Here is a 43468-nt window from a genome sequence, read left to right on the forward strand (position 1 = left end):
CGGGGAAGACGAGTACCTGACCGACCGGATCACACGTCGGCAGCGCGGACGTCCGCAACGTCTCCACGGCTACTGGTCCTGCCGAAGGACATGCGGTCAGCGTGGCCTCTCCGGCAGTCAGGGTCAGATAGCCGTCGTGGGCGCCCTGCATCGAACACGCACTGAGCAGCAGCACACTCGCCGTCATCGAGGCCCACGCTCGTGCCGCCGGGATCCCCATGAGGACCACTCTGCCCGCTGACGACCGCTTCCGACGGTCCTGCGGCGACCGGGCGCAGCAACGCGGAACGAGACGCATCACAGTTGACCCGTGGTCCGATCAGCATCAGGAGCCCTGTACGGTCATGAAAAACCACCGTCGGCGGGACCGCGTTGCGATGAGATACGAATTCGAATCCGACACCACCGGTGTCACGAACCTGGTCGTCCGTGACCGTTGGAGTTCAGAGGCACGCGACGCGTGGGACCAAAGGCGCGCCGACGGCCTCGTGCTCAACCATGCCCGGGGCTTCACGGGGGACCTCACGTTCCTCCACGGCCTCCGCGTTCGGCGACTGCAGGTGACAGCGCGGGACGTCGAGGACCTGCTTCCCGTCTACGCCAGTGCGGAAACACTCGAGGTGCTGTCGATCGCGACTGCACGCACATCCGTCCTGGACCTGTCTCGCTTGCCGCGCCTCCGGTCGCTCAGCGTCGAGAACTGGGCCAGGTGAAGGAGTCTGCCGTCGCGACGACCCAGTTGCGCAGTCTCTACGTCGGCAACTACAGGGAGGCGGACCTTCGTCCACTCACGGGGCACACGGAACTCCGGAGTCTCCGGCTGAAAGATCGTCCCGCACTGCGCTCGTTGGCAGGGGCAGAAGCGTTCGAGCGGCTCCAGCACCTCGAGGTGGTGGGCGCGAGCAGACTCGAGGATTTTCGTTCGTTGTCGGAGCTCGCTGTCGGCCTCGAATCGCTCTGGATCGAGTCCTGCAGGCGGCTCGACCAGATCGACTTCGTGCGCAGACTCACGGCACTGGTTCGGCTCGCGATCGCCGATTGCGGCCGCATCGAATCCCTGCATCCTCTCGCGGGGCTCGCCCATCTGCGGGAGGTGATCTTGTGGGAGAGCACGCATGTCGCCGACGGCGATCTGTCACCACTCCTCGACCTCCCGCAGCTCGAGGAATTCAGGTTGCGGAGCCGACCGCTCTACACGCCGTCAGTCCGAGAGGTCGCCGCTCATCTCGGCTTGGTCCACCCCTGAAGGCTCGCGTCGTGCGGCGACCCCGCCGATCCCGACCAACCGCAGTCCGATCTCGGCCGAGATCCCCCGCGGCGTCTCCTACTCACCCCTTCGTGAGCGTCACGGTACGCAAAGACCTCCACCGCGTCGCGGCCGAACGGAGGGGGCCCCGCCGGCCGAAGCCAGCGCGCCAGACAGGTCTCGGAGATTCCGAAGTCCTTCGCGACCTGCCGCATCGATGTCTCGCCTCTCCGGGCGACCGCGATCACGTCACGGCGGAACTCTCCCGGATACGCCTTCACCATGGCGCACATCCTTCCAGCAGGACCCCATGCCCCTACTCGCCAGGAGTCAACAGAACCTGCAGCAGTCCCTTCCGACAGCCGAACTCCTGAATGGCAACGGTCGGTATGGCCCGCCAGCGCCCGAAGCATCGTGAGGCGCAACCGGTGACCGGTCTGCTACCGCAATGCTTCCGCGGTGGCTCACTATTGCAGTGAGGCCGAGTGGGCGCCGAGAGGCCGGACGAGATCACCCGTACCGTCCGCGTGACGGCATCGCTACCTACTGACAGTTGATGTCGGTTTCGAAGTCGCAGCGTACGTTGCAGGTGGTAAGCACCATCCCGCAACACGGCCACTGCTCAGCTTCGATCGCGCGCCACTCGAACGAAGTTCTCTCGGTACTTGCGGAGCGCTTCCAGGGCACGTCGGTGATCGCCTCCGAACAACCCGCTGCGCAACGGCGCCCAATATTCCTGAGCCGACTTAGCTTCAGCGAGGAGGTCGTCGACAACGTTCGTGTCGCTGTAGCGGTCTCGCCACGTGTCGCGACCATACCAGGCCGAGCCCCCGAACCGGTGCTCGCTAGTCGCGGCCGCATCTTCGGAGAGGACGCCGAGGAAGGTTTCGGCGGCGGCGAACGCGTTCTCGTATTCCGCGTTCGACGCGAACTGCTCATCGAAGCACGGCTGCAGCCATGCCATAAGCCAGTCACTGATCGGCGTGAGCAGTTTCGGTGTCCGCCCCGCACGCAGCGAAGCGAAGTGCACGCTGGCGTCGCTGCCGTCTCGATTCGAGCGCGCCAGGACGTTCGGCAGCAATTCGTTGGAGTCGAACGCGTTCCACGGCGTGACCAGGTTCACAAGCAGTTCGGCCTGCCGCCGTTGGTCCGGAATCGTTAACGACGTTAGTGCGTGCACGTTGTCCCACCGGCCCGACGCGTGGGCGGCGAGCACGCCGGTGGTCAGCAGCGTCAGCGCTGGAAGCGACCGCAGTGCCACGAGGACGGTATACCCGCTCTGCACCTGCGTTCCCGCGGCTGCGACCGACTTCAGCGCGTCGCACCATAAGCGCATGGTTGACGGTTCCGCCCAGCGGCCCGCTACCTGCATCGACCAGCAGAGCGGTTCCACGAGCCGGACCATCTCGAGCGCCTGTTCCACCGCGAAGGCGAGCATCTGCTCCTGCGGGACGCCGTTCGGCGACGTGGGAAAATCTGGCCCCGTCAACGCATCAACGACACGGCGAGTTTCCTGCCGAATCAGATCGTCCAGGACGATGTGTCGGCTCGAGTCAGGGAGCATCGCTTTCGTATGCCATCGCAGTAGCGCGCTCCGCTCGTCCGTATCGGCTTCGGCGACAACGGCGCTCACCTGCACAGAGGGGTCCACTTCCGTGCCGATCACCGCTGTCACGCTGGCGACAAGGCCCGCTGCTTCCTCCGCGTAGCTCTCACCGAAGAGGTCTGCGTAGTTCAGGTCCGTCAACGAACGACCGGCGCCAAGGTCCCACTCGGGAACCTCACCCTCGTCGAATCGGACTGGGATGAGCCAGGTTGCGCCCGGCGGACGCTGACGGAACTCGTCAACCGCGAGCGTCAACTCTTCGTTCATGTAGGACTTGCTACGTGCCCGTGACTGATCGGAGAAGCAGGCAAGAAACACCAACGATCCGTCGCGGATTGCGGAACGAATCTTCGCCCGCCACGCATCCCCAGGTGCGAGGTCCTTCCGGTCACGCCAATATGGAACCCCGGCGCGGTCCAGGACGCGACACAACCGGTCAACGGCGTCCTTATCTTCCTTCACGTAGGAGATGAACGCGTGTTTTGCTATGCCGGCAGCCATGTGATGAGCGTACCTCGCCGGTGGTTTCGACTCGTCGGCAAACGGTGTTGCCAAAGCCGTTAAAAAGCAAGCACGCACGTCCAGTGCCGAACTACGACCAGTGCTGGCAACCGGGCCCGCGCGGCGCACGCCAATCGCTCACCAGTCGTGGCGCGCGGACGAAACCGGGCACTCTCGGCGCACCCGTCCTGAGGATGCTCGGACGTCGTCGTCGACGCACCCGAAGACGTCATCGATCGTGTCGTCGGAGGTTCTCCAGCGCCGAATGCGCGGCGTGACGGCGGGGATGACCGGGAGGGATACTGGCACCGATGGCGCCTGCTTCTCCTGAGGCGGCATGGGCCATGCATGATCTCCCCAGCACCCGCTTCGCTTTCGCTGACTCCTGACGCTGCCTTCGAGCTGACTCCTGACGCTGCCTTCGATGCGTATGCTGCTGCGGTGCGGAACGAAGTGACGGTCGAACAGAACATCGCGCATGTCGCCGCGGTGCTGTCGTCTGCGACGTTCCGCAGCCTGTCGACACAGCAACCGCTGGAAGCCATGACTCGACTGGCGCGGATAGCGCCGTCGGCGGGCGCGGCAGGTGCCCGGACGATGGCGGATGTGTTCGACGCCGCGTATGCCACGTTGCGCCGCGACTACCGCAACGAGTACGTGTTCAAGAACACAATCGTCTCCAACATCGTTTTCGGCCGGCACCGTCCAACGACAGCGTCCGCGATCCTCGAGCTCCCGGTTGGCTTCTCCTTCGCCGATGTCGCCGTGTTCAACGGCACGTCGACCGTGTACGAGATCAAGACCGACCTCGATTCGTTCGCCCGCCTCGACTCGCAGATCAGGGACTACAGCAGCCGCATCGAGTTCGTTCACGTCGTGGTCTCCGACGCGCGAGCGATTGCAGCGGAACGGTACGTGCCGGACCACGTTGGGGTGCTTGCGCTCCGCCGGAACGGGGCCCTGACCGAGGTACGCCCAGCCCAATCGAACCGTCCGCGATTGCGCTCGGAGCACATATTCGGGCTCCTACGGCGCGCAGAAGCGGAACGTGTGGTCGGTGCCGCGGCGGCGAACGCGGACGGAGGTCCCGCGGAACGGTGGGAAGCGCTCCGTTCCGCTTTCGCAGCACTGGACTCGGCGGACGCGCATCGCGGCGCTGTCAACGCGCTGCGACTCCGGGGAATGCAGGCGACGAGGGTGGCAGCGCACGCGGAGCTGCCGCAATCAGCTCGAGCCTTGGCGTATTCCGCGACACTGTCGAAAGCGGCCGGAGAACGGTTGCTACGGCGACTGCAGCAACCAATACCCCCCGTTTGGGGTGTTTGAGTACCCGTCACATCCGGCCAGCATGGAGTTCAACCATGGGGGCCCAATTGTACTTTCCGTACTTCTACACCAAACAGTCCGAACGTGATGCGCTCATCGACGTCGCACCGCACCTCGGCGGTCTCCAAAGGGTGTTTCCGATCCTCGAGCCGTATACACCGCCGAACGACTTGACGAAGCTTCTCGATACGTTCCTCGCCGCCGGCGTTCGAACACACTTGGTGGTCAACCCGACCCGCGGGGCGTTCCAGACGCTCAGCGCGCAGGCAGCATTCCCCACGGCAACGGCGCCGTATGTTGCGCAGCTTAGTCTTGTCATCCCGACGATGCATGTGTTTACGGGCACGACGGCATCGGATGTGTCGGGATTCCTCGCCGCCTACCCAAACCGGGAGGTGGCGTTCGTTGTGCTCGGCGCAGGCCTTCCCCCGAAGGATTTCGCGACGGCGCTCGGCTCTCGAGTACCGCGGGTCTTCATCAGCCCGGGCGTCAACGTCACCGACTACCGCACAGGTTTGGCTGGCGTTCCTGTCGTCGCGCTTGAGTCGCGTTTCACGACGGTCACAAATGCTCTTTACCCATCGGAGTCGCCGTTCTGCCTTGACCCGAAGTCGTACAGCCCAGATGGATTTGGCGATTTTACGATCCTCAACCCGAAGCCGCCGCGATACCCGTCAGGGGGTGGCAACGGCGCAGGTGCCGTCGCTGTGCATATGACCTTCCAGGACCCAACTTCGAACGAGCTGCGTGTGCAGCACTTCCTCTCCGACGATCGTATCGCCGGTGCCCCGCCCGTCGGTGTGAAGCTGCTCCAGGCGATAGCACACCTGGACGCCGAGCAGGCCAAGACAACGCCCGGCCGATTCCTTGCCTCGCCGGGGTTCAACACCCTGCACCAGTTCGGCGTCGACGGCCACGAAACCAATCTCGGGAAGTCGAAACAGCAGCAACTGAGCCACCACGTCTTCACCGTCGCGAAGACCCTCTAATTCACCGGCACCCGAACAGCATGGCTCGGTGACGACGGCACCAGTGCCGACTTTGCAGGACCCGCCACTCTGGACATCTCCGCTGCCGGCGAGTGCGGCTGCGACGTGACGATGAGTGCCCGGGACGGTTCTGTGGGCTCGGTCCACGAAGGGTGGCGCGCGTGCACCTTGAAAGGCGCCGTCGTGGTCGGGAGAACGCCGCTGCCAGAAGCCCCTCAAGCGGCGACTGTCTAGGAGCGCAGACAAGTCCCGACCTGCGCTCTGTACACCGCGTCCGACTGTCAGAGGGCAGCGCCGAACATCGTTCCGCGGACGAGCCCGACAACATAGACGGGCACACTGCGCTGCCCGCCATTCTCACCGCCCGACACCCGTTCTCGTGGTTCGATGATGTCGAACCGAGCGGGCCGGGCTACCTCATGTCCTTGCGCACCGGTCCGTGACGGAAGCGCTTCCCGAGACCGCGACAGGCTCGCGGCACACCCCACGCGAGTACGGATTGCCCCGTGCGTCGCCGCGCGCATGATGCTGAGTGTTCCTAAACTGATGTCGATGTGCAGGGCAGTCGGTGAGGCTTCGTGAGCGGCGTCCAGCCGACGGCGAACACCACTGACGTGAACCCGTTGCGGACCATCGGACGGTGGATGCGCGACAGTCCGTGGCTGCACCCCACACTCACGTACAGCGGCACCGTCATTCTGGGCGTTGGTGGCTTGGTGAAGTCGGCGGAGCCTGCGTGGGAGAACTGGACCGGTTCGTACATCGCAGCCTTCATCGTCGGTACCGCCACGACGTTGACAGGGTTCGTCCTCGGCCGGCTCGCGGCGCGACAGCAAGCAAAGCTTGGTGAGGACCTCATCGCCGTGCGGAAGAAGAACCAGCAACTCCTTAGCGACAACGACGTGCTCACCCAAGTCGTCGAAGATGCGAAAAATATTACTGACGAGGTGATGCGCTCGGCCGCCACCGCGCACGGCCTCGCAGCAGAAGACCGCGTCACGGTGTATCGCCTCGACGCCGGCGAACTCGCCGTGGTGTGCCGCTGGAGCGGGAACCAGGTGTACCGCACCATCTCGGAGGAGACACGCGAGCGCCGGTACGACTTTGATTTCGGTCTCATCGGTCTCGTGGCGCAGACGAACCGCCGCATATCCGTCGATGGGGCGCCGCCACAGAAGAACCGGCAACAGTACAACGGGTGGCATCGAGTCCACGGCGGTGGTCTGATCGGCAGAGAAGTGGAAGGACTGGGCATGAAATCGCGTTGTTACGATGTGGTACCGCTGACCGATGATCGCAACGAGCCTGTCGGTGTTGTCGCCGTCGAATCCACCGAAGCAAAATCCCCCGCCATCAGTCACCTCGGCGATGAGATCGAGTTGAAGGGCGGCACAGCGGCAGCGCTGCGCGGACTGATCGCGTTGAACAACCCCATCGAAGCGCGGCCCGACGACGACGAGGAGGAGGTGACAACATGACCCAGCAACAGCATCTCGCAGACATCGTCGCGTACCTCTGCGCCCGCTACCCGCACAAATCCGAACTTTCCAACGCACGACTGACGAAGCTGGTGTACCTCGCGGACTGGCGGTCCGTGCAAGACTCCGGCCGGCAGATCACTGACATCGACTGGGTGTTCAACCACTACGGCCCCTGGGTGCCTGACGTGGTCAACGTCGCGGACCACGACTCGCGGTTCGGTGTCGAGACGGGTGTCAACGCGTACGGGTCACCGCGAAAGACCATCGTGCTCAAGCCGGAAGCGGCCCGCGACGCCGCCAACCGCGTCGACGTTCGTACCGCGACGATCCTGGACCTGGTCATCGCTGAGACCCGTGGCATGTACTTCAACCCGTTCATCCGCTACGTCTACGCGACGCTGCCAGTGCGGATCACTGCGAAGGGCAGTTTCCTCCCACTTGCCGACATCCGGAACGAGCACCCCGAATCGCAGGTCCCGCTCCCTCGAGCGGTCCTAACAGGGGTGCTCAGCGCCGAGGACTACACGGCGGTGCGAACTGAACTGTCTCAGATCACCGCCGAACGTCTCCTTGACCCTGCGTGGGGCGACCGCACCGACCCGCCGCTCACAAACCTTCCACCCCTTGCTGGGCTTCGAGTTCGGCGGGTGAGCCTGTGGCCTGACCTCGTCGTCGAACCCCACCGGCAGGACCTTGTCATCTCAGCAGTGGCGCTGTGCGCAGCTGACGCAGAAGTTGCTCCCAGATCACCCACACCGGTCGGATTTCAGGCAAACGCTGACGACTCCACCCCGACAGTCACCGCCTTGACTACCAACCTTCTCACCACGATCCACGCTTCAGTGACGCTGCCGCTCCGCGCCGGGACGATGAAGCTGACCAGCATCCGGTTCGCAGCACCCACAGCCTCCACGGAGCCGGCAACCGAGCACGTATAGTCGACAAAACGGAGGTGATGCATCATGCAGACACACGCACACACCGGTGTGTACATGCAACCCGCGGGGACCTCAGGCCGCTTATGGGACGTATGGACCTCGCCTGAGGCGACCGAAGCGCTGGACGGCTGGCTCGGCTTCGTCGAACTCAACACTGCAGGGTATGTCAGTCAAGATCCCGGCCGTCGGCCTCACGGCCCGTTCCCCTCGCCCGAAGAAGCAGCGGAAGCGCTGAACGACCAATCTGGCTGACCTCTGCGCACAGTACGGAGCTGCAGCGTGAGGCAGAATGCTCGGCGCTAGCACAATCAGCGGTAGCGGATGAGGGAAGCTGGTACTTCATCCGGAAGGAGCCGTTCATGGCGCAGAAAGTCACCACCAACCTCGTCGACGATCTGACCGGCGACGTCACCGAAGCGGGAGCAGACCGCACCGTTCAGTTCTCGTTCGACGTCGCAACCTACGACATCGACCTCTCAGACACGAACATCGACGCATTGCGGGGAAGCCTTTCCGACTACGTCGCTGCCGCACGAAAGACATCCAGCCGGACCGCGCGAAGCAGCCTCGAAACCCCCGCAAAGGGATGCGACAACTTTGACGTGCCCGCGAAGATCCGCGCATGGGCTGGAAAGAACGGCCACGAAGTCGCCGCACGCGGTCGCATCAGCCCGCAAGTCCGCGACGCATACGCCGCCGCAAACTGACCAGGACCCGTCGAACTGGCGGCGTACCCGACGCCGCTGGTTCGACGCCCTCTATCGGAGCGCCAACGTAGTTCAAGGTCGAAGCGTTCGAGCGACAAGGTGCTCCTTGATCCGCTGACACCTAGACCCTATAACGGTTGTAATTTGAGTCCGTTCCGCCCGACATCCCAAGTCCGTCGGCCGAGCCCCAACGTAACCGCGATCTACAGAACAGTTCACTTCTGAACACATTGCGGAGCCGTATCCGTCAGTTTCGCTTATCTGAGCTCAGACGCCCGTGGTGAATACGTCGCTTCGGGCATCCGTCAGTTAGACAGACAAGAACTACTCGCTCCCAGCACCTAACTGGGAATGTAAGACAACGCCGAGCGACAACTCAAGCTTTGCGATCGTTGCGAGATCGGGCCACACACGGCCGGCAACTGCCGTCCATCGTGGAATGGTGCAGGTCCGCTCCCTCAGCGACCGAGCGGATCGACCGGTCCCCCACCACATCGATCAGACGCAGCACCCACAAAACCGTGCGTACTCCCCCAACGCATCGTCACTACGCGACCACGACCACGGCCACGGCCACGGCGCGAGATCCACCGGCCGCGCGCGAACAGTTCGCCCCACTCTCCCGCCTCCAATCCGACAACTACCGCATGCCACGGAATGACGCACCGCCCCCGTCGAAGCGGCAACCGCGTGGAGGACCGCTTACACGAAAAAAACTGACCAACTAACGACCGCCATGGCCAACCCCAGAATCACGTGGCCAACTACCCGCACACAAAGGCCAACTAGAAGGGGAGCGGGTCAGCCAGCGGGGCGTCCCCATGAGTCAGACCAAGCTCAGAAGTCCCAGTCCTCGTCCTCGGTCTTCTCCGCCTTGCCGATGACGTACGACGACCCCGACCCTGAGAAGAAGTCGTGGTTCTCGTCCGCGTTGGGCGACAGCGCCGAAAGGATCGCCGGGTTCACGTCCGTCGTCTCCTTCGGGAACATCGGCTCGTAGCCCAGGTTCATCAGCGCCTTGTTGGCGTTGTAGTGCAGGAACTTCTTGACGTCCTCGGTCAGCCCGACCTGGTCGTAGAGGTCCTGCGTGTACTGCACCTCGTTCTCGTAGAGCTCGAACAGCAGGCTGAACGTGTAGTCCTTGATCTCCTGCTTGCGCTCTTCCGAGGCGCCTTCGAGCCCCTTCTGGAACTTGTACCCGATGTAGTACCCGTGGACGGCTTCGTCGCGGATGATCAGGCGGATCAGGTCAGCGGTGTTGGTGAGCTTCGCGCGCGAGGACCAGTACATCGGCAGGTAGAAGCCGGAGTAGAACAGGAACGACTCGAGCAGTGTCGACGCGACCTTGCGCTTCAGGGGGTCGTCACCGGTGTAGTAGTCGAGGACGATCTGCGCCTTCTTCTGCAGGTTCGGGTTCTCGGTGGACCAGCGGAAGGCGTCGTCGATCTCGGGCGTCGACGCCAGGGTCGAGAAGATCGACGAGTAGCTCTTGGCGTGCACCGACTCCATGAACGCGATGTTCGTGTAGACGGACTCCTCGTGCGGGGTGATCGCGTCGGGGATCAGGCTGATCGCGCCCACGGTGCCCTGGATGGTGTCGAGGAGCGTCAGACCGGTGAACACGCGCATGGTGAGCTGCTGCTCCTCGGCCGTGAGGGTGTTCCACGACTGCACGTCGTTCGACAGCGGCACCTTCTCGGGCAGCCAGAAGTTGTTGACGAGGCGGTTCCAGACCTCGACGTCCTTCTCGTCCTGGATGCGGTTCCAGTTGATCGCGCTGACCGCACGGATCAGCGGGACGGCTTTGCCGGTGGCGTGGACCGGGTCGGTGAGAGTCATGACTTTCTTCCGGAAGTGGTGGATCAGAACAGGTGACGAACTGGAGGCTCGGGGCGGGCTCGCCACGAGCCTCCAGTCAAGAGATCGCGACAGCGATCAGAGCATGCAGCTGACGCAGCCCTCGACCTCGGTGCCCTCGAGGGCGAGCTGGCGCAGACGGATGTAGTAGATCGTCTTGATGCCCTTGCGCCATGCGTAGATCTGCGCCTTGTTGATGTCGCGCGTGGTGGCGGTGTCCTTGAAGAACAGCGTCAGGGACAGGCCCTGGTCCACGTGCTGCGTCGCCGCGGCGTACGTGTCGATGATCTTCTCCGGGCCGATCTCGTACGCGTCCTGGTAGTAGTCCAGGTTGTCGTTCGTCATGAACGGCGCCGGGTAGTAGACGCGGCCGAGCTTGCCTTCCTTGCGGATCTCGATCTTCGACGCGATCGGGTGGATCGACGACGTCGAGTGGTTGATGTACGAGATCGAACCGGTCGGCGGGACGGCCTGCAGGTTCTGGTTGTAGATGCCGTGCTCCTGGATGGACGCCTTCAGCGCCTTCCAGTCGTCCTGCGTCGGGATGGCGATGTTCGCGTTGTCGAACAGCGACGCGACACGGGCGGTCGCCGGCGTCCAGGCCTGGTCGGTGTACTTGTCGAAGAACTCGCCCGACGCATACTTCGAGTCGCGGAAGCCGTCGAAGGTCTCCCCCGTCTCGATCGCGATGTTGTTCGAGGCGCGCAGGGCGTGGAACAGCACCGTGTAGAAGTAGATGTTCGTGAAGTCGATGCCCTCGTCGGAGCCGTAGTAGACGCGCTCACGAGCCAGGTACCCGTGCAGGTTCATCTGGCCGAGGCCGATCGCGTGCGACTTGTCGTTGCCGTCCTCGACGGAGCGGACCGAGGAGATGTGCGACATCTGCGAGACCGAGGTGAGGCCACGGATGGCCGTCTCGATGGTCTTGCCGAAGTCCGGCGAGTCCATCGTCAGCGCGATGTTCAGCGAGCCGAGGTTGCAGGAGATGTCCTTGCCGATCTCCTTGTAGGAGAGGTCCTCGTTGAAGGTGGTCGGCGTGTTGACCTGCAGGATCTCCGAGCACAGGTTGGACATGTTGATCCGGCCCTTGATCGGGTTGGCCTTGTTCACCGTGTCCTCGAACACGATGTACGGGTAGCCCGACTCGAACTGGATCTCGGCGATCGTGGTGAAGAAGTCGCGCGCCTTGATCTTCGTCTTCTTGATGCGCGAGTCGTCGACCATCGCACGGTAGTTCTCGGAGATCGGGACATCGCCGAACGGGACGCCGTAGACCTTCTCGACGTCGTACGGCGAGAAGAGGTACATGTCCTCGTTGTTCTTCGCGAGCTCGAACGTGATGTCCGGCACGACGACGCCGAGGGACAGCGTCTTGATGCGGATCTTCTCGTCGGCGTTCTCGCGCTTGGTGTCGAGGAACTTCATGATGTCCGGGTGGTGCGCGGACAGGTACACCGCACCGGCACCCTGACGGGCACCGAGCTGGTTGGCGTACGAGAAGGAGTCCTCCAGCAGCTTCATCACGGGGATGATGCCCGAGGACTGGTTCTCGATCTGCTTGATCGGGGCGCCGGCCTCGCGGATGTTGGAGAGCAGCAGGGCCACGCCGCCGCCGCGCTTGGAGAGCTGCAGCGAGGAGTTGATGCCGCGCGAGATCGACTCCATGTTGTCCTCGATGCGGAGGAGGAAGCAGGAGACGAGCTCGCCGCGCTGGGCCTTCGCCGTGTTGAGGAAGGTGGGGGTCGCGGGCTGGAAGCGGCCGGCGATGATCTCCTCGACGAGGTCGATCGCGAGCTGCTCGTTGCCCTGCGCCAGGCCGAGGGCGGTCATCACGACGCGATCCTCGAAGCGCTCGAGGTAGCGCTTGCCGTCGAACGTCTTGAGCGTGTAGCTCGTGTAGTACTTGAACGCACCGAGGAAGGTCTGGAACCGGAACTTCTTCGAGTAGGCGAGGTCGTTGAGCTTCTGGATGAAGTCGAGCGAGTACTGCTCGATCGTCGCCGCTTCGTAGTACTCGTTCTCGACCAGGTAGTCCAGACGCTCCTTCAAGTTGTGGAAGAAGACGGTGTTCTGGTTGACGTGCTGCAGGAAGAACTGCTTGGCGGCTTCACGGTCCTTGTCGAACTGGATGTTGCCGTCCGCGTCGTAGAGGTTGAGCATCGCGTTGAGGGAGTGGTAGTCCATCCCCGTCGTCGGCGACGTCAGATCGACGTCTGCAACTGCTGCGTCCAAAATGCATCCAATCCTGAGTTGACCGCCTGCACGTCGTCAGGCGTTCCGAAGAGTTCGAATCGATAGAGCACGGGGACGTGGCACTTCCGTGCGATGACGTCCCCGGCGAGGCCGTACGCCTCGCCGAAGTTCGTGTTGCCGCCGACGATGACACCCCGGATCAGCGACCGGTTGTGTTCGTCGTTGAGGAACTTGATGACCTGCTTGGGCACCGCGCCCTCCCCGTTGCCGCCACCGTAGGTGGGCAGCACGAGGACGTACGGTTCGTCCACGTGGAGGAACGGTTCGCCCGGGTAGAGCGGGATCCGGTCCGCGTCGCGGCCGAGCTTCTCGATGAAGCGTGCGGTGTACCCGGACACGCTCGAGAAGTAGACGAGACGGCTCATGGTGCGCTCCTCGTGGAAGGTGCGTGACTGACGGACCGGACGGTGTCCGGCGGCGGCGACCCGGGCCTCCTGATCGAGTCCGGGCCGACCGCCGTCCGACTACGCCAGTTCGGCGCTGAGGGTCGCGATCTTGTCGGGGCGGAAGCCCGACCAGTGGTCGTCGTCGGTGACGACGACGGGGGCCTGCAGGTAGCCGAGGCTCTTGACGTGCTCGAGTGCCGCTTCGTCGGTGGAGACGTCGTGCACTTCGTACTGGATGCCCTTGTTGTCGAGGGCACGGTACGTGGCCGTGCACTGGACGCAGGACGGCTTGGTGTAGACGGTGACGGCCATGTTCTCCCCTGGTTCTTGCTGGTTGTGTCGTGCTGTGGAGGTGGTGCTGATGCCTGTGCGCAGACGTGTCCGGGAAGGGGCCGCTGCGATGACTCCACACTACATCTAGTGGGTGGCCGCGACACCGACCACTAGAGGAAGTGTTACAGCCGTGTAGTTCTCCACAAGCTCCTCCACAGTGTGAACAGCTCGGAGAGGCCCGTGATTCCGCCAGTCTGCGGCCGACCACCGACACTTCCCCACACCGGTGGACAGCAGCGATCCACATGTGTGGAATCAGCGCGTCGGCGTGTCGCGACCGGACCGGAACCGGGGTCGTCAGACACGCCTCCCCCGGACGGGTGACAGGGGAACCGCGGGCTCTCCGTCCGCTCCGTACACTCGTGCTGTGAGTGCGTACGGCAACCTGCTGAAGACCCCCGGCGTCGGCCGTGTCATCGCGGCACAGCTCACCGCGCGGTTCCCGTTCGGGATGCTCTCGCTCGCCTACCTGCTGCACGTCGAGCACGTGTTCCACTCCTACGGCTCGGCCGGCCTCGTGCTGGCGACCACGAGCATCGGGCAGGCCATCGCGGGCCCACTCACGAGTCGGTGGATGGGCAGCTGGGGCATGCGCCCGGTGCTCGTGCTGACGAGCCTGGTCGCGCTCGCGAGCATGGGCGTCATCGCGTTCGTGCTGATGCCGCTCTGGGCCTACGTCGTGATCGGCTTCGTCGGTGGACTGGCGGTACCGCCCGTGCAGCCGGCGGTGCGGACGATCTACCCGAAGATGGTGACGTCCGCGCAGTTGACGCCGCTGTTCTCGCTCGACGCCAGCGCGCAGGAGCTCATCTGGGTCGCCGGTCCGGTCATCACCACGTTCGTCGCGACGCAGATCGGCACCGTCCAGGCGATCGTCGTGGCGATGGTGTTCCTCGTCGTCGGCGGCGTGTGGTTCATCGCGTCGCCGGAGCTCGGCCGGGTCCGCATCCCCCGATCGAAGCGGGCCTTCGGTGTCGTCCTGCGGCGCCCGTCCGTGGTCGTCGCCACGCTGACCGGCATGCTCCTCATCGGCGCGTGCTCCGCGGTCGAGGCCGGCGTCACCAGCGCGTTCGGCGAGGGCAGCCCGAACGCCGGCATCGTGCTGGCGATCTTCGCGATCGGCTCGCTCGTCGGCGGTCTGGCCTTCGGCCACCGCCCCATCTCGCCGAACACGCTGTGGACGCGCATGCTCATCGTCTTCATCGGCCTGGGACTCGCCACGTTCGGCACCGGGTTCTGGTGGCTGGCGTTCGCCCTCCTCATCGCCGGCGGTGGGATCGCGCCCGCCCTGGCGGTGATGTTCGGCTCGGTGTCCTCCACGGTGAAGTTCTCCGACACGGCTGAGGCCTACGGCTGGATGGGCACCGGGCAGCTCATCGGTGCAGCCCTCGGGTCGGCCGTGGCCGGCTTCCTCATCGACCTGCACGGTCCGACGGGCGGCATGGCCGTGGGAGCGCTCGGCGCGTTCGTGGGTGTGCTGCTGCCGCTGTTCGCGAGGCGCTGGCTGCCGGACCTGCGCGGGCGTGACGCGAGCCCCATCCCCGACACGGAGCCGGTGAACCTGCCGACGTAGGGCGGGGCGCGGGCGCGGGCGGTTGCGTGCCGCCGCGTGCCGCTCGCCGTTGCGTGCCGCTGTCGACTCGGAACGACAGTGTCGCTGTCGTACGACGTCGACATCGTCGCTCGCGAGCGCGTGCAACAGTTGCGCACGCGTGGCAGCGACAGCGTCGCTGTCGTACGACATCGACCGTGTCACTCCGTGCGCACGCCCGGCGTCCCCACCAGTCCGGCGCGCCGCCCCTGTTCTCCACAGAACGGACTGGAGGCTCGGCTCGGCCCCGCCACGACCGGCAGGATGGACGCATGGTCACCTCCATCCCCCTCTGTGACGGCCGATCCGTCCCCGTCGTCGGGTTCGGCGTGTACAAGGTCGACGACGCCGAAGCCGAGACGGCCGTCGGCACCGCGCTCGCGTCTGGGTACCGCCACGTGGACACCGCCGAGATGTACGGCAACGAGAGCGGCGTCGGGAAGGCGATCCGAGCCTCCGGGCTGAACCGTGACGACGTCTTCGTCACCACCAAGGTGTGGAACAGCAACCAGGGGCGCGATGCGACCCTGCGCGCGTTCGACGCCAGTCTCGACCGACTCGGGCTCCACGCCGTGGACCTGTACCTGATCCACTGGCCGGCGGCGGCCAACGACCGCTACGTCGAGACCTGGCGCACCCTGGTCGAGCTCCGCGAGTCCGGGCGCGCGCGCAGTGTCGGCGTCTCGAACTTCCAGGTGCCGCACCTGGAGCGGATCATCGCCGAGACGGGCGAGGTCCCGGCCGTGAACCAGGTCGAACGGCATCCGTGGCTCCCGCAGCGCGAGCTCATGGCCTTCCACGATCAGCACGGCATCGTGACGGAAGCCTGGTCACCGCTGGGGCGCGGGCGTCTGGTGGACGAGCCGGTGCTGGCGCGGATCGCCGAGGCGCACGGCGTCAGCGTCGCCCAGGTCCTCGTGCGGTGGAACGTGCAGCAGGGTGTCGTGGTGCTGCCGAAGTCGGTGACGCCGGAGCGCATCCGGTCGAACATCGACGTCGACGGGTTCACGCTCTCGACGGACGACCTCGCGGCGATCGCCGGTCTCGAGTCGGGGCAGCGAACGGGATCGCACCCGGACTCGGTCTCCTAGCAGCGGCGCGACCGCAGCAGCGCGGTGACGGTTCGGTCACGGCTCTTCCTCGCCGCGCCGTCTCGGCACTACGGTGTGGCTGACGAAGGGGAACGACGGATGAACCGACGACCGTTGACGGTCGCTGTGGCGGGGGCTGCAGTCGTCGTCGCGCTCACGGGCTGCACGGCACTGGTCGGGCACGAACCGCTGCCCACACCCACCCGGACCACGGCAGCGACGCCGGGGCCGCACGGGTCCACGACGGGCAAGTCCGTCTCGTCGGTGTCGCTCGATCCCCCGGCCCTGGCCGCCGGGACGGTCGTCACCGAGACCGACCTCACGTCGCCGAGCGGCAAGACCTCCGTGCACGTGCAGGTCGTCGCGAACAGCCGCGGGACCTTCGACGTCCACCTGTCGGGCTACCGCACGACGAACCCGCAGGCGATGACCATCCAGTTCTCGGAGGACGTTCCGAAGCCGGGCGACGGTCCTGACCAGCGGACGTGGGGCGCGACGCAGTGGTCGGCAGCGTCCGGACCACCGGCGACGGCCAAGCTCAGCGACGCCGGGACGCGGCCGGACTTCCTCCGCAGTGTGTCCCTCGTGCCGACCCTGATCGACGACGGCGACGGTTCCACACCGGCACCGTGGGCCGGGCACGTGCTCGCCGTCGCGCCCCTGACCTGGTCGGTACCGAACCCGTACCCGAACCTCGCGGTGACGGTCGGCGCCGCGGGCCCCGGGGCGTACGGCGTGGTCCAGGACGCCGACGGCCGCCCGAGCACGTACCTCGTGGCGCACGGCGACGACCTGACCACCGTCGCGAAGCGGTTCGGGATCTCCGTGGCGCAGCTCCGCTGGTTGAACCCGGCGATGGAGACCCGCAACGGGGACTGGATCCTCGAGAACACGACGCTGAACCTGAACCCGGCTGCGCGCTGACGCAGCCGTTTCCGGCGGCGGTCTGGTCTTCAGCCCTTGCGGTCCTCCTCGGACTGCCACGGCAGGTGCAGGTCGCCGGGCTCGGGCTCGACGTCGCCCGCATCGTCGGCACCACCGGTCCCGGGGGCAGCGATGACCTTCGAGGGGTCGATGCCGTCCTCGCGCAGGTCGTCGTCGTCGCGCTGCAGGGTCTGCGACGCCTCGGTCTCACGCTCGCTCGACGGGCTGTAGGCGGTGTCCGCGGCACGCTGCTCGTCGCGCGATGCCCCGGCGACGTCGTCGCCGTGCGCCGCGTCGTGCAGGGCTCCGGACCGTGCTCGGTCGTCGGATGGTTCGGGACCGCTGATGTCGCTGCTCATGGTGTTCCTCTCGTCCGCCCCAACCGTAGGCGCGGCCGCCCCGCCCCCTCCCAGCGGCCGGTGCCCCCTGACCCGACGTCGTCGTGGACAGGCGCCGGATACCGTGGTGTCCACCATGGACGCCCGCGCTGTCGCCGCCGATCGATTGCTCCCGGACGAAACGCTGCTGTGGGCCGGTCAGAGCGACCCAGCGAAGACGTTCGGCGACGACGACCGGTACCTCGTTCCCTTCAGCGTGCTGTTCCTCGGCTTCGTCGTGGTCGCGCTCATCGCTGCATGCCGTGGCCGAGCACACCTCTCCGCGGTGATCCCACTCGCGCTCCTGACGGCTGCCGGTCTGCACCTGCTCGTCGGACGGTTCTTCGTGAAGCGTCACCGGAAGCGCACCGAGGTCTACGCCGTCACCGACCGACGCGTGCTCGTGGTCACGCGTCGGGGTGACCGCGAGACCGACGTCCGCAGGACCGACCGGCAGGTCGCATGGTCCGGCCGCCACGTCTCGGTGAGCTGGGACGACACCTCGGATCTCGACACGCTGTTCTGGGGCGGGAGCACCTCGGTTCGGCAGTACGCGAACACCGGCCTGGACGGGCTGTCGGGCCGACGCGACTTCGCGTTCTACGACGTCCTGGACGGCGACGCGCTCCTCGCTGCCCTCGACGCGGCGAGCGCCGGCGGTCGCTGAGGGCCCAGAGACGCTGCGCGCTCCCGAACCTGAGCGCCCACGGTGTTGAGCGCCCACGGAAGCCGAGCGCCCGCGCGTACCGAGCGCGTCCGCTACCGTTGTCGGGCACGCGCCCCACCCCCAGGAGGTACCCCCCGTGACGATCGTCGCAGCAGCTGACGGCTCCGCCCTCGGCAACCCCGGCCCGGCTGGCTGGGCCTGGTACGTCGACGACGACCGCTGGGCTGCCGGAGGATGGCCGCGCGGCACCAACAACCAGGGCGAACTGACCGCGGTCCTGCAGCTCCTCCGCGCGACCGAGGGCACCGGGGAGCCGTTGCACATCCTGTGCGACAGCCAGTACGCCATCAAGGCCTGCACCGAGTGGCTCGCCGGATGGAAGCGGAAGGGCTGGCGCAAGGCCGACGGCAAGCCCGTGCTGAACGTCGAGATCATCAAGGAGCTGGACGAGGCGCTGCAGGACCGCAAGGTCACGTTCGAGTGGGTGCGCGGGCACATGGGGCACGAGATGAACGAGGCCGCCGACGTCCGCGCGCGGGGCGCCGCGACGGCGTACCAGAACCACACCGAGGTCCCGACGGGCCCGGGCTGGCCGGGCGTCCAGGTCGCCGAACCGGCGGCGCTGCCCGAGCCCACGCCGCCCGCGACCCTGTTCTAGCGGACGCTCGCGGCGGGCGTCCGCAGCCCGCAGACAGCAGCCAGCAGCCCCCAGCTCGCGGCGAGCAGCCCACAGCGAAGCGCCGCAGAGCGGAGCGCCGCGCCCGGGTGCGGGCCTCAGTCCACGTCCACCTCGGCCCAGCCGTCGAACCGCCCGATCTCGGTCACCCGGACCACCGCCTCCCCCGCTTCGTCCGAGGCGTCGAGGTCGATCGTCGCCGAGAACCCGAAGTCCTTGTCCCCCGACGGGTCCGCGAAGATCTGCCGCGCACGCCACGAGCGGCCCCGTTCCTCGAGCACCAGGTACTGCATCGACCGCGCCTCGGCATCGATCCCGAGTGAGTCGTGCTCGTCGTAGTACTCCTCGAGCACGGCGTCCCACGCGTCGGCGTCGAACCCGGCGGCACCGTCGAGCGCCCCGAGCCCCTCGACGTCGTCGCGCGCCGCGAGCAGCACGCGCTGGAACAGGGCGTTGCGCACCAGGATCCGGAACGCCCGCACGTTGCCGGTGAGCCGGGCGGGCTGCGGCGGCGTGATGTCCTCGTGCTCGGCGGAGGCGAGTGCGACGTCCCCGTTGACCAGGGCCTCCCACTCGTCGACGAGCGACGAGTCGACCTGACGCACGAGTTCCCCGAGCCACTCGATCAGGTCGTCGAGCTCCTGCGTGCGCTGCTCCTCGGAGATGGTCTGGCGCATCGTGCGGTACGCGTCGGAGAGGTACCGCAGCACGAGCCCCTCGGACCGGGTCAGCTGGTAGAACCGCACGAAGTCGCCGAAGGTCATCGCCCGCTCGTACATGTCGCGGACCACGGCCTTGGGTGACAGCGTGAAGTCGAGCACCCACGGCTGTTCGGCCGCGTAGGCCTCGTACGCAGCGGTGAGGAGTTCGTCGAGCGGCTTCGGCCAGGTGACCTCCTCGAGGAGTTCCATGCGCTCCTCGTACTCGATGCCCTCCTGCTTCATCCGCGCCACTGCTTCGCCGCGCTCCTTGAACTGCTGCTGGGACAGGATGGCGCGGGGGTCGTCGAGCGTGGCTTCCACGATGGACACCATGTCGAGGGGGTACGTCGGCGACTCCGGGTCGAGGAGCTCGAACGCGGCGAGCGCGAACGGCGACAGCGGCTGGTTGAGTGCGAAGTTCGGCTGCAGGTCGACCGTCACCCGGTACGAGACCGGCGGACCGGGGACCCGTTCGATGACCTGGGCGTTGATCAGCGTCCTGGCGATCGTCAGCGCCCGCCTGGCCATCGCGAGCTGCCGAGCGCGGGGTTCGTGGTTGTCGAACACGAGCGACCGGACGGCCTCGAAGGCGTCACCCCCGCGTCCGACGACGGCCAGCACCATCGCGTGCGTGATCCGCATGCGCGACACCATCGGCTCGGGTTCGGCCTGGATGAGCCGCTCGAACGACGCCTGTCCCCACGAGACGAACCCGTCCGGCGCCTTCTTGCGCTTGACCTTGTTCTTCTTCTTCGGGTCGTCCCCGGCCTTCGCGACGGCCCGGGCGTTCTCGATGTCGTGCTCAGGCGCCTCGGCCACGACGTCGCCCTCGGTGTCGTACCCGGCGCGTCCGGCACGGCCGGCGATCTGGTGGAACTCGCGCGCGGAGAGCTGCCGCATCTTCGTGCCGTCGAACTTGGTCAGCCCGTTCAACAGCACGGACCGGATCGGCACGTTGATGCCGACACCGAGCGTGTCCGTGCCGCAGATCACCGGCAGGAGTCCCCGCTGTGCGAGCTGCTCGACGAGCCGCCGGTACTTCGGGAGCATGCCGGCGTGGTGCACGCCGATCCCGGCGCGGATCAGGCGGGAGAGCGTCTGCCCGAAGCCGGCGCTGAAGCGGAACCCGGCGATCGCCTCGGCGATCTCGTCGCGCCGCTCGCGCGAGGCGACCTTGACCGACATGAGCGCCTGCGCCCGTTCGAGCGCAGCAGCCTGCGCGAAGTGCACGATGTAGACGGGCGCCTTGCCCTCCTCGAGCAGACGCTCGACGGTCTCCTGCACCGGCGTCATGACGTACTCGTACTCGAGCGGGACCGGACGCGAGACCCCGGTGACCCGGGCGGTCGGTCGTCCGGTGCGCCGGGAGAGGTCGTCGGCGATGGTCGTGACGTCGCCGAGCGTCGCGGACATGAGCAGGAACTGCGCGCGTTCGAGCACCAGGAGCGGCACCTGCCAGGCCCATCCGCGGTCCGGCTCGCCGTAGAAGTGGAACTCGTCCATCACGACGACGTCCACGTCGGCGTCGGCCCCCTGCCGCAGCGCCAGGTTCGCGAGGATCTCGGCCGTGCAGCACACGATCGGCGCATCGGCGTTGACGCTCGAGTCGCCGGTGACCATGCCGACGTTCTGCGCACCGAACAGGTCGACGAGCTGGAAGAACTTCTCGGACACCAGGGCCTTGATCGGGGCCGTGTAGAAGCTCCGCTTGCCCTCCGCCAGCGCGGCGAAGTGCGCACCGGCCGCCACCAGGGACTTGCCGGTGCCGGTCGGCGTGCTGAGGATCACGTTGGCGCCGGAGACGAGCTCGATGACGGCTTCGTCCTGCGCGGGGTAGAGCGGGCGGCCCCCGTCGGCCGCCCAGTCGGCGAAGGCCTGGTAGACGGCGTCGGGATCGACGACACCGCCGGGGGCCGCCGGCATCGCGGCGACGAGCGGAGCAGCAGTGGTGACGTCGGTCATGCACCCATCCTCCCAGCCTGGTCGCCGTGCTCGGTCGGGAGGCTCGAGATCCGTGGACAGACACCGCACCTTCCACAGATCCATGCACTCGCATAGAATCGACCCGTGCGCGAACTCGGCTTCCTGTCCTTCGTCCCGAACCACGGCGGCCCTGCGGGCGCGGCCGGTGCCCTCGAGGACGGCCTGCGGCTGTTCGAGCGCGCCGAGCGCCTGGGCTACGGCACGGGCTGGGTCCGGGGACGGCACTTCGAACCGTACCTGACGAGCCCGATGACGTTCTTCGCCGCCGCGGCGCAGCGGACCTCCTCGATCGGGTTCGGCACCGCGGTGCTCGGGATGCGCTACGAGGACCCGGTCCGCCTCGCCGAGGACGCCAGCACGGTCGACCTGCTGAGCAGCGGCCGTGTCCAGCTCGGCATCAGCACGGGCATCGCCGGGTACGGCCCGATCCTCGACCCCGTGTTCGGGTCCGTGGACCGGAGCTTCCGCGACGAGGCCGAGGCCCGCGCCGCCCGCCTGCTCGAGGTCCTCGACGGCCGCGCCCTCGGGACGTCCGGCAAGGGGTACGAGAGCATCCCCGCGGACACCGAGTTGACCCTGCAGCCCCGGAGCCCGGAGCTCCGGGACCGCGTCTGGTGGGGCGGCGGCAGCATGGGCACCGCGCGCCGGACCGCCGAGAAGGGGCTGCTGCTGCACTGCTCGACCTTGAACACCGAAGACACCGGCGAGCCCTTCGCCGTCGCGCAGGCAGCCCAGATCGACGCCTACCGCGAACGCTTCGCCGAACTGCACCCGACGCGCACGCCGAAGGTCGCCGTCGGCCGCATCGTCGTCCCACTCCTCGACGACCACGACCGCGCGGTCCACCGGGAGTTCCTCGAGGGCTACGCCTCCGGCATGGACGACGAGGGCCGACCGCTCTCCGGGAACCCGCCGTTCCGCTTCAGCAAGGTCGTGTCCGGCGAGCCCGACGCGATCGTCGAGGCCCTGCGCGCCGACCCCGCCGTCTCCGCCACCGACGAACTCGTCATCACCCTGCCCGCGAACGGCGACGCAGCCTCCCACGAACGGATCCTGACCGTCATCGCCGAGCAGATCGCGCCGCAGCTGGCCTGACCCGGCAGGGAGCCGTGCCGAGCGCGGACCCAGACCGGCAGCCACCGAGCACGGACCCCAGACCGGCAGACCCCGACCGCGGAACCCCGAGCGGATCACATCCGGCGGGGCCCGCACGAGCTGGTGGGGCCCGGGGCTCCCGCCGGATGCCCATCTCGTCCCTGATCCGCACGAGATGGTGCTTGCATCGTCCCACCATCACTGTCGTTTGTCACAGGGCAACGAAGCGGGTCACAGCGAACGTTGATCATTCGTCACGATCGGGGGACGTCCGCGGCGCGCCATCGCCCCCGGAGACAAGGGATGCGCCCCCGCAGAACGCGGGGGCGCATCGTGTCGCACCAGGTCCGTCGGAGCTCCGACGGCCGGATCAGGAGGCCGTGTCGCTCAGCAGGCGAACCCGTGACGGTGCGCGCGCCGACGGTAACCAGCCGCCTGGCGCAGCGACCATGCTAGTGACCCCACCTGGTCGTGTGCGCGGAAACCGGATGTGGGAACGCTCACACGAGGTCGACGTCGACGGCCTCGGCGAGCTCCGTCACCGACGAGCCGACGTGCAGCGTGAAGGTGCCCGGCTCGTACGCCCAGGCTCCGTCCCAGTGCGCGAACGCCCGTGCCGGTACCTCGATCGCGACCTCGGTCGACTCACCGGCGCCGAGCCGCACCGGGGCGAACCCGACCAGCCACCGCACGGGTCGGTCCACAGCGGAGTCGGACCGCGAGGCGTAGACCTGCACGACGTGCTTGCCGGCACGCGCGCCGGTGTTCGCGACCGTCGCCGTGACGATCGCCGCGTCGCCCTCGCGGACGGTCGGCGTCGCGGCGAGCCCGTCGATCGTCCACGTCGTGTAGCCCAGGCCGTGGCCGAACGCGTACGCCGGCTCGGTCCCGGCGCGGAGCCAGGCCCGGTAGCCGATGTGCACGCCCTCGTCGTAGCGGACGGCCCCGTCGACCGGGGTGACGTCGAGCACGGGCACGTCCGCCATCGCGACCGGCCAGGTCGTGGGCAGACGGCCGCCCGGCTCACGCGCACCGGTGAGCACGTCGGCGAGCGCGTTGCCGTACTCCTGCCCGCCGAACCACGTCAGCAACACCGCGGCGACGTCGTTCCGCCACGGCATCTCCACCGGCGAACCGGCGTTCACGACGACGACGGTGTTCGGGTTCGCCGCCGCGACCGCCGCGACGAGTTCGTCCTGGTGTCCGGGCAGCGCGAGCGAGGTGCGGTCGTAGCCCTCGGACTCGACCTTCGAGTTCGTCCCGACCACGACGACGGCGACGTCCGCGCGCGTGGCGGCGGCGACGGCGTCGGCGATGAGCACCGACGGGTCCTCGTCGCTCGGCTCGGTGCCGAACTGGTACGCGAGCACCCCGCCGAGCGCCTCGTCCTGGACGATGTCGTACTCGATCCGGACGGCGAGCTGCTGGCCGGCGGTAACCGACACCGGGACGGACCTGGCCGGCGGGTTGAGGAAGGCCGCGCCGAGCTGGTCGCCCTCGTAGGGCACCTCCTCGTCGAGGAGCAGCTCGCCGTCGATCCACATCCGCGATCGGCCGGCCGCGCCGATGCCGATCCGGATCGTTCCGGTGGTCGGTGCGGTGTACGTCGTGGTGATGTCGAGCCGGTCCGCGGTGCGGGTCGGGGCGTCACCGCCGAACCAGAACAGCGCGGTCGCCCGGCGGTCCTCGACGTACAGCTCCGACCCGTCCTCGACGAAGGCGACGCGGGCGCCCGGCTCCCCCGTCGCGGGGTTCGTGATGGTGGAGAGCGGGAACTCCGCGATGCCCTCCTGCACGACGGCGCCGATGGTGTGCTCGACGGTGGCTGACGGGAACGCCGCGCGGATGCCGTCGAGGGGCGACACGACCTGCGACGGGACGACCGTGGCGGAGCCGCCACCCTGCGTCCTGGCCTGGTCCGCGTTGTGGCCGATGACGGCGACCCGTGCCACGGCTGCCGGGTCGAGGGGCAGGACACCGGTGTTCCGGACCAGCACCGTGCCCTCGGCCTCGGCCTCGCGGACGAAGGCGACGCCGTCCTCGACGTGCACGGGCGATGCCGCGACGGGCTCGAACCCCTCGAGTGCGCCGACGCGGGCGGCCAGGGTCAGGATGCGGCGGACCTTGCGGTCGATCGCGCTCTCCGGCACCGAACCGTCCCGCACGGCGGCGAGGAGCGGCCCCTCGCTCCACCACGGGTTCGGCCCGGGCATCGCGACGTCCTGGGACGCCTTCGCCGCGTCGACCGACCGCACCCCGGTCCAGTCCGACACGACGATGCCGTCGAAGCCCCACTCCGAGTTCAGCGGCGTCTCGAGCAGGTCGTTCTCGGACGCGGTGACGCCGTTGATGCCGTTGTACGAGGACATGACCGCCCAGGCGTGCGCCTCGGTCACGGCCTTCTCGAACGCCAGCAGGTACAGCTCCCGCAGCGCCCGGTCGGAGACCTCGGTCGAGGCGGTGAAGCGGTCGGTCTCGTAGTCGTTCGCGACGTAGTGCTTCGGGGTCGCGGCGACGCCGTTCTCCTGCACGCCGGCGACGTAGGACGCCGCCAGGTCACCGGTGAGCACGGGGTCCTCGCTGAAGGCCTCGAAGTGTCGCCCGCCGAGCGGCGACCGGTGCAGGTTGATGGTGGGGCCGAGGACGACGTCGACGCCCTTCCGCCGGGCCTCGACGGCTGCCGCGGCGCCGTAGCGCTCCGCGATCGCGCGGTCCCAGCTCGCCGCGAGTGCGGTGGCCGACGGCAGGTTGAGGGACGGGTCCCGCTCGTCCCAGACCTCGCCCCGGACGCCGGAGGGACCGTCCGACATCAGGATGCGGCGGAGCCCGATCTTCTCGATGGGCCAGGTGGTCCAGAAGTCGCGTCCGGTGAGCAGCTGCACCTTCTCGTCGGTCGTCAGCTGCGCCAGGAGCGCGTCGATGCGCTCGGCGAACGGGGACGATCCGGAGGCCGCGCTCACGGCGTTCACGGTGGTCACGATGGTGGTTCCTCTCGTCGCGGTCGGTGCGGCCTGGGCCACGCGACCTCCGTCGGGCGCCGCCGTCGTCGGCGACTCGCGCGCCTCCGTCGGCGGCTGGCGCCACGGTACCACGCAATACCTAACACCACTTGGTTTTTGGCTCCGCGCACGAGCGGTACAGTCCTGCCATGACACGACGGGGTTCCTACGCGAAGGGCATCGCCAAACGCGAGGAGATCCTCACGGTGGCACTGGAACTCGTGGCCCAGCAGGGGTTCCGGCGGACGAGCATCAAGGACATCGCGGATGCGGTCGGTCTCACGCAGGCCGGGCTGCTGCACTACTTCGACTCCAAGGACGAGCTCTGGGTGGAGATCCTCCGCCGCCGAGACGAGATCGACAACGCCACCGACTGGCACGCGGCGGACCCCGGCGAGCTGCTCGCCACGATCGTCCGGCACAACACCGAGGTGCCGGGGCTCGTGCAGATGTTCGTGAACCTGTCCGCCGCCGCCGCGACCGACCAGGACCACCCGGCACACGCCTACTTCCAGGAGCGGTACGAGAACTCGCGTCGCACGATGGCAGCCGACTTCCGTGCCATGCAGCAGGACGGTCGCCTCCGGCAGGACGTCGACGCCGAACAGCTCACCAGCACCCTGCTCGCCGTCTCGGACGGCATGCAGATCCAGTGGCTGTACGACCCGTCCCGTGACATGGCGAGGCACGTCGAGCTCGTCGTGCGCCTGGCCGTCGCCCAGGTCGCCACCACCTCCTGACCGACGGCGCGGACGGGAGGCTCGGTGCCGGTCCGCCGTGAGAGGTACCGCCAGTGCCTGGTCGCGTCCACCGCCCGCACGGCAGGATGGGAGCATCAGGCACGAGCGTGAGCTCGACCCTCGACGATGAGCGGAGGCGCGATGACGCGCGTAGTGGTGACCGGCGGCAGCGGCAAGCTCGGACGGGCGGTGGTGCGCGACCTCGACGCGCACGGGTACGACGTGGTCCTCCTCGACCGCGTGCCCTCGCCGGACAAGCCGGAGCGGGTGCAGTTCGTCCGCACCGACCTGACCGACCACGGCCAGGTGCTGAACGCCCTGCTCGGTGTCGACGACCGCTACGACTCGGTCGACGCGGTGGTGCACCTCGCGGCCATCCCGGCCCCGGGCCAGGTCCCCGACGTGGCCCTCATCACGAACAACGTCACCGCGTCGATCAACGTCTTCCACGCGGCCCGTGCCGCGAAGATCACGAACGTGGTGTGGGCCTCGAGCGAGACCCTCCTCGGCATCCCGATGGGCGAGCACCACCCGCCCTACCTGCCCGTCGACGAGGGGTTCGCGGTCCGCCCGCAGTCGTCGTACTCGCTCGGCAAGGCCGTCGAGGAGGAGATGGCCCGGCACTTCACCCGCTGGGACCCGACGCTGAAGATGATCGGGCTGCGGTTCTCGAACGTCATGGACGAGACCGACTACCCGTCGTACCCGTGGGACGCCACCCCAGAGGCGAAGATCTTCAACCTGTGGTCCTACATCGACTCCCGCGACGGCGCCCAGGCGGTGCGCAAGGCGCTCGAGGCCGACCTGACCGGCTTCGAGGCGTTCGTCATCGCGAGCCCGGACACCGTGATGGACACCCCGACGATCGAGCTCGTCGAGCGGTTCGTCCCGGACATCGAGCGCCGCGCGGACATCGACGGCGTCAGCTCACTGCTGTCGAGCGAGAAGGCCCGTGAGCTCCTCGGCTACGACCCGCAGCACAGCTGGCGCGACCACCGCTCCTGATCGTCAGGCGGGCAGGAGCAGTCCGTCGAGCACCAGGCCGCGCGCGGCGGGCAGCAGGTCCGCGGCGAGCGCCTGCTCGTCGACCCCGGTGATCTGCGCGAGCGCTCCGACGATCGCCGCCACCGACAGGTCACCGTCGCACGCGCCGACGAACGCGGCGAGCGCGGTGTCGGCGTCGACCCTGCGCCCGAAGCCGCCGCCCTGCACGAGCGTCATCACGGTGGGGTCGTCGTTGCCCGGCCAGTAGTGGCGCTCCTCGGTGACGTCACCGGCGACCGTCAGGTGTGCCGATGCGAGGGCGGTGTCGTCGTGTGCGGCCAACCACGCGACCGCGTCGAGGAGGCGGGCCACCGTCGCGCCGAGCCCCGCGGGGTTGGAGCCGAGGGTCTCGGGGACGCGCTCGAACCGTCGGAGCCGAGCCGAGCCTCCCGTGCGCACCGAACCGGCCACGGGACGACGCACGACGACGTAGCCGAAGCCGACGCCGGTGACCTTCCGTGCCTGGAAGTCGTCGAGCCAGGCGGCCACGAGTCGGTCGAACGCCGCGGTCCCGGGTTTCGTTCCGCCGTCGCGGATCCAGGTCTCGGCGTAGGCGTTCGGGTCCTGCCGCTCGCGTTCGACGACCCACACGTCGAGGTCGGTGTCCTCGAACCAGGCGCGGACCCGGTCGAGGCCGTCGACGCCCCAGTGGTACTCCCAGTTGCCGAGCAGCTGGGCGGTGCCTCCGGGTTCGAGGTGGTCGGCGAGCCCGCGCAGGACGGTCTCGACCAGCGCGTCGCCGACCATGCCGCCGTCGCGGTACTCGTACGCGGGGACGCCCTCGCTCCGGGGTGTGATGACGAACGGCGGGTTCGACACGATGCGGTCGAACCGCTCCCCCGCGACCGGCTCGAACAGCGAGCCGAGGCGGAACTCGATCCCGTCGATGCCGTTGAGCTCGGCGTTGAACCGGGCGATGTCGAGGGCGCGGCGGGAGATGTCGGTGGCGACGACCTCGTCGGCGAAGCGGCGCGCGTGCATGGCCTGGATGCCGCACCCGGTGCCGAGGTCGAGCACGCGGCGGACGGGCACGGGGACCTGCAGCCCGCTCAGCGTGGTGGTGGCGCCGCCGATGCCGAGCACGTGCTCCTCGTCGAGCGCGGCGCCGAGGGCGAGTTCCCCGAGGTCCGAGACGACCCACCAGCTGCCGGCACCCGCGTCGTCGACGAACGCGTACGGACGGAGGTCGACCGTCGGGAGCACGTGCTCGTCCTCGGATCGCAGGAGTCCGGCCGCGGCGACCCCGTCGATCCCCGCGGACGGGAAGGCCCGCTCGGCGTCGGCCTGCGGAACGGCGAGGCCGAGGACGAACAGCCGGGCGAGCGTGGCCAGCGGGGTCGTGGGACGAGCGTCGAGCGCACGGAGGGCGGCGACCCGGTTCCCCCGGTGCAGCGCAGCCGCGGCGTCGGTGCCCCAGAGCGCGTCCACACCCTCCACGGTAAACCCGGCCGCGGTGAGGTCCGCTGCGAGCGCCGTCGTGACCCGTGGGTCCGTGGCGATCGTCGGCAGTGCGTGTGTCCGAGGCCGGTCCGTCGGCGCGCTCACGCGGGGACCTCGGCGCGCAGCAGTTCGGCGGGCACGTGCCAGTCGAGCACCAGGTCGAGGAGCCCCGGGAACCGCTGCTCGACGTCCTCGACGCGTGCGCGGCTGCTCCGGGTCAGGCCCTCCTGGTGCTGTTCGAGGAGCCCGGCCTCGCGGAGGACGCGGAAGTGGTGCGTCAGCGTCGACTTCGGCCGGTCGATCCCCACCCACCCGCAACTACGCACGCCACCGGCGGCGTCGACGAGGTAGCGGTGCATGATCGCCAGCCGGATCGGGTCCGAGAGGGCGTCCATCACGGTGGGCAGGTCCATCTCGGCGACCGACGGCTGCGGGAGCCGTTCGGGGGCGGCGGTGCGCTCGGGCATGGACGGGACGCTACCACCGTTGCCTCCGCAGTACGACTTGCGTCGTACTGCAAGGTACGGTACCAATTCGGTACGACTTCTTTCGTACTGGGAGGCATGCCCATGCAGTCAGCTCGCTCCGTCGCCGGGTTCTGGATCATCGCGGCGATGCTGCTCGTCGCGATGGCGTCGTCCGCCGTGCCGTCGCCGATCTACCCCGTGTACGCGGCCGAGTGGCACCTCACGCCGCTCATGCTCACCGGGGTCTTCGCGATCTACGTCGCCGGACTGCTCGTCAGCCTGCTCGTCGCCGGGCGCCTGTCCGACCACGTCGGGCGGAAGCCCGTGCTCGTCGTCGGTGGGCTCGGCGTCGTGGCGTCGCTCGCGCTGTTCGCGGTCGCGGACGGCCTGGGTGCGCTGATCGTCGACCGCATCGTGCAGGGCGTCTCCGTCGGGCTGCTGATCGGGTCCCTCGGTGCCGCGCTCATCGACCACTCCCTCGAGGCGCACCCGAACCTCGCCGGCGTGCTGAACGGTGTCGTGCCGCCGGTCGCACTCGCAGCGGGTGCCCTGTCGAGCGGTGCACTCGTGGAGTGGGGCCCGGCGCCGGAGCAGTTCGTCTACGTGCTGTTCGGCGTGCTCCTGCTCCTCATGGTGCTCGCACTCTGGATCGTCCCCGAACGGGTCACCCGACGTCCGGGTGCCCTGCGCTCCCTGCGCCCGACGATCTCGGTCCCCCGGTCGTCGCGTCGGCTCTTCCGCAGCGTCAGCGGGTCGCTCGTCGCCAGCTGGGCGCTCGGTGGCATGTTCCTGTCGCTCGTGCCGTCAGCACTCAGCGCCGTGTTCGGCATCGAGAACCACTTCGCCGCCGGTGCGCTCATCGCCGTCGTCACCGGGGTCGGTGCGCTGACCGGTCTCGCGATCCAGCGGCTCGACACGCGGATCGCGGTCTTCGTGGGGCTCGTGGGACTCATCCTCGGGCCCGTCCTCACCGTCGTGTTCGTGGTCGCGCACGCACTCCCGGGCCTCGTGGTCGGCAGCGCCGTCGCCGGGGTCGGTTTCGGTGCCGGGTTCCAGGCGCCGCTCCGGATGCTCCTCGCCACCGCCGCACCCACGCACCGTGCCGGGCTGCTCTCGACGATCTACATCGTCAGCTACCTGGCGTTCGGCGTTCCGGCGGTCGTCGGGGGTCTGCTCGAGCCGGCGGTCGGCTTCGTCCCGGTGATCGCCGGGTACGGCGCGTTCATCGTGCTCGCGGCGGCCGTCGCCCTCGTGCTGCAGCTCGTGTCGCGGGACGCCGCCGATGTCGAGGAGCAGGCCGCCGAGACCCTCGAGCGCACTGCGACGGGGTCGGTCCGGGCGGTGCGCACGGCCGACTGACGGCCGTGCGCGGCGGGCGCGGCGCACGGTGCGGCGTTGACCGCGCCGTGCGACGTCGACCGTCCGTGCGGCGATGAGCGTCCGGGCGGCAAGCCGCACCGTGCAGCGTTGGTCCTCCGTGCGGCGTTCACCGCACCGTGCGCCGGTAGCGCCCCGCACCAGGCGGACAACGCCGCACCACCCCCGCCACGCGTGCACAACCCCGCACCGTGCGCCGAAAGCCGGGCGCCTCGACGCGGCGCACGCGGCACGGTATGGCGCGCAAGCCGCACCGTGCAGCGTTGGTCCTCCGTGCGGCGTTCACCGCACCGTGCGCCGGTAGTGCCCCGCACCAGGCAGACAACGCCGCACCACCCCCGCCACGCGTGCACAACCCCGCACCGTGCGCCGGAGTACCCGGCACGCCGATCGCCGCACCGTGCCGCGTCGGCCGTCCGCACGGGCAACGCCGCACCGTGCACCGGACGCCCGCCCCCTAATTCGTCGGACGCGCCGACCGCCCCATGCTCCGGTGCGCGTCGTCGTGGGCGGCATCGACATCCGCCTTGCCCCGGTCGGCAGCGTTCCGCAGCCACCGCGGTCCGCGCGCCTTCGCCCAGTCCCAGAAACGGTGCAGCTGAGCCCGGAGCCACGTGATGATCCGGTGGAAGAAGTGGAACTCGCTCGCCAGGACCGTCAGGCCGATGAACACGACCAGCCATCCGGGCCCGGGAAGCGGCACGAGGATCAGCCCGATCACGACGACGAGCCCACCGACGATCCCGACGAGCACCTTGTAGAAGAGGTGGACGTGCGGCCGCGCGTGGATCCACTCGCGCATCCGGTGGAACCACCGGAATCGCTGCCGCAGCGGTGCGGCACCGGGGTCCGCCGCGGTCCGCTGGTTCGGGTCGCCTTCCATGTGGAAACGGTAGGGCGCGCGGCTGGGAAACGGCAGCGCGGCCGGTGGGCAGTCGCCTCGCTGCGCAGCCGCCAGACGGCGTTCCGCGCTCAGCGACACTTCACGGCCCGCGGAGCGCGTGAACGGTCGCTGGGCGCGAGGAGCCGCGTGGTCGACACGGCTCGAACTGGAGGCTCGTCACGCGTGCGCGACGCAGGTCGCAGCCCACGGGACTGCCGCCAGTCGTGCCTCCGGGATCGGCTCGCCGCCGACGGCACACGTCCCGTAGGTGCCCGCGTCGAGCCGTGCGAGTGCGGCGTCCACCTGCTCGATGCGTCGTCGGGCGTCGTCCCGGACTGCGCCGAGCGAGCCTCGTTCCCACGCCAACGTCGCGCCCTCGGGGTCGTGCTCGTCGTCGGTGTTGGCGCCGTCGCGGGCATCGCTCACGTCGCGCATGCTCCGCTCGACGTCGGCGAGCAGCTTGACGGCACGGCTCCGCTCGGTCGTCAGCGCGGCGCGGGGATCGTCCATGCCCGCGACCGTAGTCCGTCGGAATGCCCGGGTGCACGGATGCGTTCGCATGCACATGACCAAGATCGGGTTCCTCTCCTTCGGACACTGGCGCGACGTCCCAGGGTCGAAGGTGCGCAGCGGCCGCGAGGCCCTCGTCCAGGCGATCGACCTCGCCGTCGCCGCCGAGGAGGCGGGCGTCGACGGCGCCTACTTCCGCGTGCACCACTTCGCCCCGCAGCAGGCCGCGCCGTTCCCCCTCCTGTCCGCGATCGCCGCCCGGACGAGCCGCATCGAGATCGGTACCGGCGTGATCGACATGCGCTACGAGAACCCGCTCTACATGGCGGAGGAGGCGGCAGCGGCCGACCTCATCTCCGGCGGGCGACTGCAGCTCGGCGTGAGCCGTGGGTCACCCGAGACCGCACAGGCCGGGTACCAGCAGTTCGGCTACGTCCCCGAGGCGTCCGACCCGAACGGTGCCGACCTCGCACGCGCCCACACGAACGTGTTCCGCCGCGCGATCGCCGGCGAGCCGATGGCGAACGCGAACCCGCAGATGACCGGCGCCGTCGGCTCGTTGCCGGTCTTCCCGCTGTCGGATACGCTGCCCGACCGCATCTGGTGGGGTGCCGGCACCCGGGCCACCGCGGAGTGGACCGCCGAGCAGGGGATGAACCTCATGTCGTCGACGCTCCTCACCGAGGACACCGGCGTGCCGTTCGACGAACTCCAGGCGGAGCAGATCGAGCGGTTCCGGACCACCTGGGCCGAGTCGGGGTGGGAGCGCACCCCGCGGGTCTCGGTGTCGCGGAGCATCATCCCGATCATCGACGACGAGTCCCGCCACTACTTCGGCGTCCGGGCGCAGGTCGAGGGTGCCGACCAGGTCGGGTACCTCGACGGCGGGCTCGCCCGGTTCGGCCGGTCGTACATCGGTGAGCCGGAGCAGCTGGTGGCCGAACTCGCCGCCGACGCCGCGGTCCGCGCTGCCGACACCGTGCTCGTGACCGTGCCGAACCAGCTGGGCGTCGACTTCAACGCCCGACTCCTCGCCGCCGTGAAGGACGTGTTCTCCGAGGTCGACGCCACCCCGGCGACGGCCTGACCCGAGCGGTCCCCCATCCTGCCGACACCCGGGTTGGGACTGGGGAGCGGTACCTGCCGGCCGTAGCGTCGGGAGGCACCGTTCCCCGTCCTCTGGAGCCCTCGTGACACTCCCGGCAGCTGGTTGGTTCCCCGATCCGCGGGATGCCGGCCGTCTCCGCTGGTGGGACGGCCACGCCTGGGGTGCGGCGACGCGGCCCCTCCCCGACGGGCGGCCCGGCCCGGTGCTGCCCGTGGTGGTCGCCCCGACCGGGCCCGCCTTCTCGGTCCGCGCGGGTCCGGTCGACCACCGTGCGTGGGCCTACGGCGCCGGTACCTCCCGACGGCTGTCGGTGGTCGCGATCGTCGCCGTGGTGCTCGCCGTCGCGTCACCGGTGTGGAACCCGCTCGGCGCGCTGAGCGTCCTCGCCACGGTCGTCGGGATCGTCGCGCTCGTCCGTCCGGGTGTCACCGGGCGATGGCGGGTCCTCGCCCGGAGCCTCGCGTGCTCTGCGCTCGTGCTGGCCGTCGCGACGGGCATCGTCGCCGCACTCGCCCTGGCCGACCACCTCGGGTCCCTCGCGCGCTGACCGGTACTCGCCCGCTCACCGCACCGGCCGCCCGCACCGCGCCGCCCGCCCGCCCGCGCCGCCGCCGCCGCGCCGGCGCCGCACAACCGGAAGCACTCCGAGCCGTCGAAGTCCGTTGCGCGGTGTGCTTCCGGTTGTGCGGGAGCGAAACGAACCACCCCCACCCCGTCAGCGCCGCGCCCGCGGGTGCGACGTCTGGTACACGTCGCGGAGCATGTCCGCCGTCACCATCGTGTAGATCTGCGTCGTCGCGACGCTCGCGTGCCCGAGCAACTCCTGCACGACGCGCACGTCCGCCCCGCCCTCGAGCAGGTGCGTCGCGAACGAGTGCCGGAAGGTGTGCGGCGAGACGTGGTCGGTCAGGTCGGCGCGCTCGGCCGCCGCCTGGATGACGAGCCACGCACTCTGCCGCGACAGTCGTGCCCCGCGTGCCCCGAGGAACAGCGCCGGCGTCGACGGCCCACGAGCGGCGAACCCCGGCCGCGCCCGCACCAGGTACGCCTCGACCGCTGCCCTGGCGTAGCTCCCGAGCGGGACGACCCGTTGCTTGTTGCCCTTGCCGGTGACCCGCACGACCGCGACGTCGGTGTCGAGGTCGTCGCTGTCGTCCTCGGACGCCAGCGTGGTCACGTCGTCGACCGACAGCCCGACTGCCTCCGAGATGCGCGCACCCGTGGCGTAGAGCAGCTCCAGGAGCGCCCGGTCCCGCAGCTGCACGGGGTCGTCGCCGTCAACCGCCTGCAGGAGCCGTTCCATGTCGTCGACCGAGATCGCCTTCGGTAGCCGCATCGGCGCCTTCGGCGGACGCACGGACGCGCCGGGGTCGAGCGGGAGCCAGCCCTCGCCCGCGGCGAAGGTCGCGAACGAGCGGACCGAACTGAGCATCCGGGCGACGGACCGCGGCGCGAGCGGCGAGCCGTCCCGGGTCGCCAGGTGTGCGACGAAGCCGGCGAGGTCCGCTCGTGTCAGGCGCCCGACGTCCGCGACCACCGCCGAGCCGCCGGCACGATCAGCACCGTCCGAGTCGACCCCGGGCTGTTCCGCCACCCACGCGGCGAACGTCGCCAGGTCACGTCGGTACGCCGCGAGGGTGTGCTGCGACAGCCCCCGCTCGATCGCCACGTGCCGGAGGTACACGTCGACCGCGCGGTCGAGCGACACGGCACCGGTGGTCATCCGACGAGGCTACTGCGCGGCCCGCCGCTCGAGCGCGTCCACGGCGAGCGCGGCGACGATGAGCGCGGAGTTGTGGATCCGTCCGGCGAAGACACCGTCGACGATCTCCGACCGCGGCACCCAGCGGACCTCGATGTCCGCTTCCTCGGCCTCGCGCTCGAACGACGACTCGGTGGCACGGACGCCCCGCGCGCGGAAGATCTCGATGAACTCGTTGCTGCCGCCGGACGAGGTGTTGTAGTGCACGAGGGGTTCCCACGTGTCCGCCTCGACGTCGGCCTCCTCGGCCAGCTCCCGCTGTGCGGCGGTGAGGTGGTCCTCGCCCTCGTGGTCGAGCAGTCCCGCCGGCAGTTCCCAGTCGCGGAGCCGCACCGGGTGCCGGTACTGCTGGATGACGAGCACGCGTCCCTCGTCGTCCTCGGCCCAGACGGCGACCGCCCCGGTGTGGTCGATGTACTCCCGCACCATGCTGCCGTCCCCGTAGGCCACGGTGTCGCGACGGACGTCCCACACGGCGCCGTCGTACACGAGGGCTGAGTCGGTCACGTCGAAGGATGCGGGCTCGTCGGCGATGGGTGCGTCAGTCACGTCCCCATCCAACCAGCGTCCACCGTCACCCCGTCGAGCGGGCGCGACCCTGGGACGGACTGGAGGCTCGGTGCCAGCTGGCACCGAGCCTCCGGTGACGGGCATGGTCACCTCAGGACGCGACGCTCTCCGACTCCGGGTCGAAGAGGCGGGACGCCTCGTTGCGCACGATGGCGGCCTCGACCAGTCCCGCGAAGAGCGGGTGCGCGTTGTTCGGACGCGAGCGCAGCTCGGGGTGCGCCTGCGTGCCGATGTAGAACGGGTGCTCCGCACGGTCGAGCTCGACGTACTCCACGAGCGTGCCGTCCGGCGACGTGCCCGAGAACCGCAGGCCCGCGGCGGCGATCTGCTCGCGGTAGTGGTTGTTCACCTCGTAGCGGTGGCGGTGCCGCTCGGATGCCTCCGGCGCACCGTAGAGCTCGGCGGCGAGCGACCCGTCCGTGAAGTGCGCGGGGTACAGCCCGAGGCGCATCGTGCCGCCCAGGTCGCCACCGGCGATGATGTCCACCTGCTCGGCCATCGTCGCGATGACCGGGGTCGGGGTCTCCGGGTCGAACTCGGAGCTCGACGCGTCGACGAGACCGGCTTCGTGGCGGGCGTACTCGATGACCATGCACTGCAGGCCGAGGCAGAGGCCGAGCGTGGGGATCTGGTTCTCGCGGGCGAACTTCAGCGCCCCGAGCTTGCCCTCGATGCCGCGCACCCCGAAGCCGCCGGGCACGCAGATGCCGTCCACGTCGCCGAGCTGCTTCGCCGCACCCTCGGGCGTGGTGCAGTCGTCGGACACGACCCACTTCAGCGTGACCTTCGCGTTGTGGGCGAAGCCACCTGCGCGGAGCGCCTCGGTGACGGAGAGGTACGCGTCCGGCAGGTCGATGTACTTGCCGACCAGCGCGATCGTGACGTCCTTCTTCGGCTCGTGCACGGCCTGCAGCACCGGGTTCCACGACGTCCAGTCGACGGGACCGGCGTCGAGGTGCAGCGCGTCGACGATGACCTGGTCGAGTCCCTGCGTGTTGAGCAGCGTCGGCAGGTCGTAGATCGAGGGGACGTCCACGGCGTTCACCACGGCGTCCTCGTCGACGTCGCACATGAGCGCGATCTTGCGCTTGTTCGCGTCGGACACCGGGCGGTCGGAGCGCAGCACGAGCGCGTCGGGCTGGATGCCGATCGAGCGGAGCGCGGCGACGGAGTGCTGCGTCGGCTTGGTCTTCTGCTCGCCGGAGGCGTTCATGAACGGCACGAGGGACACGTGCACGAAGAACACGTTGTTGCGGCCGAGCTCGTGGCGCACCTGGCGGGCCGACTCGATGAACGGCTGCGACTCGATGTCGCCGACGGTGCCGCCGACCTCGGTGATGATGACGTCGGGCTGCGGGTCGTTCGACGCCTGCTCGCGCATCCGACGCTTGATCTCGTCGGTGATGTGCGGGATGACCTGCACCGTGTCGCCGAGGTACTCGCCACGACGCTCCTTGGCGATGACCGTCGAGTAGACCTGCCCGGTCGTGACGTTCGCCGCCTGCGACAGGTTGATGTCGAGGAAGCGCTCGTAGTGCCCGATGTCGAGGTCCGTCTCGGCGCCGTCGTCGGTCACGAAGACCTCACCGTGCTGGAACGGGTTCATGGTGCCCGGGTCGACGTTGAGGTACGGGTCGAGCTTCTGCATGACGACCTTGAGGCCGCGCGCCGTGAGGAGGTTGCCGAGGCTGGCTGCCGTCAGGCCCTTGCCGAGAGACGAGACGACCCCGCCGGTCACGAAGATCTGCTTCGTCACCTTCGGGGTCGTGTTCGAGGAATTGGTACCGCCGCTGAGAGTGTCCGCCACGGGATTCCATCGTACGTCAGAACTGCCGGGAGGCGCGACCCACGTCCGCCGGTCGCGTGTCGGTCCGGCAGGTGGCCCGGTCCAGAGCACGGGGCCACGTCTCGGACCGCGTCCGGTCAGGCAGTCTGCGCGGTAGACCGTCTCGGACCGCGTCCGGTCAGGCGGACTGCGCGGCGACCTCGAGGAGTTCGCGGGCGTGCTCCATGCCGCTGGCGCTGTCACCGAGCCCGGACAGCAGGCGTGCCATCTCCTGCAGGCGTTCGTCGCCCTCCAACCGCCGCACACTCGACGACGTCACCGCGCCGCTGGCGTCCTTGACCACGTTGAGGTGGTTCGTCGCGAACGCCGCGACCTGCGCCAGGTGCGTCACGACGATGACCTGCGTCCGTTCGGCCAGCTTCGCCAGTCGCCGCCCGATCTCGATCGCCGCGGCACCGCCGACGCCGGCGTCCACCTCGTCGAACACGAACGTCGGCACCGTCGTGGAACCGGCCATGACGACCTCGATCGCGAGCATCACACGGGAGAGCTCACCACCCGACGCGCCCTTGCCGATCGGACGCGGATCCGTTCCGGAGTGCGGCTGGAGCAGGATCGCCACCTGGTCGCGTCCGTGCCTGCGGTACTCGCCAGCGTCGGTGACCTCGACCACGAGCGTCGCACCCGCCATCGCGAGCGTCTTCAGCTCGGCGGTGACGCGCTTCGCGAGGTCCGTCGCCGCCTTCGCGCGAGCGGCCGTGAGGGCGTCCGCCGCGGCCGCGAGGGCCTGCTCGCCCTGTTCCACTGCCTGCTGCAGTGCGACGATCCGGTCGTCGTCGCCGTCGAGCTCGAGCAGCCGGTCGCTCGCACGCTCGCCGAAGGCGATGACGTCGTCGACGGTGTCGCCGTACTTGCGCGTGAGCCCGGCCAGGAGGGCTCGCCGCTCGTTGATGAGCTCCAGGTCGTGGCCAGCGTCGGGCTCGAGCGAGCCGAGGTAGCTCGACAGGGACGCGGATGCCTCACTGGCCTGGATGCCGAGCTCGGTCAGCTGTTCGAGCACCGGCTGCAGGGTGCTGTCGGAACCCGCGACGCGTTCGACGGCGCGCCGGGCGGCCTCGACCAGGCCGATGACGTCGGTGCCGTCGAGGGACTCGGACGAGATCGCCTCGTGCGCGAGCCCGGCGGAGAGGCGGAGCTCCTCGAGGTTCCCGAGCCGGTCCGCCCGTTCCTGGAGTTCGTCGTCCTCGCCCGGTTGCGGCGCGGCGGCCTCGATCTCGTCGGAGGCCTCGCGCAGCCGGGCAGCCTCGGCGAGCCGGTCGTCGCGGTCCCGCGTGAGGGTCTCGAGGTCGGCAGTGTGCTGCTGCCAGGTGTCGTACGCGGCGACGTACCGGCCCAGGGCCTTCTCGACCGCCGCGCCACCGAAGCCGTCGAGCGCTGCGCGCTGCGCCGTCGACGAGGTCAGACGGATCTGGTCGGACTGCCCGTGCACCGTGACGAGCTGGTCCGCGAGTTCGCCCAGCACCGCGACGGGAGCGCTGCGACCGCCGACCGTGGCACGGCTCCGGCCCTCCGCCGACACCGTGCGGGTCAGGATGAGCTCGCCGTCCTCGACCGCTCCCCCGGCGTCCTCGACGCGTTCTGCGACGGCAGCGTGGTCCGGGATGTCCCAGCGCCCCTCGACGACGGCGCTCGACGCACCGCGGCGGACGGAGCCGGCATCGGCACGGGCGCCGAGCAGGAGGCCCAGCGCGGTGACGATCATCGTCTTGCCGGCACCGGTCTCGCCGGTGACGACGGTGAACCCGGGACCGAGTTCCAGCGTCGCGTCGCCGATGACCCCGAGGTCGTTGATGGAGATCTCCTGGATCACAGGCGGTCCTCGTCGTCGTGCTGCGGTCCGCGCCACCCGGCGACGGGCAGCTGGAACTTCGCCACGAGCCGGTCCGTGAACTCGGCGTCCTTCAGGCGTGCCACGCGGACCGGTTCCGGCGACCGTCGGACCTCGATCCGGGCCCCAGGCGGCAGGTCATGGGTGCGGCGACCGTCACACCAGAGCACGCCGATGCCGCTCGTGCGTCGGAGCACCTCGACGGCCAGCACGCGGTCCGGTCCGACGACGATCGGCTTCGAGAAGAGGGCGTGGGCGCTGAGCGGCACCATGATGAGGGCGTCGACGTCCGGCCAGACGATCGGGCCACCGCCGGAGAACGAGTACGCCGTCGACCCGGTCGGGGTCGCGACCACGACGCCGTCGCAGCCGAACGAGGACAGCGGGCGGCCGTCGACCTCGGTGACGACCTCGAGCATGCGCTCGCGTGAGGCCTTCTCGATGGTGGCCTCGTTGAGGGCCCAGGACGACCAGACGATCTCCTGCCCGACGACGACGTCGACCTGCAACGCCACGCGCTCCTCGACCTTGTACTCGCCGACCAGCACGCGTTCGACCGTCTCGGAGAGACCGTCGCGCTCACTCTCGGCGAGGAAGCCGACGTGTCCGAGGTTCACCCCGACGAGCGGTGCGTGGGTCCCGCGGACGAGTTCGGCGGCACGCAGGATCGTGCCGTCGCCGCCGAGGACGATGACGATCTCGAGGTCGTCGGCCTGCACGTCGACACCGAGGATGTGGACCTGGCCGACGGACGCCTCGGCGCGCCGGATGTCGGCGTACTCGTCGAAGGGCATCACGGGCACCAGCCCGGCCGCGTGCAGGAGGTCGCAGACCTCCACCGCCGCGTCGATCGAGTCCCGACGCCCCGTGTGCGACACGAGCAGGATGTGCCGTTCGTCGCTCATGGAGCTCCTTCCGCCAGTTCCGTCGCCCGGTGGATCCATTCTGTCGGATTGGACCCTGCGCCCCGCTGGAGACGCGCGAGGTACTCGTGGTTGCCGTGCGTGCCGAGGATCGGGGACGCGGCGAGTCCCGCGGTTCCGAGGCCGAGGTCCCATGCGGCCCAGAGCACGTTCATGAGCGCGTCACCCCGGAGTCCGGCGTCACGGACGATGCCCTCGCGGACCCCGCCCCGGCCGACCTCGAACTGCGGCTTGACGAGCAGGACGAAGTCGTCCGCCGGCACGGACTCGGCCAGCGCCGGGAGCACGAGCCGCAGGCTGATGAAGGAGAGGTCCCCGACCACGAGCGACGTGGCCGAGGCCGCGGGGTCGAGCGCGAGGTAGTCGTCGCTGGTGAGGTTGCGGGCGTTCACGCCCTCCACCACGGCGACGCGGTCGTCGAGTGCCACGACGGGGTCGAGCTGTCCGTGGCCGACGTCGAGCGCCACCACCCGACGAGCTCCGCGCGCGAGGAGCACCTGCGTGAACCCGCCCGTACTCGCCCCGACGTCGAGGGCAACCCGTCCGCTCGGGTCCACGCCGAAAATGTCGAGCGCGCCGACGAGCTTGAGCGCCGCGCGGGAGACCCACTCGTCGCCGGCGTCCACCACGATGGCGGCGCCCGGCAGCACCGGCGCGGACGGCTTCACGACGGCGGACCCGTCCACGCTCACACGGCCGTCCTGGATGAGCTTCGCTGCGGCGGTCCTGGACTTCGCCAGTCCCCGGGCGGCGACGGCGGCGTCCAGGCGTGCCGTGCTCGACACGTCGGTCTCAGGCACTCGCGGTGCCACCGCTCTCGAGCCGCGTGCGCAGCTCGTCGTGGAGGGCGGCGAACGCGTCAGCACGCTCCGACAGGGGCAGGGACTCGGCCTCGCGCGCGCGTCGGGCGACGTCACTCGTCGCCGTCGGCTCCGGCGCCCCCGACTGCGTCTGCTCGTCCGGATCGGACGCTGCTCGGATGGTCGGCACGTCCGTCACGCTACTCGCCGCCGTAGAGCTGCGGGTCGACGTCGAGACCGTAGATGGCCAGGCCGGAGTCCCAGATCGCGGTCGCCCCGGCGCGGAGCAGGTCCATCGGGTCGTCGCCGGCACGCTCGACGCGGACCACGTGCTGCCGCATCCGCACGGTCGCATCACCGACACTGACGAACCGGGTGCCGTCCTCGGCCTCGTGGCGGTGTGTGACCGGGTACGGCTCGGCGAGGCCGCGGAGGTCCTGCAGCACGTAGGTCGGCCGCGAGCGCTGATCCGCCGCGAGCACCTGCTTGGCCTGGTCGATGCCCGTGAGCACGAGCACGCTGGGGATGCCGGCGTCGTTCGCGCCCTTGATGTCCGTGTCCAGGCGGTCCCCGATGAACAGCGGACGCTCCCCCCCGAAGCGTGCCAGAGCCGCGTCGAAGATCGGTCGTTCCGGCTTGCCCGCGACGACCGGCATCCGCCCGACCGCCTGGTGCACGGCCGCGACCAGGGTGCCGTTGCCGGGAGCGATCCCCCGCTCGACCGGGATCGACCAGTCCATGTTCGTCGCGACCCACGGGACGTCGGGGTCCGCGAGCGCGAACGACGCCTCGGCGAGCTGCTGCCACCCGAGGTCGGGCGAGAAGCCCTGGATGACGGCCGCCGGTGCATCGTCCGCACTCGAGGTGACGGTGAAGCCGGCCTGTTCGACGATGCTCGTCAGCCCGATGCCGCCGATCACCAGGACCGTGGAGCCCTCGGGGACGAGCGTCGCGAGCAGCCGGACGCCGGCCTGTGAGCTCGTCACGACGTCGTCCGCGGTGACCTCGAGCCCGTAGCGCTCGAGGTGCTCGGCGACGTCCGAGGGGCGACGCGATGCGTTGTTCGTGATGTAGCCGACACGGGCCGTCAACGACGCGCGCGTCAGTGCCTCGACCGCGTGCGGGATCGCGTTGCGCCCGCGGTAGACGACGCCGTCGAGGTCCGTGAGGACCACGTCGACGCCGTCCGTCGGCGGACGCGGGGTGTCAGCCGGCTGCGGAGCCGTCGACGTCACGGGGGTTGTCCTCGTCGATCTCGCCGAGGTCGTCGTCGGGTTCGTCCTCGGCGGGTTCGTCGAGGGGCTCGAGCTGGTCGGGCTCGCCGGGCTCGTCGAGCTGCTCGGGCTCGTCGAGCTGCTCGGGCTCGTCGTGCCGTTCGGGCTCGTCGACTTCGATCGCTTCCTCGACCACATCCACTGTCTCCCAAGAATCGTCATCGGCGGCTTCCGCGAGGGCCGCGGCCGCACGGTCCACGCGCGCCCACCACTCGTCGGCTTCGTCCTGACGCCCGAGCTCCTCGAGCGTCGCCGCGTAAGCACTGTAGAGAGCCGGCGACCAGCTGTAGGCCGTCGAGGGGTCGAGCTGTGGAATCTCCAGCTCCCCGAGGGCCGCTGTGGGGTTCCCGAGGTCGATCCGCGCACCGGACATCGCGATCGCGAGTTCCACCTGCACACCGGGCTCGAGACCCGCACGGTCCACCGACCGCCCGAGTTCGAGCGCACGCTCCGGACGGCCGAGGCCGCGCTCGCAGTCCACCATCATCGGCAGCTGGTCGTTCCGGCCGGAGATCCGGCGGTAGGTCCGGAGCTCCCGCAGCGCCGTGCTGAAGTCGCCGAGCCGGTAGGCCGTGATCGCAGCCGTCTCGCGGACCACGGCGACACGGCCCGCACGGCGCGCTGCACTCAGCGCGTGCTGGTTCGCGAGCTCGGGGTCCTCGTCCACGAGCAGCGCCGCGGTGATGAGGTGCCGGGCGACCCAGTCCGCGTTGTCCTTGCTGAGGGTCTTCAGCTCGGCACGGGCCTGCGGGTGGAGGTCACGCGCCTGCACGTCCTCGGGGATCTCGGGGTCCTCGTGGCGCGGGCGGATCGACTTGGTGCCGTACGGGTCGCGGTCTTCCCAGTCGTCCCGCGTGGCCTCGCCGAAGCGCGCGCCCGGGCCGCGAGTCCCGTCACCGAACCGACGACGTTCCTCCGGCCGGTCACCGTCGCGGCGAGGGCGGTCGTTGCCGCCGCGGAACGGACGGTCCCCGTCCCGGCGCGGGCGATCGGAGTTGTACGGACGATCCCCATCCCGACGCGGACGATCCGAGTTGTACGGACGGTCCCCATCCCGACGCGGACGATCCAAGTTGTACGGGCGATCCCCATCCCGACGCGGACGATCCGAGTTGAACGGACGGTCCCCATCCCGGCGCGGACGATCCGAGTTGAACGGACGGTCCCCA

General features: G+C 69.1%; 39 protein-coding genes and 1 pseudogene. 18 read left to right on the forward strand and 22 right to left on the reverse strand.

The features are described 5' to 3' along the window. Positions 1-377: 377 nt before the first annotated feature. Together FS641_RS16885 and FS641_RS16890 are read left to right on the forward strand one after the other, a co-directional pair. Positions 378-713: a hypothetical protein gene (locus tag FS641_RS16885; RefSeq protein ID WP_144765937.1), complete on the forward strand. Its 336-nt coding sequence runs from the start codon at positions 378-380 to the stop codon at positions 711-713. After that, positions 710-1246: a hypothetical protein gene (locus FS641_RS16890; RefSeq protein ID WP_144765939.1), complete on the forward strand. Its 537-nt coding sequence runs from the start codon at positions 710-712 to the stop codon at positions 1244-1246. The genes FS641_RS16885 and FS641_RS16890 overlap by 4 nt, the downstream gene beginning before the upstream one ends. A gap of 149 nt (positions 1247-1395) precedes the next feature. On the opposite strand, the pseudogene FS641_RS18610 reads toward FS641_RS16890, so the two are convergent. Together FS641_RS18610 and FS641_RS16895 are read right to left on the reverse strand one after the other, a co-directional pair. Continuing rightward, positions 1396-1530: pseudogene (locus FS641_RS18610) on the reverse strand (transposase); the annotation flags it as partial. 338 nt (positions 1531-1868) lie between these two features. After that, the gene (locus FS641_RS16895; protein ID WP_144765941.1) at positions 1869-3353 is read right to left on the reverse strand and encodes a toll/interleukin-1 receptor domain-containing protein; all 1485 of its coding nucleotides are present in this window, start codon (positions 3351-3353) and stop codon (positions 1869-1871) included. Between the two features lie 348 nt (positions 3354-3701). Here FS641_RS16895 and FS641_RS16900 point away from each other — a divergent pair, with 348 nt between their 5' ends. From FS641_RS16900 to FS641_RS16920, 5 genes are all read left to right on the forward strand, one after another. Further along, positions 3702-4679: a sce7726 family protein gene (locus FS641_RS16900; protein ID WP_144765943.1), complete on the forward strand. Its 978-nt coding sequence runs from the start codon at positions 3702-3704 to the stop codon at positions 4677-4679. 47 nt (positions 4680-4726) lie between these two features. Then, positions 4727-5668 (forward strand): sce7725 family protein, encoded by a 942-nt coding sequence (locus FS641_RS16905; RefSeq protein WP_186317818.1) that lies wholly within the window; start codon positions 4727-4729, stop codon positions 5666-5668. Positions 5669-6246: 578 nt separating this feature from the next. After that, positions 6247-7146: a hypothetical protein gene (locus tag FS641_RS16910; protein ID WP_144765947.1), complete on the forward strand. Its 900-nt coding sequence runs from the start codon at positions 6247-6249 to the stop codon at positions 7144-7146. Beyond that, on the forward strand, positions 7143-8087 hold the full coding sequence (locus tag FS641_RS16915; protein ID WP_144765949.1) for a Panacea domain-containing protein: 945 nt from the start codon (positions 7143-7145) through the stop codon (positions 8085-8087). Before FS641_RS16910 ends, FS641_RS16915 begins: the two co-directional genes overlap by 4 nt. A 359-nt stretch (positions 8088-8446) precedes the next feature. Further along, entirely contained in the window at positions 8447-8794 is a 348-nt protein-coding gene (locus FS641_RS16920; protein WP_144765951.1) for an Lsr2 family protein, read from the forward strand. Positions 8795-9631: 837 nt separating this feature from the next. Here the strand turns inward: FS641_RS16920 and nrdF are convergent. From nrdF to nrdH, 4 genes are all read right to left on the reverse strand, one after another. Continuing rightward, positions 9632-10633 (reverse strand): class 1b ribonucleoside-diphosphate reductase subunit beta, encoded by a 1002-nt coding sequence (gene nrdF, locus FS641_RS16925; RefSeq protein ID WP_260855901.1) that lies wholly within the window; start codon positions 10631-10633, stop codon positions 9632-9634. A 96-nt stretch (positions 10634-10729) separates the two neighbouring features. Then, entirely contained in the window at positions 10730-12835 is a 2106-nt protein-coding gene (nrdE, locus tag FS641_RS16930; RefSeq protein WP_144765953.1) for a class 1b ribonucleoside-diphosphate reductase subunit alpha, read from the reverse strand. 17 nt (positions 12836-12852) lie between these two features. After that, the gene (nrdI, locus tag FS641_RS16935) at positions 12853-13269 is read right to left on the reverse strand and encodes a class Ib ribonucleoside-diphosphate reductase assembly flavoprotein NrdI (RefSeq protein WP_144765955.1); all 417 of its coding nucleotides are present in this window, start codon (positions 13267-13269) and stop codon (positions 12853-12855) included. Positions 13270-13368: 99 nt separating this feature from the next. Then, positions 13369-13602: a glutaredoxin-like protein NrdH gene (gene nrdH, locus FS641_RS16940; protein WP_022904483.1), complete on the reverse strand. Its 234-nt coding sequence runs from the start codon at positions 13600-13602 to the stop codon at positions 13369-13371. Positions 13603-13990: 388 nt separating this feature from the next. Here nrdH and FS641_RS16945 point away from each other — a divergent pair, with 388 nt between their 5' ends. The 3 genes from FS641_RS16945 (at position 13991) to FS641_RS16955 (ending at position 17229) form a co-directional block, all read left to right on the forward strand. After that, positions 13991-15196, forward strand: coding sequence for an MFS transporter (locus FS641_RS16945; protein WP_144765957.1), 1206 nt, complete (start codon positions 13991-13993; stop codon positions 15194-15196). 290 nt (positions 15197-15486) lie between these two features. Next, the gene (locus tag FS641_RS16950) at positions 15487-16305 is read left to right on the forward strand and encodes an aldo/keto reductase (RefSeq protein WP_144765959.1); all 819 of its coding nucleotides are present in this window, start codon (positions 15487-15489) and stop codon (positions 16303-16305) included. Positions 16306-16404: 99 nt separating this feature from the next. Then, a complete protein-coding gene (locus FS641_RS16955; protein ID WP_144765961.1) occupies positions 16405-17229 on the forward strand; it encodes a LysM domain-containing protein in 825 nt (274 codons plus the stop codon). Between the two features lie 29 nt (positions 17230-17258). On the opposite strand, the gene FS641_RS16960 is transcribed toward FS641_RS16955, so the two are convergent. Beyond that, positions 17259-17588, reverse strand: a complete 330-nt coding sequence (locus tag FS641_RS16960) for a hypothetical protein (protein ID WP_144765963.1) — start codon at positions 17586-17588, stop codon at positions 17259-17261. Positions 17589-17703: 115 nt separating this feature from the next. Here FS641_RS16960 and FS641_RS16965 point away from each other — a divergent pair, with 115 nt between their 5' ends. Both FS641_RS16965 and FS641_RS16970 read left to right on the forward strand, forming a co-directional pair. Continuing rightward, entirely contained in the window at positions 17704-18273 is a 570-nt protein-coding gene (locus FS641_RS16965; protein ID WP_144765965.1) for a hypothetical protein, read from the forward strand. Positions 18274-18409: 136 nt separating this feature from the next. Beyond that, complete coding sequence (locus FS641_RS16970) at positions 18410-18931, forward strand: ribonuclease H (protein ID WP_144765967.1); 522 nt, start codon at positions 18410-18412, stop codon at positions 18929-18931. Between the two features lie 116 nt (positions 18932-19047). On the opposite strand, the gene FS641_RS16975 is transcribed toward FS641_RS16970, so the two are convergent. After that, positions 19048-21612, reverse strand: coding sequence for a DEAD/DEAH box helicase (locus FS641_RS16975; RefSeq protein WP_144765969.1), 2565 nt, complete (start codon positions 21610-21612; stop codon positions 19048-19050). A gap of 105 nt (positions 21613-21717) precedes the next feature. Between FS641_RS16975 and FS641_RS16980 the strand changes: the two genes are divergently transcribed. Next, positions 21718-22728 (forward strand): LLM class flavin-dependent oxidoreductase, encoded by a 1011-nt coding sequence (locus FS641_RS16980; RefSeq protein ID WP_144765971.1) that lies wholly within the window; start codon positions 21718-21720, stop codon positions 22726-22728. 500 nt (positions 22729-23228) lie between these two features. Here FS641_RS16980 and FS641_RS16985 read toward each other — a convergent pair whose 3' ends face one another. Continuing rightward, positions 23229-25706, reverse strand: coding sequence for a glycoside hydrolase family 3 C-terminal domain-containing protein (locus FS641_RS16985; protein ID WP_144765973.1), 2478 nt, complete (start codon positions 25704-25706; stop codon positions 23229-23231). A 170-nt stretch (positions 25707-25876) separates the two neighbouring features. Between FS641_RS16985 and FS641_RS16990 the strand changes: the two genes are divergently transcribed. After that, positions 25877-26467 carry a TetR/AcrR family transcriptional regulator gene (locus tag FS641_RS16990; protein WP_144765975.1) on the forward strand — a complete coding sequence of 197 codons (591 nt, stop codon included), beginning with the start codon at positions 25877-25879 and terminating at the stop codon, positions 26465-26467. Positions 26468-26608: 141 nt separating this feature from the next. Beyond that, positions 26609-27472 carry an NAD(P)-dependent oxidoreductase gene (locus FS641_RS16995; protein ID WP_186317819.1) on the forward strand — a complete coding sequence of 288 codons (864 nt, stop codon included), beginning with the start codon at positions 26609-26611 and terminating at the stop codon, positions 27470-27472. 3 nt (positions 27473-27475) lie between these two features. Here the strand turns inward: FS641_RS16995 and FS641_RS17000 are convergent, their stop codons facing one another. Then, entirely contained in the window at positions 27476-29056 is a 1581-nt protein-coding gene (locus tag FS641_RS17000; RefSeq protein ID WP_395879783.1) for a methyltransferase, read from the reverse strand. Next, positions 29053-29418, reverse strand: coding sequence for a helix-turn-helix transcriptional regulator (locus FS641_RS17005; RefSeq protein WP_144765977.1), 366 nt, complete (start codon positions 29416-29418; stop codon positions 29053-29055). Before FS641_RS17005 ends, FS641_RS17000 begins: the two co-directional genes overlap by 4 nt. A gap of 102 nt (positions 29419-29520) precedes the next feature. Here FS641_RS17005 and FS641_RS17010 point away from each other — a divergent pair, with 102 nt between their 5' ends. Further along, complete coding sequence (locus tag FS641_RS17010; RefSeq protein ID WP_144765979.1) at positions 29521-30777, forward strand: MFS transporter; 1257 nt, start codon at positions 29521-29523, stop codon at positions 30775-30777. Between the two features lie 475 nt (positions 30778-31252). Here FS641_RS17010 and FS641_RS17020 read toward each other — a convergent pair whose 3' ends face one another. Together FS641_RS17020 and FS641_RS17025 are read right to left on the reverse strand one after the other, a co-directional pair. Beyond that, a complete protein-coding gene (locus tag FS641_RS17020) occupies positions 31253-31678 on the reverse strand; it encodes a TIGR02611 family protein (RefSeq protein WP_260855902.1) in 426 nt (141 codons plus the stop codon). Between the two features lie 177 nt (positions 31679-31855). Further along, positions 31856-32188, reverse strand: a complete 333-nt coding sequence (locus tag FS641_RS17025; protein WP_144765983.1) for a TraR/DksA C4-type zinc finger protein — start codon at positions 32186-32188, stop codon at positions 31856-31858. 49 nt (positions 32189-32237) lie between these two features. Here FS641_RS17025 and FS641_RS17030 point away from each other — a divergent pair, with 49 nt between their 5' ends. Next, positions 32238-33275, forward strand: coding sequence for an LLM class flavin-dependent oxidoreductase (locus tag FS641_RS17030; protein WP_144765985.1), 1038 nt, complete (start codon positions 32238-32240; stop codon positions 33273-33275). A 103-nt stretch (positions 33276-33378) separates the two neighbouring features. Next, positions 33379-33843 carry a DUF2510 domain-containing protein gene (locus FS641_RS17035; RefSeq protein ID WP_144765987.1) on the forward strand — a complete coding sequence of 155 codons (465 nt, stop codon included), beginning with the start codon at positions 33379-33381 and terminating at the stop codon, positions 33841-33843. A gap of 168 nt (positions 33844-34011) precedes the next feature. Here FS641_RS17035 and FS641_RS17040 read toward each other — a convergent pair whose 3' ends face one another. The 9 genes from FS641_RS17040 to FS641_RS17080 all read right to left on the reverse strand — a co-directional run bounded on the left by FS641_RS17040 (position 34012) and on the right by FS641_RS17080 (position 43071). After that, on the reverse strand, positions 34012-35004 hold the full coding sequence (locus tag FS641_RS17040; protein WP_144766051.1) for a site-specific tyrosine recombinase XerD: 993 nt from the start codon (positions 35002-35004) through the stop codon (positions 34012-34014). A 24-nt stretch (positions 35005-35028) separates the two neighbouring features. Continuing rightward, a complete protein-coding gene (locus FS641_RS17045; RefSeq protein ID WP_260855903.1) occupies positions 35029-35607 on the reverse strand; it encodes an NUDIX hydrolase in 579 nt (192 codons plus the stop codon). A 112-nt stretch (positions 35608-35719) separates the two neighbouring features. Next, the gene (locus tag FS641_RS17050) at positions 35720-37435 is read right to left on the reverse strand and encodes a CTP synthase (RefSeq protein ID WP_313957807.1); all 1716 of its coding nucleotides are present in this window, start codon (positions 37433-37435) and stop codon (positions 35720-35722) included. A 157-nt stretch (positions 37436-37592) separates the two neighbouring features. After that, positions 37593-39284: a DNA repair protein RecN gene (gene recN / locus FS641_RS17055; protein WP_144765989.1), complete on the reverse strand. Its 1692-nt coding sequence runs from the start codon at positions 39282-39284 to the stop codon at positions 37593-37595. After that, positions 39281-40207 carry an NAD kinase gene (locus FS641_RS17060; RefSeq protein ID WP_144765991.1) on the reverse strand — a complete coding sequence of 309 codons (927 nt, stop codon included), beginning with the start codon at positions 40205-40207 and terminating at the stop codon, positions 39281-39283. Before FS641_RS17060 ends, recN begins: the two co-directional genes overlap by 4 nt. Continuing rightward, entirely contained in the window at positions 40204-41025 is an 822-nt protein-coding gene (locus tag FS641_RS17065) for a TlyA family RNA methyltransferase (protein ID WP_260855904.1), read from the reverse strand. Before FS641_RS17065 ends, FS641_RS17060 begins: the two co-directional genes overlap by 4 nt. Beyond that, positions 41018-41215, reverse strand: coding sequence for a hypothetical protein (locus FS641_RS17070; RefSeq protein ID WP_260855905.1), 198 nt, complete (start codon positions 41213-41215; stop codon positions 41018-41020). Before FS641_RS17070 ends, FS641_RS17065 begins: the two co-directional genes overlap by 8 nt. A 10-nt stretch (positions 41216-41225) precedes the next feature. Next, on the reverse strand, positions 41226-42260 hold the full coding sequence (locus FS641_RS17075) for an HAD-IIA family hydrolase (protein ID WP_144765993.1): 1035 nt from the start codon (positions 42258-42260) through the stop codon (positions 41226-41228). Further along, positions 42232-43071 carry a hypothetical protein gene (locus FS641_RS17080; RefSeq protein ID WP_144766061.1) on the reverse strand — a complete coding sequence of 280 codons (840 nt, stop codon included), beginning with the start codon at positions 43069-43071 and terminating at the stop codon, positions 42232-42234. Before FS641_RS17080 ends, FS641_RS17075 begins: the two co-directional genes overlap by 29 nt. Positions 43072-43468: the final 397 nt, after the last annotated feature.

The sequence above is a fragment of the Curtobacterium sp. 9128 genome (assembly GCF_007673775.1).
In the GTDB taxonomy this organism is placed as follows: domain Bacteria; phylum Actinomycetota; class Actinomycetes; order Actinomycetales; family Microbacteriaceae; genus Curtobacterium.

Coding starts and splice junctions, on each gene's coding strand:
- FS641_RS16885 (WP_144765937.1), top strand. CDS start 378: ATGAGATACGAATTCGAATCCGACACCACCGGTGTCACGAACCTGGTC.
- FS641_RS16895 (WP_144765941.1), bottom strand. CDS start 3,353: ATGGCTGCCGGCATAGCAAAACACGCGTTCATCTCCTACGTGAAGGAA.
- FS641_RS16900 (WP_144765943.1), top strand. CDS start 3,702: ATGATCTCCCCAGCACCCGCTTCGCTTTCGCTGACTCCTGACGCTGCC.
- FS641_RS16915 (WP_144765949.1), top strand. CDS start 7,143: ATGACCCAGCAACAGCATCTCGCAGACATCGTCGCGTACCTCTGCGCC.
- FS641_RS16920 (WP_144765951.1), top strand. CDS start 8,447: ATGGCGCAGAAAGTCACCACCAACCTCGTCGACGATCTGACCGGCGAC.
- nrdF (WP_260855901.1), bottom strand. CDS start 10,633: ATGACTCTCACCGACCCGGTCCACGCCACCGGCAAAGCCGTCCCGCTG.
- nrdE (WP_144765953.1), bottom strand. CDS start 12,835: ATGGACTACCACTCCCTCAACGCGATGCTCAACCTCTACGACGCGGAC.
- nrdI (WP_144765955.1), bottom strand. CDS start 13,269: ATGAGCCGTCTCGTCTACTTCTCGAGCGTGTCCGGGTACACCGCACGC.
- nrdH (WP_022904483.1), bottom strand. CDS start 13,602: ATGGCCGTCACCGTCTACACCAAGCCGTCCTGCGTCCAGTGCACGGCC.
- FS641_RS16950 (WP_144765959.1), top strand. CDS start 15,487: ATGGTCACCTCCATCCCCCTCTGTGACGGCCGATCCGTCCCCGTCGTC.
- FS641_RS16955 (WP_144765961.1), top strand. CDS start 16,405: ATGAACCGACGACCGTTGACGGTCGCTGTGGCGGGGGCTGCAGTCGTC.
- FS641_RS16960 (WP_144765963.1), bottom strand. CDS start 17,588: ATGAGCAGCGACATCAGCGGTCCCGAACCATCCGACGACCGAGCACGG.
- FS641_RS16965 (WP_144765965.1), top strand. CDS start 17,704: ATGGACGCCCGCGCTGTCGCCGCCGATCGATTGCTCCCGGACGAAACG.
- FS641_RS16975 (WP_144765969.1), bottom strand. CDS start 21,612: ATGACCGACGTCACCACTGCTGCTCCGCTCGTCGCCGCGATGCCGGCG.
- FS641_RS16990 (WP_144765975.1), top strand. CDS start 25,877: ATGACACGACGGGGTTCCTACGCGAAGGGCATCGCCAAACGCGAGGAG.
- FS641_RS16995 (WP_186317819.1), top strand. CDS start 26,609: ATGACGCGCGTAGTGGTGACCGGCGGCAGCGGCAAGCTCGGACGGGCG.
- FS641_RS17005 (WP_144765977.1), bottom strand. CDS start 29,418: ATGCCCGAGCGCACCGCCGCCCCCGAACGGCTCCCGCAGCCGTCGGTC.
- FS641_RS17010 (WP_144765979.1), top strand. CDS start 29,521: ATGCAGTCAGCTCGCTCCGTCGCCGGGTTCTGGATCATCGCGGCGATG.
- FS641_RS17020 (WP_260855902.1), bottom strand. CDS start 31,678: ATGGAAGGCGACCCGAACCAGCGGACCGCGGCGGACCCCGGTGCCGCA.
- FS641_RS17025 (WP_144765983.1), bottom strand. CDS start 32,188: ATGGACGATCCCCGCGCCGCGCTGACGACCGAGCGGAGCCGTGCCGTC.
- FS641_RS17030 (WP_144765985.1), top strand. CDS start 32,238: ATGCACATGACCAAGATCGGGTTCCTCTCCTTCGGACACTGGCGCGAC.
- FS641_RS17060 (WP_144765991.1), bottom strand. CDS start 40,207: ATGAGCGACGAACGGCACATCCTGCTCGTGTCGCACACGGGGCGTCGG.